We start from the raw sequence: 56585 nt of genomic DNA on the forward strand, positions 1-56585 counted from the left end.
ATCACGAACAGGTTGAAGCCGACCGGTGGGGTGATCTGCGAGATTTCCACCACGATCACCAGATAGATGCCGAACCAGATCGGGTCGATGCCGGCGGCGTTGATCAACGGCATGATGATCGAGGTCACCAGCAGGATCAGCGAGATGCCGTCGAGGAAGCAGCCCAGCACCAGCAGGAACAGTGTCAGCATCACCAGCAGCACGTTGGGCGACAGTCCCATCGCCGCGATGGCGCTGGCCAGCTGCGTGGGCAACTGGGTGAAGCTCATGGCCGACGACAAGAACGAGGCGCCGGCGATGATGAACGCGATCATGCAGGAGGTGCGCAGTCCGGCGAACATCGACTCCAGGAAGATCGACTTGTCGAAGTGGCCATTGAAGCGCGCGATGATCATCGACAGTACCACGCCCACCGCGGCCGCCTCGGTGGGGGAGGCGACGCCACCGTAGATGCTGCCGAGGATGCCGCCGATCAATACCAGCAGCGGGATCAGGCGCCAGCTGTTCCTGACCTTGTCGAGAAACGGCATCGACGCTTCGGCGTGCCCTGCGCCGCCACGCTTGCCAGCAGTCAGCGACCAGATGACCAGGTAGACCATGAACAGTGCCAGCAGCAGCAGACCGGGCCCGACTCCCGCCATGAACAGGCGCGAGATCGACTGCTCGGTGACCACGCCGTAGACGATCATCATGATCGACGGCGGGATCAGCAGGCCCAGGGTGGAGGCGCTGGCCAGGGTGCCGATCGCCAGTGTCTCGCTGTAGCCGCGACGCTCGAGTTCGGGCAGCGTCATCTTGCCGACGGTGGCACAGGTCGCGGCGGAGGAGCCGCAGACTGCCGCGAACAGCCCGCTGCCGATGATATTGGAGTGCAGCAGCCGGCCTGGGAGGCGGTTGAGCCAGGGTGACAGCGCGCGGAACATGTTGTCGGCCAGCCCGGATCGGAACAGGATCTCGCCCATCCACACGAACATCGGCAGGGCGGTCAGGTCCCAGCCGTAGCTGGCGCCCCAGAAGTCGGAGGCGAGAATGGGGCCGACCTCGAAGCTCGAGAAGCCGGTCAGCGCGATCCAGCCGGTGCCGAGCAGGGCGAAGGCGATCCATACGCCGCCACCGAGCAGGATCGCGAGGGTAAAGAGCGTTGCAAGACTGAGCGTGAGCACGAGTCGATACCTCGGTTCGGATTCTTGTTGGAGGCGTCATCAGCCGGCGACGGCGTCACTCGCCGCCGAAGTCGTCGTTGTCGCCGGGGGCCACATAGCGCGAGGGCGCGGTCACGGCTTGCTGCAGCGTCGTCAGCAGCGCTTCCAGCAGGGCCAGGCAGAGCAGCGCCAGGCCGACGACGAGGACGGTCTGGGGGATCCACAGCGGAATCGCCATCAGCCCCGCGGAGACGTCGCCGTAGTCGAGGCTCTCCCGGATCAGGCCGATCACTTCCCAGCTGAGCAGGGCGCTGAGTGCCAGCGCGATCGCCAGGCACGCCACTTCGCACCAGACCCGGGTCGCTGCCGGCAGACGGGCAATGACCAGCGTGACGCGGATATGGGCGTGATGGGTGAAGGTGTAGGCGAGGCTCAGGAAGGTGGCGCCGACCAGCAGGTAGGAGGCGATCTCCGAGACGCCGCTGATCTCGTAGCCGAGGCGGCTGGCACCGACCAGCACCAGCACGGCGTCGAGACAGCGCAGCAGTACCTGTAGCGTGACCATGGCGCAGATCGCCAGCATGCAGGCCGCGGCGCCCCAGGCGCCAAGCCGGTATAGCGGATTCAGTCTGAAGGTCATGACGGAAACTCACCGGGTGTGAGTGGAAACAGCCCGAGCAATCGGGAGGCCCGCGCCAAGGCGGGCCTCGTGATGGACGTTACTGGCTCTGCTTGGCCTGGCGTTCACGGTAGCGATCGACCAGCTGCTGGGCCTGATCGCCGGCGCGGGCCTGCCAGTCTTCGAACAGCTTCTGGCCGGCGGCCTTCAACTGCTGCTGGAGTGTCTCGTTGGGCTCGCTCACGGTGACGCCATGGGACTCGAGGGTCTTGGCGCTCTCGGCGCTGTCTTGCTTGCTCATCTGCCAGCCGCGCTGCTCGGCCTTGGCGGCGGCGTCGAGAACGGCCTTCTGGGCGGCGTCGTCGAGACGATCGAAGGCGCGCTTGTTGACGAAGACGATGTTCTTCGGCAGCCACAGGTTGGCATCGCTGTAGTTCGACACGTAATCCCACGCCGACATGGACTTGCCGGTGGAGACCGAGGTGATCATGGCGTCGACGCGTCCGGTGCTGAAGGCGGTGGGAATATCCGCTTCCTCGGTCTGGGTCGGGATGCCGCCCAGATTCTCGACGAAGCGCTGGGTGTTGATGTTCGGCGCGCGGACCCGCAGGCCCTCGAACTGGGAGGCATCGGTCAGCTCGAAATCGGTGTAGATGCCCTGGGCCGGCCACGGCACCGCGTACAGCGGCATCAGCCCCTCCTTGGCGAAGAGCTCGGTGATGATCGGCTTGGAGGCCTGCCACAGGTCGTAGGCATCGGCGTAGCTGCCGGCCAGGCCGGGCAACGTGTCGACTTCGTAGATCGGCGATTCGTTGGAGAGTGTGGAGAGGAATATCTCGCCGGCCTGGACCGTGCCGCGGCGCACGGAAGGCTTGATCTCGGCGTGGCTGATCAGCGAGCCGCCGCTGTGCACGTTGATCGTCAATTCGCCATCCGTCGCGTCGGCGACATCCTCGGCGAACTGCTTGGTGTTCTGGGTATGGAAGCTGGCGTCGCCGTAGGGGGTGGCGAGGTTCCACTGGTCGGCGAGGGCCGGTGTCGCGACGGCGAGCGATCCCGCCACGGCGATCGTCAATAGCTGGACATTGGGTATGCGCATCGTTGGATTCCGTTTGTTATTGAAAGGTCTTCCTGCACGCCGCTTGTTATTGAAAGGGGTCGTGCCCGGGACATGGGACCTCTGCATTCTTCAAGTCGGCCGGCGATGGCGTCAAATCGTTAATTCTTATCCAAACTATCGGGCCAGACTTTCACCTCCTCCCACTGCCCGTCGCCGACGTGATCCGGGGAATGCTCCGCGGCGTAGCGGGCGGCGCACTCCTGGGCGAGTCGGGTGACCCCCCGGCAGAAGCTGGGGTAGCTGCTGGTGCGCCAGATCGCGTCGTAGAACATCGCCGGCAGCGGCGTGGGCAGCGCCAGACGCAACAGCTCGCCGCGCTCGCAGGCGTCCGACACCGTGGAGACCGGGAGCGATCCGATGCCGACGCCGTCGATGCTCATGCGGACGATGGTCATCAGCGTGGTGGCGCAGTGGATCTTGGGCTCGTCGATGCCGAGTTCGGCCAGATAGGCCACGAGCTCGCCATAGGGGCGTGCCAGCTTGCTGAACGAGACGAACGGCAGGCGGGACAGCGCCGACACGCCGCCTTGGCGCAGGCGCTCGGCATGCTGTGGTGCCACGAACAGGCCCATCTCGTAGGTGGCCAGTGGCAGTTGGGTCACCGATAGCCCGGGGGCGACACCATCCATGGCGAAGATCATGTCGAGATCGTTGTCTGCCAGGCGCTGCTGCAGCACCGGCGAGATATCCACGGTGAGTTCGATGGTGAGCTGGGGATGGCGTTCGGCCAGTTGGGTCAGGAAGGTGCTGAACCAGCTGTGGGCGATGGTCTCGATGACCCCGAGCCGCAGCGTGCCGGAAAAGTCCTCCTGATTCTGGAACAGTTGCAGCGCCTCCTCGCGGCTGTCCAGCAGGCGTTCTGCGTGGGCGTAGAACTCCCGACCGCGCAGCGTCGGCTGCACCGGTCGGGCGCTGCGATCGAGCAGCGACTCTCCGACTGCCGCCTCCAGCCGGGTGATGCGGTCGGAGATCGACGGCTGGGTCAGGTGCAGACGCGCTGCCACCTTGCGAAACGAGCCCAGCCTGACGATCCAGACGAAGGCTTCGAGCTCCTTGAAGTCGAACATGAGGGGTCTCGTACTCGAAAGCGGGATGGTCGATTCTTCGGCGCGGCGCCGTGAACGTCAACTCTCCCCCCGCGTATGGGCCGGCATCGCGTGATGGGGATGAAAGATTGCGCCGATACTGCGCATCGCGAAAAACGATTGGACCCTGCGGCTGGCGTTTTCCTAAAGTGCAGAGATGCCACTTCGGGGTGCCCATCGCCCACGGCTCTCTTTTGAAAGTCCTGCCCGGCAGGCTTTTCTGAAGCGGGTCGTGGCGATGGATTCCGAGGCTGGACTTCCTACAACAACGATACGAGGTAATGCGATGCGCGCGCCCCTGCTCAACTGCGACATGGGTGAAAGTTTCGGCAACTGGGCGTTAGGGCTCGATGAACAGGCGATGCCGTTCGTCGATTGTGCCAATATCGCATGCGGTTTTCATGCCTCCGACCCCGACGTCATGCGCAAGACCGTGGCGCTGGCCGTGGCCCACGGGGCGAAAATCGGTGCGCATCCAGGCTATCCCGATCTGATGGGGTTCGGTCGCCGCTCGATGGCCTGTTCGCCACAGGAGGTCGAGAACCTGATGCTCTACCAGATCGGTGCCCTGGAGGCGTTCTGTCGCGCCGAGGGTACCCGTATCCAGTACGTCAAGCCGCACGGCGCGCTCTACAACGACATGGCCGGCGACTTCGATCTGCTGCGGGCGGCAATGCAGGCGGTGGTTCGTTACGATCGGGCCCTGCCGCTGCTGGTGATGTCCACCGCCAACCCCGGACCGGTGCGCGAACTGGCCGCGGAGATGGGCGTGACGCTGTGGTTCGAAACCTTCGCCGATCGCGCCTACGACGCCAGGGGGCACCTGGTCTCGCGGCGTCTCCCGGGGGCGGTGCACCACGATCGCGACGCCATCGTCGAGCAGGCCGTGGCCCTGGCCAAGGGCGAGCCGCTGATCGCGGATGACGGCAGCGAGCTGCGACTGCCCGCCGATACGCTGTGTGTCCACGGCGACAATGCCGAGTCCGTGGCGGCGGTGAAAGCCATTCGAGAAGCCTTCCAGCGGTTGGCGGACGCATGAGTCGGTCACCTTCCCCCGTCCTCTCGCTCTCTTTCGGTATGGAAACGGTCGGCATGGACGCTCTGATCGTCAGGCTGTTCGATGCCATCGACGAGGCGCACATGCCCTGGATCCTGGCCGCCGACAATGCCCTGCGGGAACGCTTCGGCGAGGTGCTGATCGACCTGGTGCCGTCCTATACCACGCTGCTGGTGCACTACGATGTGGCCCGGCTCTCCCTGGGCGAGGCCAGGCAGTGGGTCGGCGAGGCCCTGCAAGGGCTGGAGCCGGCCTCCACCGCAGCCGGGCGAGAGCATCGCATTCCGGTGTGGTACGACGACAGTGTCGGTCCCGAGCTCACCCGGATCGCCGAGCGCCTCGGCGTCGATGTCGATGAGGTCGTGCGTCGTCACACCGGTCGTGATTATTGCGCCTTCGCCCTCGGATTCTCCCCCGGCTACGCCTTCATGGGCATGATCGAGGAGAGCCTGGCCACCCCGCGACTGAAGACGCCGAGGCAGAAGGTGGCGGCGGGCAGCGTGGGGATCGCCGAACGCCAGACCGCCATCTATTCGATGCGTTCGCCGGGTGGCTGGAACATCCTGGGCCGCACCGCCGTCGAGCTGTTCGATCGCGACCGGGATGAGATCAGCCTGTTCCGCCCGGGCGACCGGGTGCGATTCGAATCGATCAGCCGCGAGGCTTTCATCGAACAGGGCGGCGACACCACGCCGCTGGAGGAGCGCTGATGGCAATGCCGGAAATTTCCCGGGCGACGAGTGCCGCTCTCGTCGTCGAGGCCACCGGGCCGCTGGCGCTGGTAGAGGACGCCGGCCGCTTCGGCGCCCGCCATCTCGGGGTGACCCAGGGCGGGGCGCTGGACTGGATATCGCTGGGCTGGGCCAACTGGTTGCTCGGCAACGCGCCGGATGCCGCCGGCATCGAGATCGCCATGGGCGGGTTGAAGCTGCAGGCCGCGAGCCGGATGTCGGTGGCCATCGCAGGCGCCGATCTCGGCGCCACGCGGGATGGCGAGGCGCTGCCCGCCAACGGCAGCTTCGTTCTCGAACCGGGGCAGGTGCTGGCGTTCGACCAGCCCAGGGCGGGGCTGCGCGCCTACCTGGCGTTGCCGGGTGGAATCGATGCCGAACCTTTCATGGGGAGCCTCTCGACCGTCGCCCGCGAGCAACTGGGCGGCCTCGACGGCCGGGGGAGTGCACTTCGGGTCGGCGATCGGTTGATCGCGGCCTCGGACTCTGCCGAAATCCGCGAGATGCCGTTCGCGCCGGCCATGCCGCAGGGGGAGGCCACGCTCGAGCTGGTCACCGGCGCACAGATCGCGCACTTCGATGGTGCCAGCCTGTTCGCGGCCTTCAATCAGGCCTGGCAGGTGGACAGCCGAGCCGACCGCATGGGCGTTCGCCTGACAGGGCCGGCGTTACGCTGTCAGTTGGGGGGCATGATTTCGGAGGGCATCCCGCTGGGCGCGGTCCAGGTCCCGCCGGATGGCCAGCCGATCATCCTGCTCAACGATCGCCAGACCATTGGCGGCTACCCGCGTCTAGGGGCGCTGTCCCCCATTGCCTGTGCGCGTCTCGGACAGTGCGCGCCAGGCACCTCGATACGGCTCTCTCCGGTCTCTCCCCAGCAGGCGCGGCGAGCCTACCTGCATCAACTCGCGCTATGGCGCTGATCGCGGGCGGGGTCGCTGGCGGACGCTGGCTGGTACGCAAGCGCGTCAGTCGGCGCGCCGTGTTGGCCCCTCAGTCTTCGCCCGACTGGCGCATCGGCATCCTGTCGATGGTGGCGTAGATCTCCTGGAGGTCGACCTCTCCCTGGAGCTGCACTTTCTTGCCGCCATCCTTGCCGACCAGGATCGTCGTCACGCCCTGTGTGGGGCTGACGCCCACGGCATCCAGCAGCGCCCGGGTCTCGTAAGCGGTCATCGGGCGACCATGGCGGGTGCCGCTATCTCCCTCGACCGTATAGAGCACCATGTCCCGATCGTCGAACTGCTCCTGGGTGCGGTCGAGCTGCTGGCGCAGATGCCGGTAAGCGGGTTGTCCCGCATCCGGCGTCACCACGATGAGCGGGCGGAAGTTCCACTTGTCGGTAATCAGCGGGTTGGCCGGATCGTTGCCGTTCGCCTGAGCCGAAGCCCCCGTCGCGAACGAGATTCCGGCCATCAGTACTCCGGTCATCAACCAGTTTTTCATGGGCTCTCCTCCGAGTGTCGTTTACGAGTTCAGTGGCATTGTGACTTCACAGGATGCAGGGGGTTCAAGCGGGCCGGACTTTCAATAAGCCTATCTTAAGAAAAAATATTTCTAATAAGGCAAAAATATTTGCAGGCAGTGGGATGTCAGGATAATCTCTCAAAACGAAAAAGAGGATGAGCCATGGCCGATTGCGATGGTTTCGCTACGCCGCCAACATCGATAGCCGCCTTGCAGGCACTCTCGATCGCCGCGCGTCGAGGAGAGCCCCAGGCGCCGAAGCTGACGCCGGGAGCGCTCAAGTTGCTCGAGCAGCTGCTTGCCGCCCCGGAGCTGGCGGCCACGCTCAGCATCTCGGCACTGGCGCAGCAGCATGGCGTCAATGCTTCCAGTCTGACCCGGCTTTCGCACGCGTTGGATCTACCGGGGTTCAAGGCCTTTCAGGCCCTGTTTCGCGCCGATGCGACCACCGGCGCCTTCTACTCCACCCGTGCGGAACGCCTGCTCGATCTCGGCCAGATTCCGAGGGACGGCGACTATCCCGTCCAGCGCCAGACACTGTGGCAGGAGGAGATGGGCAACCTCTCCCGAACGGCCAAAGAGCTCGATGAGGCGATGCTGGGGCGCGCCGTCAGGGCGCTGATCGATGCCCGCCGGGTCCACGTCGTCGGCCAGCGTGCCTGCTTTGCGGGGGCACACTACCTGGCCTACTACCTGGCCTATCTGCGCAGCGACGTCCGGCTGGTCGACTCTCTCGGTGGTGTCAACCTCGAGATGGGGCGCGAGTTGGGGGAGGGCGATCTGGTGGTGGGCATCAGCTATCGCCCGGAGACCCGGGTCAGTGTCGATTACTGCCGCCAGGCGCTGGACCAGGGGGCGCGATTGCTCGCGCTGACCAACCAGGCGACCGCGCGTTTGGCCACGATGACCGACATGACGCTACTGGCAGCCGCCGAAGGTCCGTTCTTCTTCAATCCCATGAGCAGCCTGTTCGTGACCATCGAGATGCTGCTCTCGCACATGGCCCATGAGATGGGGGGCGACGCCGTGGCGTCGATCCGCCGACGTGAAGCCTTGATCGCCCGTTGGCAGATCGAGTGACCCTCCCATTCCCGATGGCCCCACCCAACCCAGGAGATCCGTTGTCATGACCGCCCGCCCGGGGCTTGCCTCCGCCCTGTTGAATCAGGCCTATGCCGATGACGCCGGCGCCACGCCGGCATCCGATACTCTGTTGATCAACGAGCAGTCGCGATGGCTGGAGTCTCGCGGCGAGCGCGTCATCAAGTTCGGCTTTGGCCAGTCGCCGTTTCCGGTCTACGGGCCAGCGGTGGAGGCGCTGGCCCGATACGCGGATCAGAAGGCGTATCTTCCCGTTCAGGGACTGCCGACGCTGCGTGATAGGGTCGCAAGTTTTCACAGCGAGCTCGATGGCACGCCCTGGCAGTCATCGCGAGTTCTCGTGGGTCCGGGCAGTAAACTGTTGCTGTTCGCCTTGATCAAGGCGTTACCCGAGGCGGAAATCCTGATCCCGGCGCCAGCCTGGGTCTCCTATGCGCCACAGGCGCGTCTGGCCGGACAGACGGCGATCAAGCTGGCGGCCAGCTTCGACACGCGCTGGCAGATCACGCCGGAGCAGCTCGAGGCGCATTGCCGAGAGGGCGGGAGCCGCACGCGACTGCTGATTCTCAATGCCCCCGGCAACCCGACCGGGTTGTCGCCCGATAGCGAGACGCAGCGCGCGCTGGCCGAGGTGGCCCGACGCCATGGCGTAATCGTGCTGGCGGACGAGATCTACGGCCCGCTCGACCATCACGGATCGCACCGCGCCTTCGCCCGCGACTACCCCGAGGGTACGGTGACCACCAGCGGGCTCTCGAAGTGGTGCGGCGCTGGCGGCTGGCGACTGGGTGTCATGCACGTACCCGACGCGCTGGGCGGCGAGCTGTTCGCGCGCCTGCTCGGCATCGCCTCGGAGACGTGGTCGAGTGTCGCCAGCCCCATTCAGGAGGCAGCCTGCGTCGCGTATCGGATGAGTCCCGAACTGACGAACTACCTCGAGCGTCAGCGGGCCTGGCTGGGCCTGATAGGCCACTGGTGCGCTGGCCGACTGCAGGCGGCCGGCGTACGCACGCTGCTCCCGGATGGCGGCTTCTACCTGTTTCCCGATTTCGACGCTCACCGGGCGGCGCTGGCCGGAATCGGCATCACCACCAGCGCCGAGCTGACCGCCCGACTGCTGAAGGAGACCGGCGTGGCCCTGCTACCGGGGAGCGCATTCGGCTGCGACCCCTCTCAGCTCACGGTGCGCCTGGCCTATGTCGACTTCGATGGCGAGGCGCTGCTGGAGCACTGCCCGCAACGCTACGACGATCCCATGGGACTGCCCGCCCTGGACAAGGTCCGGGGCGGTATCCAGGCCATCGAGGAATGGTTACCATGACCGGCGGTGAGTGGCGGTGGGATGCTCGTCGGCAGTGAAGCGTGCCGATGTTTCCTGGCGATACATTAAATTGCCGGCAGAAACATTTCCGGGGGAACTCTCCCTCCGAAGCGGCATCCCACTATGGCACACGCTTAAAATCGATATCTGGAGGTATTCATGCAAAGGATCACTGCATTTCTCGCGGCGGCAATGATGACGACCGGTCTCGCCAGCGCGCCTGTGATGGCTCAGGAGTCCGCCGACAGCGGTGCCCAGGCGCAGGCTCCTGCGCAAAACTTCTCCGATGACCAGCTCCAGCAGTTCGCTGATGCATCGCAGGACATCGCGATGATCTCTCAGGATTACACCGAGCAGCTGCAGAACGCCTCAGACGAGGGAGAGCAGCAGAAGATTCGTCAGCAAGCCAACGACGAGATGGTTCAGGCGGTCCAGGACAGCGGCATGAGCGTCGAGCAGTTCAACTCGATCGGCCAGGCCATCCAGCAGGACCCGCAACTGATGCAGCGTGTGAAGGGGATGGTGCAGCAGCCCCAGCAGTAAGCACCGAGTGGGCGATCCCAGGGATCGCCGCCCCAACGAAAAACCGCCGACCCAGGGTCGGCGGTTTTTTTGCGACTGTGAATCCGAGTCGGGATCAGTTGTTGTCGATCGCGTTGCTGGCGTCGTTCAGCAGGTTCGACGTGGCGGCCTTGGTGTCTTTCCAGGCGCTGGAGGCGCCTTGCTTGGTGTTTTCCCATGCCTCAGCCGCCTGGGACTTGGCATTCTGCCACCAATCGTTGGTGTACTCGGGCTGCTGTTTCAGCGCATTCTCGTCCATGTCGAGAACGACACGATATTCGATGTTGTCGAGATTCTCGTCGTGATCGGTTTCGACGGTGAAGTTACCTTTCTCGACCACGAAATTCTTGTCGCCCATATCCAGCACGCCGCCGGCTTCCACGACCAGCGCCTGAACACTCATGTCGTCGCCCAGCAGGATGTCCTCGACATCGCCGATGTCGTCGTTCGGCTTGCTGGACAGAAAGACGTCGGCGTCCATCAGCTCGTCGGCAGAGTAGAGACCCTGCGCGCCCTGCGTTTCCTGGGCCGTCGCGGCCTGGGTCATCATCATGCTGCCGGCTGCCAGTGTGGCCACGCCGAGTGTCTGCTTCCATGACAGAGTTTGCATCTACGTCTCCTTGCCTTGCGGCTTCGTTGGCATGCAACTACCTGTAATCCATTAACTTTTGAAGATTACACTTTGTAATGTAGCTGTTCGTTGCGCATTTGCAAGCGAGTGGCCGACGCCGCTACAGCATGAAAGCCAGTTCCAGCGGCAGGTAGACGAAGGCCAGTAGCGTCGAGCAGAACACCAGGCTGGCGACATACTCGGGTTCACGGCGTGAACGTTGGGCAAACAGGTAGTTGTAGACAGCGACCGGCATGCTCATCTGCAGCGCCACGGCGCTGGCGGCGATCGGTGGCAGGCCGAGCCAGGCGGCGATGGCGAAGGAGAGCGCCAGCGCAATGGGCACACGGCAGAGCGTGAACAGGAAGCCGGAGGAGAGGCTGCGGGCCTGGATGCTGGCCAACGAGACGCCGAGCGTGATCAGCATCAACGGGATCGTCAATCCGGAGAGCAGGTGCACGGTGTTGCCGAGCCACGCCGGCAGAGACATGCCGGTCAGCATCAGCGTCAGAGAGATCGCGATGCTGTAGAGCGTGGGGTTGCGCAGCAGCGTCTTCCAGGGGTTGCCACGGGTCGCCATCATCATGCCGACGGTGAACTGGATCAGCGCATTGGCGACCCAGGCCGTCATGGCGAACGTGAAGCCCTCCTTGCCGAAGGCGTAGAGCGCGACGGGCAGGCCCATGTTGCCGGCATTGGGGTACATCATCGGCGAGATGATGACCTGCCAGGGTTTGCGCAACAGCCTGGCGACCCCCAGACTCGCCAGCGCCATGCCGGCGAGCACCAGGAAGGTGGTCGCGAGCGTACGCCAGAAGGTATCCGGATCGACCTCGGCATTGGCCAGGGAGGCCAGGACCAGCGCTGGCGTACCGATGTTGAAGACCAGCTTGGTGACGAACTCGGTGGGATAGCCGTAGCCCAACCGGATCCAGCCGAACCCGATGCTCGCGCCAACCAGGACGGGGGCCATGACGGCGAACAGTTGAGCGAGCATCGAAGGTCCTTGAGCGTGATTGCGACGAAAGTGGAAGCGGTATTGTCGTCAATCCGTCACGGGGCTGGCAATGCACGATTGCCAGCCGGTCGCGTGTCTGGCCGGGCGATCACTCCATCTCGACCACGATCCGGCCATGGTGATTGGCACAGGTTTCCAGGTAGCGATGCGCTTCGGCGATCTCCGCGAGCGGGAAACGGTGGTCGATCTGCGGCTTGAGCTCACCCGTGCGGGTCATGCGGTCGACATCGGCGATGGCGCGCTCCAGCGCTTCGCGATTCTGGGGAATCCCCAATTCGGGCTTGCCGCTGAAATTGGAGAGGCAGTGCACGTGGAACTGGATGTTCTTGCGGAACGCCGCCTGGGCCGGGAACGTGGTCTGGTTGCCGCCCAGCATGCCGTAGAGGAGCAGCCGGCCGCGAGGTGCCAGGACATCGCCCAGCAGGTTCATCTGGGGGCCTCCCAGCGCATCCAGCACAATGTCGACGCCGTGGTGATCGGTCAGCTTGTCGATCCGGGTGGCGAGATCCTGCGTCTCCGTATGCACCACCGCCGAGGCGCCGAGGGATTTCAGGTAATCGACAGCCGCCTCGTGGGGGGTGGCGGCGATTACCCGGGCGCCCAGCGCCCGCGCGACCTGCACCGCGTAAGGCCCGCCGATATGGCAGGCGCCAGTGATCAGTACCGTCTCGCCGGGCTCGAGATTGGCGACCTCGCGAAATCCCAGCCAGGCGACCAGCGACGGCACGTAATGGACGCTGGCCTCGCTCGGCGACAAGCAGTCGGGGTAGGCGATGAGCGCCTCCGCCGGTAGCAGCGCGCGCTCGGCGTGTGCCGTATACTGGTTGGGGTCGAATGCGGGGATCGAGGCGACGCGATCGCCTGGCGAGAAAGCGCTGACGCCTGGGCCGACGGCGATGACCTTGCCGGCCATCTCGGTGCCCGAGCCGGCCGGCAGATGGGCCAGTGTCGGTGCCATGTTGCGCCGCCACATGACATCCTGCCAATTGATGCCGAGCGCTTCCGTCTCGATCAGGACCTCCCCGTTGGCGGGGTGCGGATCGTCGCGTTCAATGATTTCCAGAACGTCGGCGTCGCCGAAGCGTTGAAACTGTATTGCACGTGACATTGTGCACCTCAATGTATCCAGGGCTTGTCCTCGACTCTATCGACGATGGAGGACAAACACTATGCTCAAGGATCGATAGTGGCTATAACGCCTATCGATACGGCATCCGCGACGAGGGTCGATGCCGCCCGCCGAGGGGAGACATGAATGAATCGTAGTGACCTGCGTGGGGTGGACTTCAAGCTGCTGGTGGTATTCGAGACCCTGATGCAGGAGCGCAGTGTGTCGCGCGCCGCCGAGCGGCTGTTTCTGGGCCAGCCTGCCACCAGCGCCGCGCTCTCCCGGCTGCGGGACGTTTTCGGTGATCCGCTGCTGGTGCGCACCGGGCGCCAGATGGTGCCGACCGCCCGCGCGGAGCAGATCTACGAACAGCTGCAGCCGGCTCTCGACGCAATCTCCAACGTCCTCAGCAGCACCAGCGAATTCGATCCGGCGACCAGCGAAGCGGTGTTTCGGGTCGGGTTCAGCGATGACATCGAGTTCGCCCTGCTTCCGGCGCTGCTCAAACGGCTGCGGACCGAGGCGCCGGGGATCGTGCTGGTGGTGAGGCGTGCCGATTTCCACCTGATGCCGCAACTGCTCAATACCGGCGAGGTGACCGTGGCTGCCGGCTATGCGCGAGATCTGCCGGCCAACGCCAAGCAGAAGATCCTGCGCCACAGCCGCGCCAGGGTACTGCGTGCGGACAGTCGCCCCGGTGCGTTGACCCTCGACGCCTATTGCGAGCGGCCCCACGCCCTGGTTTCGTTCGATGGCGATCTCAACGGCTATGTCGATGACCTGCTCGCCGAGCAAGGGCGCAAGCGTCGCATCGTGCTGGCGGTGCCGCAGTTCAACAGTCTGGCCTCGCTGCTGCGGGATACCGACATGGTTGCCACCGTGCCCGACTACGCCGCCGAGGTGCTGGCGGCACAGGGCGGGCTGCGTGTGGACGAGCTGCCGCTGGAGCGCCCACCATCGCCGTTGAGCATGGTGTGGCAGAGCGTCTACGACAACGATCCCGCGGAACGCTGGTTGCGCTCACGCATTCAGATGATGTTCGCCGACGAAGAGGCGTGAGCACCGCCCGCGCCCGGGACGGGACCGACACGGCTTGACTTCGTTAGTGAAGATCAGAATCATTCGCGCCTGCGGTCAGCCGATCATCTCGGCGCCGAATGCCACGCTCGATGCCCTGGCCGGCGCACCGACCACGCCTCGCCGACCCACGGCGATCGGGACGTCGTGCCAGGCAGTCCACTCGAGCCCCATTGCCGGCCAGGGAGCCCGAATGGAACTACTGCGCGTCGTCTTTCGTCACTATCGCTGGCCGTTCATCGGCGTCATGCTGCTCAGTCTGCTGAGCGCGGCGCTGGGGATCGGCGTCATCGCCTTCATCAACCACTACCTGATCGTCACCGAACCGGGGGGCGGTGACATCAGCGCGGTCACGGCCCTGCTGCCGTTCATCGGGCTGGTGGCACTGCTGCTGGCGGTGACGCTGGGGTCGCAGCTGGCGTTGACGACGCTGGGGCACCACTTCGTCTATCGCCTGCGCGGTCGCCTGATCAAGCGCATTCTCGATACCGATATCGAACGGCTCGAGCAACTCGGCAGCGCCCATCTGCTGTCGTGCCTCTCCAGCGACATCCGCAACGTGACCATCGCCTTCGTTCGCCTGCCGGAGCTCGTCCAGGGGATCGTCATCACGCTGGCCTCCGTCGGCTATCTGTTCTGGCTCTCGCCGCCGCTGCTGCTGGTCACCGCCATCTGGATCGCCGTGACCATGCTGGTGGGGTGGTGGCTGGTATCGAAGGTCTATCACCATATTCGGATCACCCGCGCCACCGACAGCCGGCTCTATCAGGACTACGAGACGATCATCCATGGCCGCAAGGAGCTGGCGCTCAATCGCGATCGCGCGCGTCATCTGCTGGAGGAGGTCTACGGCGCCGACGCCCGGACCTATCGCGATCACATCATCCGCGCCGATACCTATCACCTGAGCGCCGGCAACTGGACCAACATCATGATGCTGGGCGCCATCGGCGTGGTGTTCTTCCTCGCCAATGGCCTGGGCTGGTCCAACACGGCCGTCGCCGCGACGTTCTCGCTGACGCTGCTGTTCCTGCGCTCGCCGCTGATCCAGGCCGTCGGTGCCACGCCGACGCTGATCACCGCGCAGGTGTCGTTCGACAAGCTGCGCGAACTGGCACTGGCGGAGTACCGCGAGGGGTTCGACCTGGTGGAGACCCACAGCGAGTGGCAGGTGCTCGAGATGCGCGACATCCGCTACCGCTACCCGGCCAGGGCGGGGCGGGACGGCTTTGCCGTCGGGCCGATCAACCTGCGCCTGGAACGGGGCGAACAGGTCTACCTGATCGGCGGCAACGGCAGCGGCAAGTCGACGCTGGCCAAGCTGCTGACCGGACTCTATCGACCTCACTCCGGGGAGATCCGCATCGACGACGAGATCATCGGCGAGTCGGACTGGCACCGTTACCGCCAGCGTTTCTCGGCGGTCTACACCGACTTCCACCAGTTCGACCGGTTGATGGGGCCGCATGGCGGCAGTGCCGATCCCGCGCTGCTGGAGAACTGGCTGCAGACCCTGCAACTGGCGAAGAAGCTGCAGCTCGACGACGGCAAGGTGCTCGATACCGAACTCTCCCAGGGGCAGCGCAAGCGCCTGGCGCTGCTGATGGCGCTGGTCGAACAGCGACAGATCCTGCTGCTCGACGAGTGGGCCGCGGACCAGGATCCGCAGTTCCGGCGCGCCTTCTATCGTGAACTGATGCCGCGTTTCCGTGAACTGGGCATCACCGTCTTCGCCATCAGCCACGACGATCACTATTTCGCCCACGCCGACCGGCTGCTGGAGATGCGCGAGGGTCATCTGCGCGAATTGACGGGCGACGAGCGCGAACTGGCCAGCCGGGATGCGGTGGCGCGGATCGGTACATCCTGACAGCCCGGACGGCGTCGCTCGTCGTCTAGTCGTCGCCGCCCGAAGGTGAGCGGGGAAGGGCGGACCTGCCGCCCGGGAGCGCCTTGCCCTTGCGCCGGCCCACGCTGCTCTCCTGGGCCAGGCGCTGCCCGCCGTGGCGGGCCTTGGCCTCCATCATCGGAATCAGATCGCCCTCGCTGAGATGACGCCAGAACCGCTGCGGCATGTGCTGGGTCATGACCCTGTGATTGAGGCGCGCGGGGTTGAAGGTGCTGACGAAGTAGGTCCGCCACAGGGCGTGCTCCTCGTCGGCGTTGGCGCGTTCGGCGGCCGTTCTGGCTTCGTCGGTCCACTCCTTCGGGCAGGGCGTGCGATAGTCCAGCGCCGAGCCGTCCCAGCTTACGCCGCCACGGGGAGTGGCGATGATCCAGCGTGATCCGCCCATGCGGTCGGCGAAGTGCTCCGCGCCCAGGTCGAGCACGTCATGGGCGGGTTCGAACCAGGCGAGATAGCGCTCACCTCGTCCATCGTCACAGCGGTGGAAGCGCAGGAAGGCATGCATGTGATGCGCTTCCCGCTTGACCGCATGCCAGCGCTGGTGCAGTACGCGGCCATCGACGTCGGCGGGATGCATGGCCGCGGCGTCGCCCCGGGCCCATCGCCACAACACCCGGTACAGCAGTGGCCAGCGCGACTGGCCGTGGCCTTCTACACGATAGCGCGCAGCGTTGCGCAGCAGCGTCAACTGATCGCGACCGATTCGGATCGGCGCCGGCGGCGGGCCTGGCGGCATGGACGGCGGCTCCTGCCAGGAGAACAGATCGTCATGACTGGCGTTGCCATCGTGCCAGGTCACGCTGGCCGGAGGCACGCCGAGGTGAAGCAGCCGACGCGCCTGGGTGCGCCACTCGTCGAAATCGTTGGCCCAGGCAGCGGACGAGGTCGGGCTCATCGAGGCGTTGGCCATGATGGGATCTCCTGCGGAACGCGGCGCTACCACAACGCCATCTGCGCCGGCTGGGGCTGGGTCAGGCTCTGGCGCAGGCGAGTGCTGTCACGCTGGGCATCGGCGGGACGGTAGTCCTGGGTCACCACGAAGGGCCGCAGGGTCTCCAGGCGACACCGCAGCGCCACCAGGTCCTGATAGCGGATGCGCCGCAGTCGCCGCAGATCGACCAGTCGTTGCACGCTGCGCAGTCCGATGCCCGGAATGCGGGCGATCATCGCCGGCTCGGCGCGATTGAGGTCGACCGGGAAGTCGTCGCGGTGGGCCAACGCCCAGGCCAGCTTGGGATCGATCTCCAGGTCCAGGTTGCCCGGTGCGTTCAGCAGCTCCTCGGCCTGGAAGCCGTAGCCGCGAATCAGGAAGTCGGCCTGGTAGAGTCGGTGCTCGCGCAGTAGCGGCGGTGCGGCCTGGGGTAGCCCGGCGGGGCGCTCCGGGATCGGGCTGAACGCCGAGTAGTAGACCCGCTTGAGGCGGAAGTCGCGATAGAGATGCTGGGCGGACTGGAGAATCGTGCGGTCATCGGTGGCATCGGCACCGACGATCATCTGCGTGCTTTGGCCGCCGGGTGCGTAGATTGGCGCCATGCGCTTGGGATTGGCGCTGCGCGGCAAGCGTTTCGCGTCCCGCTGAGCGTCGTCGTTGGCGGCATCGATACGCTGGCGCATGTGGCCCATGGCCGAGTGGATGGTGCCGAGCTCCTTCTCCGGGGCCAGGGTCTTGAGGCTGGTCAGGGTCGGCAGTTCGATGTTCGCGCTCAACCGGTCGGCGTAGCGGCCGGCTTCCTCCAGCAGCCTGGGGTCCGCTTCGGGAATCGCCTTGAGATGGATATAGCCGCGAAACTGATGCGTCTCGCGCAGCAGCTTCGCCACCTGGATCAGCTGCTCCATGGTGTAGTCGCTGGAGCGGATGATCCCGGAGCTCAGAAATAGCCCGCTGATGGTGTTGCGACGGTAGAACGACAGCGTCAGGCGGACGACCTCCTCCGGCGTGAATCGCGCTCGCGGCACGTTGCTCGAGCGTCGGTTGACGCAGTACTGGCAGTCGAACAGGCAGAAGTTGGTCAGCAACACCTTGAGCAGCGAGACACAGCGCCCATCCGGGGTGAAGCTGTGGCAGATCCCCATGCCGTTCGACGAGCCTAGCCCCGCCTTGCCGCGCGACGAGCGCTTGGGCGCGCCGCTGCTGGCGCAGGAGGCATCGTACTTGGCGGCATCGGCGAGGATGGAGAGCTTGTCGATCAGTTCCATGCGGCAATCCTGTGACCCATCTCGAATACTGTCTGGATATACAGTATTCGAGATTGTCGAGATCGACAAGGTGGATTGCCGAATCAGAGGCGGGCGTCGACGCTGGAGAGGCTAAGCGCTCAGCCTGGTTGGGCCATCCGTTGCTCGATCCACGCCCTGACGTCGGGGTAGGGTCGCTGCTCGTGGACGCCGAAGCCGTTCAACTGCCGCGCCTTGAGTGGCGTGAACACCGGCATCGACAGCCCGCACAGGAAGTGGGCGATGCGCTGCGCGCCGGGCGACGTCCCGAGCTGTTCGCGGTGGCGTTCGATGAATGGCCCGGCCTGGCGGGTGAAGTCGGCATCGGTCAGTGCGGGCAGTGCCGGTGCCTCCGGCAGACGTGCGACATGGCCGTGGCAGACCGAGCAGTGGCCGCAGCCTTGGGCGGCCTGATCCGGCTGGCCGCAGCCTTGGGCGGCCTGACTGCGGCGTTGGGCAGTCTGATCCTGCTGGCCGCAGCCTTGGGTGGCCTGGGGCTGCTCGAACCGGGTGTCGCCGAAGTAGGCGGCGAGTCGCCGGGTCAGGCAGGTCTTCGATTCGAACAGCTCCAGCATGGCCTGGAGGCGGTCGATCTCCGCCTGCTCCCGGGATTGGCTCTCCGCCAGCAGTCGATCGGCGAGCGCGTCGATATCGAATTCGGGCTGGCGGACCTCGTAGACGTCGGTCATGCGTTTGCCTTCCAGCACCACCCAGCCCTTGTCCTGGAAGTACTCCAGGGCGGCGATGACCCTCGAGCGCGAGGCATCGATCCCCGCGGCGGCACCGGCCTGATGAAGTCGCTCGAAATCCACCGTGCCCCAGGTCCTGGCGACGGCGATGTTGTCGACGAGCAGGCGAACGAAGTCGGCGCGCTCGCCTTCGAAGCGCGCGATCAGGGCGGCGGTGTCGTCGAGATAGCGCAGTCGATACTCGGCCAGGTAGGCGAAGCGGGGCGCGATGACGCCATGCATCTCGAGCCGGACCAGCAGCGTCTTCAACGGCAGCAGCCGGACGTTGCTGTCGCGGGAGAGCGTGTTGAGCAGCACCGGCCATTGGCGCGCCGGCTGCCGGCCGGCGTCGGCGATCTCGCCGAGCACGTGGCGGATACCCTCGCGCTCCGGGGTGTCGCCGTAGACGAAGTTCTCGAGCACCCGCAGGCCGTCCCGACCGGCCAGCATCAGGCAGCGCGACGGTTTGCCGTCGCGTCCGGCGCGGCCGATCTCCTGGCTGTAGTTCTCGATCGACTTGGGCAGGTCGAAGTGGATGACGTTGCGGATATCGCCCTTGTCGATTCCCATGCCGAAGGCGATGGTAGCGACGATGCAGGGAATCTCGCCCTCCATGAAGCCCTGCTGGATCCGGTCCCGGGTCTCGCTGTCGAGGCCGGCGTGATAGGCGCGCGCCGCAAAGCCCTGGTTCGCCAGCGCCTTCGCCACCGACTCGGCGGTCTGCTGCAGCGTGACGTAGATGATGGTGGGCGATTGCTGTTGTGATGCGCGTTGCGGCGCCAGCCATTCGACCAGCGCGGGGAGGCGGCTGTCGGTCTCGACCGGCTGGACCAGCAGCTCCAGGTTGTCGCGATAGAAGCCGGTGGTGACGACATCGTCTTCGGCGATGGCGAACTTGGCGCGCATGTCGTCGATCACCGCGGGGGTGGCGGTGGCGGTCAGCAGCAGCGCCTGGGGGATGCCGAACTCGCGCTGGTAATCCGGCAGCTTCAGATAGTCGGGCCGGAAATTATGGCCCCACTCGGAGATGCAGTGTGCTTCGTCGATGACCAGCAGCGAAATCGCCACCTGACGCAGGAAGTGACGAAAGCGCTCGTTCTTGAGCCGCTCCACCGACACCATCAGGATCTTCAGCTCGCCGCGCCGGGCGCGCTCCATGATCTCGCGGGCGGTGTCGCGATCCTGGGTCGAATCGAGGCTTGCGGCCGCCACGCCATGGCGCTGGAGAAAGGCCAACTGGTCCTGCATCAACGCCAGCAGCGGCGAGACCACCAGCGTGAGATGCGGCAGATGCAGCGCCGGCAACTGATAGCAGAGCGACTTGCCGGCGCCGGTGGCGAAGATCGCCGCGGTGGAGCGACCGGCGATGACGCGCTCGACGACGGCCTCCTGGCCGCCGCGAAATTCCGCGAAGCCGAACACGTCGAGTAGGGTTTCGCGGGCGCTCTGGATGTTCGCCTGGGTCATGTTCTCTCCTGGGGCCACGGCGCGGTCGCCGCCAGCGATTGGGCGTCGGCCGACTCCTCGGCGGGCGGTTCGGTCTGGTGGGGCGTCAACGACGGCTGGGCGTGTCGCGACGAGCGATAGCTGACGCCGTGGCGCAGGCGCGGCGCCTCCGGGCCGCTGTGCAGCGCGGTGACCCGGTCGATGATGGCGCGGTCGGCCAGGGTCAGTCGATCCAGCATGCGCAGGTGCTGCAGCCAGTTGGGCACCAGGAAGACCTCCTGCCACAGGTCGCGATCGACGACGTCCCGATAGAGCGACCAGCGCTTGGCGCCGTTGCGCAGCCGCAGCCGGCGCAGCGGACGGACGGCGCGGGCGAATTCCCGCAGATGGTCACCATCGATGCGGTACTCGACGGTCACCATCACCGAGCCCCGCGCCGGGTTGAACTCGAAATCGGGCTGATCGGTGTGGGCCTCCGGCGCCTCGACCAGATCGCCGGCGTCCAGGTTCGGCAGCTTGGAGGGAAGCAGCAGCAGCGCCGAGACGATCAGCAATCCGCCGGCCAGCATCAGCGCCATCTGCACGCCCAGCCCCTCCGCCAGTTGCCCCCATAGCAGCGAACCCAGGGTCAGCCCGGCGTAGAGCGCAGTCTGGTACAGCGCCAGTGCCCGCGCCTTGACCCAGTCCGGGACCAGGATCTGTACCGAGGAGTTATAGGAAGCCACCGCCGCGATCCAGCAGCTGCCGCCGACGATGAGTGCCGGGAACAGCACCCATAACGTGTCGAGCCCGCCCAGCGCCAGCATCACCAGCCCCAGCAGCATGGCGGAAAAACTGATCAGCCGGCTGCTGCCAAGACGCTGGCGGGCCCGGTTGACCAGTGTGCTGCCGGCGATGGCGCCGACGCCGAGGCCGCCGAGCATGTAGCCGTAGAGCGAGGCGCTGCCGCTGGGATGCTGATGGGCCAGCAGCGGCAGCAGCGCCCATAGCGCGCTGGCGGAGATGCCGAAGATGAACGAGCGCATCATTACCAGCCGGGTGACGCTGGAGTACTGGACGAAATGCAGCGCCGCCTTGACGCCTTCCCAGATGCGCTCCGGGGGCAGGGATTTGGGCAGTACGGCACGCTTCCAGCGCCACAGGGCGGCGATCAGCCCGCAGAAGCAGAGCACGTTGAGCAGGAAGATCCACGACGGTCCCACTGCGGCCAGCAGCAACCCGCCGATGGCCGGGCCGATGGCGCGGGCGGCGTTGTAGTTGACGCTGTTGAGCAGCACCGCGCTCGAGACCAGGTTACGCGGCACCTGCTCGTTGACCGCGGCCTGCCAGGCGGGGGTGGTGATCGCGCCGCCGATCGAGACGCACAGAATCGAGACGATCAGTAAGGTCGGTGACAGCAGATTCAGAAACGCGATCAGGGTAACGAACACGCCGCCCAGGACCTCGATGCCCAGCCCGAACAGCATCACCTTGCGGCGATCGTAGTTGTCGGCGATCACGCCGGTGACGATCGACATCAGCACCAGTGGCAGCGCCGCCGCGACCTGGATCATCGCCACCGCCACCGCGCCGCCGTCGTTCGAGGTCACCACCCAGGCCGCCGCCACCGACTGCGCCCACAAGCCGAGGTTGGCGAACAGGTTGGCGATCCAGATCATCCGGAAGGCGGGGACGCCCAGCGGGGCGAAGGTGCTGACATCCGCCGGGCGTGGCGGCGTCTGCTCGGGTTCGAGGGTCAGGTCGCTCTGGCGGGAAACGGGTTGCAGCATGACAAGCTCGCAGACAGGAGGCGAATCGGAAGGCAAAGCCTGGAGATTAGCATCCTTGGTCCGCCTGCGAGGGTCCAGTGCTATCGCTAACCGGCAAGCCCCATGTCAGGAACGATGGATATCATGGTGACAGCGGCGATGGCCGTCTACTGCAGTACCGCGATGGGACAGGCGTCGGCGGGGTGGTTCATGACCCGCATGGGGATGCCGTAGATGGCTTCCAGGTTGGTATCGTTCATCATGCTGGCGGGCGCGCCTTCGGCAAGCAGCTTGCCGCTGTGCAGCGCGACCAGGTGATCGCAGTAGCGCGCGGCCATGTTGACGTCGTGGAGCACGATGATCACGCCGAGCCCTAGCTCGCGACAGAGCTTGCGCACCAGCGCCAGCACTTCGACCTGATGGGCGATGTCGAGTGCGGCCAGCGGCTCGTCGAGCAGCAGGTAGCGGCTACCCTGGGCCAGCAGCATCGCCAGCCAGACCCGTTGCCGCTCGCCGCCGGAAAGGGTATCGACCAAGCGGTCGGCGAAGGCTTCGGTGTGGGTCAGGGCGATGGCACGCTCGATCTGCTGATGGTCGTGGCCGTTGAGGCGGCCCAGCAGGCCGTGCCAGGGGTAGCGGCCGAAACCGATCAGTTCGCGGCAGGTGAGGTTCTCCGCGCTGGGCAGATGTTGCGGCAGGTAGGCGACGTGGCGGGCGAACTCGCGAGGCTTCCAGTGCGACAGCGGCCGGCCATCGAGCCGGATGCTGCCCTGGCTCACCGGCTGTTGTTGCGCGAGCAGCTTCAGCAGTGTCGACTTGCCGGAACCGTTGTGACCGATCAGGCCATAGACCCGGCCTTCACCGAAGGTGAAATCGATGGGAGAGAGCAGCGCCTTGCCCGCAATCTCGAAGCTCGCCGACTGGACTTCGAACATGGCCGGGGCAACCTCGCGGTGAGTGGTGGGTCACGTGACGGAATGCAATCCTAATTCAAATACGAACGGTTATCAAAGGCAGTTGTCGCCGTTTATCGTCTGGTGACTTCCCTCGCCTGTCGACCAGCCGTCCGCCAGGAATGCGAATCCATGCAGATAAGCGTGAATTCATGGAGAGGGGCATGGACCCATGAAAAGATGCGTGAACCCCCGAATAAGGAGCGTGAGCCCGTGAAACTGTGGCTATCGATCTTGCTGTTTGCGCTCGTCGGTGCGGGCGTGCTGTCCGCCGTCGCCTCCCACGAACCGTTCGAACCGCGAATGGTGAAACTGGAAACCCAGCGGGCCCTGCCGTCGCTGGCCGACGGGCTGGCCGGGGAGTCGCCGGAGATCAATGCGCTCTTCCTGAGCTACGCCGACGAGCCGGCACTGTGGACCAGCGCCTGGCTCGCGATCCAGAACCACGGCGATCTGGCGCGATCGGCGCTGCTCGATTACGGGCTCGATCCGGCATTCCAGCGGGTGCTGGTGCGCTACGGGGCGGATGCGGTCCTGCCGGTGGTCTATTACCGCGATCACGATATCGCCACGCTGCGGGCGCAGCACTGGATGGGTACCCGCTACCGCGCGGCGAGCGAGCGGTTGGCGCGCTGGTGGGGCGATGACGCGCGCGATACCGATGCGGGCGTCTCTTCCAGCCAGGGCGATAGCGAGAGCCAGGCCGAGGACGCGATCCCAGGGGAGAGCGACAAGACTGACTCATCGCTGACGCCGGCCCGCCGCGGGCAGGTCGCCATCGCCATTCTCGATGCCAAGGGCCACGATTTTCTGCAGCAGTTCGTGGTCGATCCTGACGGCGAGGTGCAGTGGCTGCAGAGCGAGCGCCTGGTGAGCGACCTCGGTGATCTCTTCACCAGCGGGCTGCGCGACCTGGAGAGCCAGTGGCGACGCGGCGACGCGATCGGGGTGGCCGATATCGGCTGGGCGGGCGTCGACCTGCTGGTGATGGCCAGCGCGGTCAAGGTGCTGCGGGCCGGACGCGCGGTGCGGGCGGGTGCGGCCGCCGAAGGGCAGGGCGCGCGGGCCGCCGGACGTGGCGTGCTGGCCGGTGGCGGGCGCTTCGTCAATCTTTCGCGGGCCGCCAAGGTCGCGGCGATCACCGGCACGGCCTATGTGGTCGTGCGGCATCCCAGTCTGGTCAGTGCGCTGGGTGCCAACGTCTCGCGATGGCTGGGCTGGCCGGTATGGCTGGGGCAGTTTCTGCTCTGGGTGGTGGTGCTGTTGCCGCTGCTGATCGTCGTCCGGTTCGTCTATCGCTGGTTGCTGGCGCCGCTGCTGTGGCTACTGGTGCCGTTGCTGAGAGCGACCTCGAGAACGCCGCGATGGCTGATGAAAAGGCAGCGCTCGCCTGGCAATGGCACACTGCAGACTCGACCGGAAAACGATGCGAGAACGGATCCCACGCTATGAAACACGAAGCCTGCGATGACAACGAAGCCTATCGCCTGGTCCTCGAACCGCCCGATATCGAGACCTATATGCGGCTTCGCCGCGAGGCCGGCATGAACCCGCGCAGTGCCGCCGGTGCCGAGCGCGGCCTGCCCGGCAGCCTGTTTGCCGTGCAGGTCGTCCACCTGGGGGAAGAGGGAAACGAGACGGTGGGCATGGGCCGCGTCGTCGGCGACGGCGGCTGCTTCTACCAGGTGGTGGATATCGCCGTGCAGCCGGCACACCAGGGGCGTGGCCTGGGCAAGCGGATCATGGCCGAGATTCGCGCCTATATCCTGCGCGAGGCGCCGGAAAACGCCTTCGTCAGCCTGCTGGCAGACGGCGAGGCCCACCGGCTCTACGCCCAGTTCGGCTTCGAGCCCACCGAGCCTCATGCCATCGGCATGGCGTGGTATCCCGACCGAGCCGGCCATCGGTCGGCCGAAGGCTGACTGGCCGATCAGCGGGCGGTCAGTGCCGTGGCTCGCCGTCCAGCATCTCCAGCTCGTCCTGACAGCGGGTCGTCGCCTGGGCGATATAGCGTCCCGCCATGCGCTCCGAGACGCCGAGACGCTGGCCGATCTCGCGCTGGGTCAACCCTTCCAGGCGATGCCAGATCAGTGCCTGGCGCAGCCGATCGGGCAGTGCACCCAACGTTCGCGTGAGCTGATGGACACACTGTCGCTGGCAGGCATCTGTCTCCGGGCAGACGCGCGGACAGACCAGTACCGGCTCCAGCGCATCGATGGCGATCAGTTCGGGGTGCTGGCGGCGTCGATGATCGATCAGCAGGTTGCGAGCGATACGGAAGAGGTAGGCGCGCGGATTGTCGAGCACCCGGCGCACCGGCGCGTCGAGCAGACGCAGGTAGGCGTCATGGCAGAGATCGGCGGCCTGGTCCCGAGAACCGAGTTGGCGATCGAGAAAGCCGAGCAGCTCGTGGTGGTGTTGACGGTAGAGGGATTCGAACATTGCTTCGCGCATGAGGGCGGCCCCGCGGGCAGAACGACAAAAGTGTCGCGATCATGGCAAAAATGAGAATCATTAGCAATAAGTCATCACCGGGCGCCTCATGGCCGCCCGGTGGTGACGTGTTTCGCTTAACGGTAGGCTCAGTTCGTCGTCGTCAGCGTCCCGGTCTTTCCCGCCTCCTGATTGTTACTGTCACTCGAGGGCCGGTAGGCGGCGATGGGGTTGGCCAGCGTGCCGGCGAACTGCAGGTTCTTCGACGGATCGGCGAGGTCGATCATCTGGCGGTTGTTGCGCAGCTGCAGACGATTGAGGCACGACAGCGTGAACTCGGGCGCGAACAGGTCGAAGCGCGCGAACTTGTCGGCGAATTGCGGATGACGGCGCTGGTAGTCGATCACGCACGCCGCGACCAACCGCCAGAAGTCATCCTCCTCGAGCTGGTTCGAGGCCACCAGGATCTCGGCGAGGAAACGGAAGAAGCAGTCGAACAGATCGGTGAAGATCGACAGGATCTTCAGGTGCTCCGGCACCTCCACCGCAATGCGGCGGGCCGCCTCCGGCAGCGACTGGCCGTTGTCGAAGATGCCGGTCTCCTCGCCGATATCCTTGAGGATCGCGCCGACCGGCAGGTGATCCTCGAGCTGCAGGATCAGGTTCTCGCCGTGGGGCATGAACACCAGGTCATGGGCGTAGAAGCAGTGCAGCAGCGGTGTCATGTAGGCCGCCAGATAGCGCTCGATCCAGGCCTGGGCACCGACGCCGGAGGCGTCGATCAGCGCCGGCAGCAGCGCATCGCCATCGGCGTCCCGGTGCAGTAGCGCAGCCATGGTCGTCAGCCGCCGATGGGGCGCGATGCGGGTATAGGGGCTCTCCCGCCACAGGCACGCCAGCATCTTCTGATACGGACTTTGCTTGTCGGTAGCGGCCTCGAAACCGGCGTGGTGATAGCCCAGCGTGGCGACTTCACGCAATACGCTGAATCCCTGCGCCTGCAGTTCCGGGTCGCTTGCGACCAGATTCTCGACCCAGGCATTGATGGCCGGCGTGCCGCGCATGTAGTGGGGCGACAGCCCGCGCATGAAGCCCATGTTGAGGATCGACAGCGCGAACTTGACGTAGCGGCGCCGGGGCCGCGAGACGTTGAACCAGGTCCGGATCGACTGCTGGGCGCGGTAATCGTCGTCCGCCTCGCCGAGCAGTACCAGGCGCTGCTCGGCCACTTCGCCGGCGAAGGTGATCGCCAGCTTGTGGCGCCATTGCCATGGGTGGACCGGCATCAGCAGGTAGTCATCGGGATCGAGCCCGAGCGCCCGCAGCCGGTCAGCGAAACGCTCGCGGACGTCCGCATCCAGCTCCTCGGCGAACAGGGTCTCGGCATCGAGGCCCTCGATGGCGCTGTACTCCGTGCAGTGGCGCGCGGCGGCCAGCCACAGCGGGCGAATCGCGGCGCCGGCTTCCGGTGCGTAGCGGTGATAGTCCTCGATATCGAAGCCGATCCGGCCGCTGTTGGCGACGAAACAGGGGTGACCTTCGCTCATCGCCGTCTCGAGGGTCTGGAAGTCGGCCAGCGCCAGTTCGCCGGCCGGCGGCACGTCACGGCCTGACTTGTAGGCCATGCCGGCCAGGGTGCTGGCGATCTCCTCCAGATAGGTGGGCAGATTGTCGGGATCGATGCCCAGGCGCGCGCGGCACTCGAGCAGGAACTGCGCCACGTCCAGCGGTTGGGAGGCGCCGTCGCGCGTCTTGGCCAGCGTTCCCTTGTCGATCCACCAGTGATCCAGTGCCATCCGCCGCGCGCGGAATCGATAGCGGATATCGTCGCTATCGGTGACGAGGACGTAATCGGCCCAGCCGTTGGCGTCGATCTCGGTTTCCGCGACCGGCTGCAGCAGTCGCTCGTGGGCGAACTCGCTGATCGCCTTGCACAGCAGGTCGCGGTTGGCGCGCCGCCAGCGATCGGGCCGCAGGTGGGCGCTGGCCTCGCCCATGGCAGTGTCGCGGCGCCGCGAGGCGTGCAGCGTCTCGAACCGCTCGCGGGTGCAGAAGCCCAGGCGCGCGGTCTTCTCCGCCAGCCGGATTTCGCCCGCGTAGACGAATCCCGCCCGGCTGTTGAGCGGGTGGATCCTGTCATTGGTGACGTCCGGTTCGACGACGATGCGGCGCGTCCCCGGATCGCTGAACAGGAATGCCACGATGGTATCGATCACGGCCTGACTGAAGCCGTGGATCGGCGCGGCCGCTGGCGCTTTCGGCGCGACCAGGAAGTGCATTCCACGGTCGCCGGGCCGGACGGCGTACTGCTCGCCGACCGGATCCTGGCGGGGATCGTAGCACTCGACCAGAAACGCCGGCTGGCCGTCACGCAGGCCGATGAACGCCTGGGCGCTGTCGCTCTGCTGCATCTCCCGGTAGAAGGCGGCGACCTGATCCCGGCTGTCGCCATTCATGCCCCAGAAGCGGGCGCGCTCGCTGCTGACCCAGTCGTACACGAGCTCGAGATCCTGGCGTAGCGCGAGGGGGCGCAGGGCGAGGGTGCCGATGCCCGGCCAGTCGCGAAAGAAGCGAACGTGGGGCGAATAGAGGCTGCTGGACGACGTGGCGCTCGTCTCGAGATCGGTGGTGATGCCTGTGGCGTCGTTCACCCTGGCGGCGGGCAGCCGGCTCTGCGGTAGATTCATGCGTCTCTCTCCTGACGGCAAGCGGGGATGGCGAATCGGCGCGCGACAGCGGTCATGCCGTGGCTCGCTGGGGCTGGAACACGCGGTCGTCGGGGGCGCCGAAGTCCTGGAAGGTGAAGCCGCGCTCCACGGGATAGACCTCGCGGCCGGCCAGTTCGCGGATGATGCAGGCGTTGCGGTAGCACGCCATGCCGAGATCGGGGGCGACCAGGCCGTGGGTATGCAGCTCGGCGTTCTGGACGAAAATGTCGTCGTCGGTGCCGATGCCGTAGTAACGGCCCACCGCATAGCGACCGGCGCCATCCCGGCGGATCCGGTCCTCGATCGGGGCGAGGAAGGCCGGGGTCTGCGCCGCGTAGCCGGTGGCCAGGATCACGCCCTCCGTCTGGTGTTCGAAGCGGCGATCCTGCTCGGTCTGGGTGAAGGTCAGGTCGAAGCGGCGATGGGCGGCATCGAAGCGGCAGCTCTCGAGCTGGGCGCAGGTCAGCAGGTGGGTGTCCACCTTGCCCTGCAGGCTCTTGGTGTAGAGGCGGTCGTAGATGGTGTTGATGAGATCGAGATTGATGCCCTTGTAGAGCCCCTTCTGCTGGCCCATCAGTGCGTTGCGGGTCGCCTCGGGCAGGGCATGGAAATAGTCGATGTAATCCGGCGAGGTCATCTCGAGCGTCAGCTTGCCGTACTCCAGCGGGAAGAAGCGTGGCGAGCGGGTGACCCAGCTCAGGGTATAGCCGTGGGTGTCGATCCCCTCGAGCAGGTCGAGATAGATCTCGGCGGCGCTCTGGCCGCTGCCGACGATGGTGATCGCCGACTTCGCCTGCAGCGCGGCCTTGTGGTCGAGATAGCGGGAAGAGTGCACCACGCGCTCCGCCACCGACTGGCAGCACGCCGGAATCAGCGGCTCGTTGCCGGTGCCCAGTACCAGCCGGCGGGCGCGGTAGATGCGATTCTCGTTCTTCCGGGTATCGCGGCAACGGATGCGATAGCACTGCTCGGTGTCGTCGTAGGTGATGCTCTGAACATCGCGATGGAAGCGCAGCGACTCGAGCTGCGTGGTGACCCACTGGCAGTACCGGTTGTACTCGCTGCGCAGCAGGAAGAAGTTCTCGCGAATGTAGAAGTTGTAGAGTCGCCCCTGGGATTTCAGATAGTTGAGGAAACTGAAACGGCTGGTCGGGTCGGCCAGCGTGACCAGGTCGGCCATGAAGGGGGTCTGCAGGGTGGCATCCTCGAGCAGCAGCCCAGGGTGCCAGTCGAAGCTCGAACGGCGCTCGAGGAACAGACCGTCGAGATCGTCGATGGGATCGGTCAGGCAGGCGAGGCCGAGGTTGAACGGCCCCAGGCCGACGGCGATGAAGTCGTAGATGCGGCTCAGCATGTTGACTGGCTCCAGACGAGGGATGGACGAGAGGTCGACGCCAGCGATTCGCCGACCCGGGCGATCTCCGCCACCAGCGCCACCAGCTCCTCGAGGCGGGTCATGGGGTTGAGCAGCGTGAACTTGAGATGGAAGCGGCCGTCGACCCGCGTACCGGCGACGACCGCCTCGCCGCGTCGCGACAGCGTCTGGCGGATCTGCTGGTTGAGCGTGTCGAGATCGCTGTCGTCGTCCACGCCGCCGGGGCGGTAACGGAAGACCAGCGTGCTCAACGCCGGCGGCAGCAGTACCTCGATGTCGTCTCGCTGGCGCATCGCCCGGTAGGTCTGCCGCGCCAGCTCGATCACTTCGTCGAGATAGTCGCCCAGGCGCTCGGCACCCAGCGTGCGAAGGGTCATCCAGAGCTTCAAGGCATCGAAGCGACGGGTGGTCTGCAGGCTCTTGTTGACCAGGTCCGGGGTGCCTTCCTCGGCCTGGTCGCGGGGGTTGAGGTAGTCGGCGTGATAGGTGATGTGGCGCAGCTGGCGGCGGTCGCGAACCAGGCAGGCGCTGCAGCTCACCGGCTGGAAGAAGGTCTTGTGGTAATCGATGCTGACCGAGTCCGCCTGCTCGATCCCGGCGAGCCAGTGACGGTGTCGGCGGGAGAGCAGCAGCCCGCCGCCATAGGCCGCATCCACATGCAGCCAGATGCCGCGCTCGCGGCAGCGTTCGGCGATGGCGGGGATCGGGTCGATGCTACCGAAGTCGGTGGTGCCCGCGGTGGCGACGATCGCGAACGGAATCAGCCCCGCCTCGTCGCACTCGTTCAGCGCCGTCTCGAGCGCCCCGATATCCATGCGCTTGTCAGTGTCGCTCGGCACGGTGATCACGGCGTCGTAGCCGAGGCCCAGCAGCGCGGCCGCCTTCTGGACGCTGAAGTGGCTGACCTCGGAAGTGAGGATGCGTAGCTGGCGGTAGTTCGGGGGGAGCCCGTGATGGCGATTGCCGGGGTGTCCGGGCATCGCCTCGCAGGCGCTGTCGCGGGCGATGCTCAAGGCCATCAGGTTGGACTGGGTACCGCCGCTGGTGAACACGCCGTCGGCGTCCTCGCCGAGGCCGACACGCGCCGCCGTCCAGTCGACCAGTTTCTGCTCGATCAGGGTCGCGCCGGCACTCTGGTCCCAGGTTTCCACCGCCGTGTTGAGCGGCGTGGCGATCGCCTCGGCCAGGATCGACGGCAGCGTGATCGGGCAGTTGAGATGCGCGACGTAGCGCGGGTGGTGGAAGTACACGGCGTGATCGAGATAGAGCCGCTGCAGCTCGTCGAGGCTGGCCTCGAGATCGTCGAGCGGCCGGTCGAGATCGATCGCCTCGAAGGCTGGCTGCAGTTCGCGGGGTTCGATACCGCTGCAGGGATTGCGGGCGCGGGTCAGGGTGTCCCGGACCCGCTCCACGCAGCGCTGCATGCCACTGCAGTAGGCCTCCAGCGCCTGCTCGTTGAACAGCGCCGGCGGTTCGTCCCGGCCGTCGGGTCGGGAGTGTCGTAGCACAATGGCGGGAGCAAGCTCCGTGTCGTATCGCATGGCAGATCCTCCTGATTGCCTCACTTCGGCGCCTGGGTCGATGGCCGGAAGCGCCGGGATGACGTTCCTGCGGACAAAGGCGCGGCCTACGCGACGCCGTGGGCGCGCGTTGATGAACCTCGAATACGGTGATGCATGCTTGGTGGCCCGATGGTGCTGCCGGGCCGGACTGTCGCGTGGCGAGTCGAGACGGGGAGGCGTCCCTGCCTCCCGGTTCGCCAGGCGCCCGCGTAGTCGAATGGTCTAGCTGTGGTCTCCTCCCGGTGGGATCAGAACTGATAGGAAACGGTGGCGGTGACGTTACGCTCCGCGCCGAAGTAGCAGTACTCGAGCGAGTTGCATGACGACACGTACTCCTTGTCGAGCAGGTTGCCGACGTTGACCCGGGCGCTGACCCCTTGCAGACCGACATGGCTCAGGTCATAACCCACTGCGGCATCCACCAGGGTGTAGTCGGGAACCGTTTTGGTATTGGCGCGGTCGGCATAGACATCCGCGTAGTAACGTACACCGACACCCGCGTCGAGCCCGTCGAGTGCGCCGCGATCAAAGGCGTAGTGGCCCCACAGGCTGGCCTGGTGGCGCGGCGCATAGATGGCGTAGTTGCCGTCCTCGTCCGGATCGTCGCTCTTGGTGTAGCGAATGTCGGTGTAGCTGTAGCCGGCCTGCAGACGGAAGTTGTCGGTCAGCCAGGTCCTGGCCTGCAGCTCGACGCCCTGGGAGCGGATCTCGCCCACGGAGCGGTAGGGGTCGCTGGGCTGCTCCTTGGTGGCCACGTTCTTCTGATTGATCCGGAACAGCGACAAGGTGTAGAGATCGCGGCTTCCCGGAGGCTGGTACTTGAGCCCGGTCTCCCACTGTTCACCTTCCATGGGTTCCAGCAGATCGCCTTCCGCATCGACGAAACTGGTCGGTGTGAAGGCGGTGTTGTAGCTCAGGTAGGGCGCGAGGCCGTTGTCGAACAGGTAGAGCGCGCCGGCACGACCGCTGAACTGGGTGTCGTCGAGTGTGCTCTCGCTATCGGTGAGATGGTTCTTGTTCTTGATATCGACCCAGTCGTAGCGGCCGCCCAGGGTGATACGCCACTGGTCGATCGCCATCTGATCCTGCAGGTAGATCCCGGTCTGGCTGAGTTCATGGCGCTCTTCCGCGCTCGTGTAGATACCCGGCGCTTCAGGGTCCGCACCATAGCTGGGGTCGAAGGCATCGAGGCTGGGGAAGGAACCATAGGTCCAGGTGACGTCATTCTTGCGCTTCTGATAATCCACGCCGACCAGCACGGTGTGGTCGATGAAACCGCTCTTGAGCTTCGCCTCCACCTGGTTGTCGACGGTCCAGGCCTGCAGCGACTCGCGTCCGCCGGAGTAGTAGCGGTTCAGTTCGTTGGAGTCCGGCGACACCCAGCCGAAGCCGTAGACCTGGTTCAGCTCGACGTCCGAGTTCAGGTAGCGCAGTTTCTGACGCCCGGTGACGTTGTCGCTGAAGCGGTGCTCGAGGTTGTAGCCGAACATGCGCTGGGTGCGCTCGAACTTGTCGTAGTCGGCCTCGCCGTCGAAGAAGTTGTTACTGATATGGCGGCCATTGTGGCGACTGACGGCGCCCTCGTAGGGTACGCCGGAGTGATAGCCGCCTTCCGGATCGTGCTGCAGGTAGGCCATCAGGGTGATGCTGGTGTCGTCGGTGGCGTCCCAGGTGATCGAGGGCGCGATGGCGTAGCGCTCCTCCTCGACATGGTCGAACTGGGTGTCCGACTTGCTGCCGATGCCGACCAGGCGATAGGCGACGCGCCGCTCGTCGTCCAGCGGACCGGAGAAGTCGAACGCGGCGCTGCGCTGGCTGTTGGTGCCAGTGCTGAAGCGGAGCTCGTTGCGACTCTCGAACAGCGGCTTCTTGCTGGTCAGGGCCACGAGACCACCGGGCGACGAGCGCCCGTAGAGCACCGAGGCCGGCCCCTTGACGATCTCGACGTTATCCAGGAACCACGGATCGATCACCATCGAGCTGTAGCTGTTGGCATCGCCCATCACCTTGAGCCCATCGAGATAGGTGTTGCTCAGGCTGCCATCGGAGAATCCGCGCATGACCAGGTAGTCGTAACGATTGGAGGCGCCGACCTGGTTGGTGTAGACCCCGGGCGTGTACTGCGCCGCTTCGCGCACCGTGCGCACGCCGCGTTCGTCCATCTCGGCGCGGTCGACGTTGGAGACCGTCTGCGGCGTTTCGACGATGGGCGTTTCGGTCTTGGTCGCGGCCGACTGTCCGGTCACCGTGACGGTATCGAGGTTGGCGGTTTCAGCCGACGCCGTGGCGGCGACGGTGTCGTTGCCCGTCTGCTGGGCCCAGACGGGAAACGACAGGCAGGCGCAGGCCAGTGCACTTGCCGGATAGCGCAGAACGTAATGCATGAACGACAGGCTCCCCTTGAATGAAAATCGTTCTTATCCATGAATGTTGCCAGTAAGAAGACGTAGGAAAGCCCGGTTTCTGAACCGCAATGACAATTATTTTCAAAAAAAAGAGAGGGGCGGTACGGCGAGAACGGCGAATAACAGACGATCTGGGGAAGCGGGAAGCGGGAAGCGGGAAGCGGGAAGCGGGAAGCGGGAAGCGGGAAGCGGGAAGGGCCGGCGTGTGCCGGCCCGGCCGCTCACCAGGCGATGATGGCGATGATCACCAGGGCGAACAGTGCCCACTTGATGGCGTAGTAGAGCGTCTTGTTGCGCTTCTTGAGTGCCTTGCCCTGGCGCCGCACCGCGTAGATGTACTTGAAGGCCCGATTCAGCCCACCGGTGCGATCGCTGTCGTCGTTGGGCGAACTGGCAGCGGCCATCACGGTACGGCCGAAGAAGTGGTTGAGACTGCGGGCCCAGCCATACTTCATCGGACGTTCGATGTCGCAGAACAGGATGATGCGATTCTGCTCGGTGCCGTTCTCGGCGCGGTGCAGATAGGTCTCGTCGAACATCACGGCCTCGCCGTCGCGCCAGCTGTACTTCTCGCCATCGACATCGATATAGCAGCGGTCGTCGTTGGGCGTGATCAGGCCCAGGTGATAGCGCAGGGAGCCGGCATACGGGTCCCGGTGCAGGGTCAGATGACTGCCCGCCGGCAGCTCGGCGAACATCGCGGCCTTGACGTTGGGGATGCCCGCCAGCAGCTGCGTGGTCTGCGGGCAGAGCTGCTCGGCCGAGGCGTGGCTCTCGCCGTACCACTTCAGGTAGAAGCGCTTCCAGCCCCGGCGGAAGAAGGAGTTGAAACCGGCATCGTCGTAGCGGGAAGAGGCCTTGATGTGGTCCTGCAGCGCCATCGCCTCGTCGCGGATCGTCTCCCAGTTACCGGTCAGGCGCTCGAGCTCCGGGTAGTTCCCCAGATCATGGTAGGGGCGATCCTTGTCGCGCCCGAACAGCGTCATCAGCGCGTTGATCGGCGCCATGAAGGTCGAGTGATCGGAGAGCTGGCGCAAGGGCCTGTGGCGCACGCGCCCGCGGTAGTGCGTGTAGAGCACGCTGGCGACGAAAAGCAGTATCAGTATCCACTTGATCATGGGATCGGTTCCGCTGGCGAGCCGATCGCCACGGGCGATCGTGCTTCAGTGAAATTAGTTTGGTCGCTCACGATTCTCGCGAGATCGCGATCAGCGTCAAGAGATAGTCGCCGATTTTCGCCACCTGCCCGGTCAGCCGAGCACCGGCCCGCCACTCTGGCGACAGTGTCTCGAGCAGCTCGATGGCGACGGTTCCGCCTTCGGCGTCCCAGGCGGTCACCCGGGCATGGGGAAAGTAGAAGCGTCGATGCACCAGCGGGTAGAGCGCCTTGAACAGGCTCTCCTTGAGTGAGAACGCCACGGTGAGGAACTCCCCTTGTTGCGCCCCGGGCAGGCCATCGAACCAGGCGCGCTCCGATGCCACCAGGATCTGTGGCGCGAGACGGCGCGCGCGTTCAGCGGTCATCTCGACCTCGGCGTCCAGGCCGATGCCCAGACACGCTGCCCGCTCGGCGACGACCGTTGCCGCCAGCCCCCGGCTGTGAGTGATCGAGCCGACGGTGCCCGCTGGCCAGCGGGGGAGTCGCTCCGCGTCCTGTGCCGGCGTCGTCGGCGAGCCCGTCAGCTCGGCGAGCGCGTGGCGGGCGCTCAGTCGGCCGGCCAGGAACTCGGCCCGGCGCTTGGCCGCTGCCGTCGCCAGACGATCCGGCAGCGAAAGGTGCCAGCCATCGAGATCGGCTTCGCACAGCACTCCGGTATCGAAACGCAGGGCACTGAACCTCGCCCAGGGTAATGCTTCACGCCAGGGCCACTCGCTCAGTGGCGAGTGGCACCCCGGCGGCAGTGCAGTGACAGCAGATTCGGATCCGGACATCGCTTAGCGATCGACCAGCACGGCATTCAGCTCGACCGGCACCTCGTCGCCAATCTGCTGGTATCCCATCAGCGAGAGGATCGAACGTACTGTCTGGTTCTTCATCAATTCCCTGCCATCGAGCGATACCGGCTCGGCATTGCGGGCGCGCACCACGTCGGTCGCCTCACGGGTGAAGCGCACCGGCAGCTTCTCCTGGCGCTGCTCGCCGTTGGAATCGGTACGGAGCGTCAGTATCTCGACCGTCGACTGGCCGACGGCCAGCGAGTTGATCCGTTCCGGGGGCAGATGAGTGACGACCGTCACCAGGGTGGTATTGGTGAGCGAGGACATCCACGGCGGCAGATTGCCGAGGCGGTCCAGCACGTCGGTCTGGTTGAGCCGAATGGGCAGCTTCAGCGTACCATCCGCGCTGATCTGGCCCTCCATGCGGCGCAGGGCGTGCTCGTGGGTGATCGACTCGCCCCCGCTGGTGATCTCGGTCACCGTGGCCGTGACGTGGGACTGATTGGGGTCGAGCTGCCATGCCGCCTGGGCCAAGCCGCAGGACAGGGCCAGACCGGCGGCCAGGCCGATACCCATGACGCGACGAATGATCGGTTTCGGTGACATCGTGTCCTCCCTGGACATTCATGGCCTGCAATAGCGGCTGGCCTGTGCCGACCGCTTTGGTTATCATACGGCTCCCGCGTTTCAGGGCCTATAGCTCAGTTGGTTAGAGCAGGGGACTCATAATCCCTTGGTCGTAGGTTCAAGTCCTACTGGGCCCACCACAGCTTCCCATCTTTCAGATCTTCCCCAGACGTTTTCATAGCGCGAGTGCCTGCCCTCGAACTGCCTATATCCAAGCACTAACTTCTCCAACTGATGCGCTTCGCGCTCTCGAACCCAAGCTTGGCGCTATGCCGTGTTGCCCGTGCAAACGAACGGCGTGCCGGGCTGATTTCTTGGGCAACGCCCGGGCGGTTCGGTTCATTGGTGCTGCGCGAAGGCCGATGCTGACCTGACCGAGGGGGAGAGAGGGTCAGGACCAAGGGATTATGAGTCCCCTGCGCTCAGAGATAGGCCTTGAGCGCCGCATACGTTTTTACTCCTGAGTATGTCGCGCAGGGGATCAGCGTGCATAATCGTTACATTCGAATGTGATGAATCATGGCCAAGCCATTGAGGGAAGGGGGCAGTACAGGGAAATGCTGGTCTACAACGCCACCAAGCAGCAGTTCATCGACGATGTGCGCGCCAATGTCATCACCGACACCATCAATAACGAAGTGGCTCGCCGGCTGAATCGCAACTCGCCCCGTAACGAGATGTTGTCCTGGGAAAACTCGCTGCGCTTCATGATGAGCGCCTTGCTCGATGAAGGTATCCCGGCCTCGGCGGGCGTTGCGATCGAATACAACATCCCGCTGACCAATCGACGTGTCGACTTCATTCTCACGGGCAAGAACCCCCAGCGGGCCGATACCGCTGTCATCATCGAGCTGAAGCAGTGGGAGTCCGTTGAGGTGACGAAAAAGGATGCCATCGTCAAGACTCGGCTGGGCAAAGGAGTGCGCGAGACCAATCATCCCTCGTATCAGGCGTGGTCTTACGCAGACCTCATCAATGACTACAACGAGACGGTGCGGTTGGAGTCGATCCAGCTGATGCCTTGCGCCTACCTGCACAACATGAAGCAGGGAGACGCCATCAATGATGCCTTCTACTCCCATCATACCGGTCGAGCGCCTGTATTCATCTCGCCGGATGCCCTGAAGCTCTCGGCATTTCTCAGCCAGCACATCAAGTACGGCGATAGCGACAACATCATGTATCGCATCGAGCACGGGGTGATCAAGCCGAGCAAGAACCTAGCGGATGCCCTGGCTTCGATGATGGATGGTAACGCCGAGTTCCTGATGATCGATGAGCAGAAACTGGTCTATGAGACCGCTCTCGATCTCGCCCATCGGGTCGCCAAGGGGGGCAAGCAGTGCCTGATCGTCAAGGGCGGCCCGGGCACCGGCAAGTCGGTGGTCGCGATCAACCTGCTGGTGGAGCTGACGAAGCGCGAGATGATGACGCAGTACGTCTCGCGCAATTCGGCTCCGCGCGAAGTGTTCAAGAAGCGGCTTACTGGCACGCGCAAGAAGACCCATATCGACAATCTGTTCAAGGGCTCGGGCAGCTACGTCAACGCTGAGCCGGATACCTTCCACGCGCTGATCGTCGACGAGGCGCATCGCCTGAACGAAAAGTCCGGCATGTATCAGAACCTGGGCGAGAGCCAGATCAAGGAGATCATCGCCGCGTCACGGCTCTCGATCTTCTTCATCGACGAAGCGCAGCGTGTGACGCTGAAAGACGTGGGTACGGTCGAGGAGGTTCGGCGACGGGCGGCGGAGTGCGGCGCCGAGGTCAGTGAGCTGGAGCTGGCCTCGCAGTTCCGCTGCAACGGCTCGGATGGCTATCTGGCCTGGCTCGATCATGCGCTGCAGATTCGCACTACGGCCAACACCGACCTGGAGGGCATCGACTACGACTTCCAGGTATTCGATGACCCGAGCGCCCTGCGCCGCGCGATTCTCGACAAGAACCGCAAGGCCAACAAGGCGCGCATGGTCGCCGGTTACTGCTGGCCGTGGGCGAGCAAGAAAGACAAGCACGCCATGGACATCGTCTTCCCCGAGTACGGCTTTGCGGCCCAGTGGAATCTCGATGACGACGGCATGCTATGGGCGATTGCCGATGCCTCTGTCGAGCAGGTTGGCTGTATCCACACCTGTCAGGGGCTCGAATTCGACTATGTTGGCGTCATCATCGGGGACGACTTCGTCATTCGCGACGGGCGGGTTGTGACGGACGCGGCCAAGCGCGCCAGCCAGGATCGCTCGGTGCACGGCTACAAGACGCTGCTCAAGCAGGAACCGGCTCACGCCCGCAAGCTGGCGGATCAGATCATCAAGAACACCTACCGAACGCTGATGACGCGGGGCCAGAAGGGCTGCTACGTCTATGCCACGGACCCCGAGACCCGAGAATATTTCGCGGCCTTCGCACACGAGTCCGCCGGACATGGTGAGGATGCCGCGCCGGAAGAAGCGCTGGATGGCTTGCATCTTCCCATCGTGACGCGTGATGAGGCAGTGCCGTTCGAGCGCCATGTGCCCGTCTACGACCTGAGCATCGCCGCCGGCGAGTTCAGCGAGGCGCAGATAGCCTACACCGAGCGCTGGGTCGAGCTACCGGATCATGTGCGTATAAGCCCCGACCTGTTCGTCAGCCGAGTGGTGGGGGAGTCGATGAACCGGCGCATCCCCAACGGCGCCTGGTGTCTGTTCCGAGCCAATCCCGGCGGCACGCGGCAGGGTAAGGTCGTCGTGGTCCAGCATCGCTCAATCGAAGACCCGGATTACGGTGGTAGCTTCACGATCAAGCTGTACCAGAGCGAGAAGATCGAGGCGTACGGCGAGTTCGTGAACCAGCGCATCGTGCTGAAGCCCCAAACCAACGCCTTCGGCTACAAGGACATCGTGCTCGAGGACGAGCTTGAGGACCTGAAGGTCATCGGTGAATTCCTCTCCGTGCTGTGAGCGAGTGGGCGGCCGGATGGTCGCCTACGCCGATACCGGCTGGATAGCGAGCGGCATAGCAGGCATGCTTTCCGCTATTCGATACCGCAGAACCAGGTGAGCCCTCCATGTCAGACCCGTTCAAGCAGCTCCGCGACGCCATGGACCAGTTCGCCACCGAGCGCGACTGGGACCAGTTCCACTCGCCCAAGAACCTGGCCATGGCGCTGACGGTTGAGGCAGCGGAGCTGCAGGAGTGCTTCCAGTGGCTGACCGAGGCGCAGTCCAGGGAGCTGGATGAGCCGCAACTGGCCGCCGTGCGCGACGAAATTGCCGATGTTCAGCTCTACCTGATCCGGCTGGCGGGAAAGCTGGACGTGGATATCGAAGCGGCATGCCGGGCGAAGATGGAGAAGAATGCGGAGAAATATCCCGCCGACCAAGTGAAAGGAAGCGCGAAAAAATACACGCACTATCAGGATTGACGTGATGTGTGGCTGCTTTGTCCCCCTGCAGCGGCCTTCTCAGCCTGGCCTCGTCCCTCAAGCTTCCTCCCGCTGAATTTGAACTTAAGCAGGGCCGGAGACTCGGCTTTCGGTTTAAATTATGTTCTAAAAACGGCCTATAATGGCGATTTAATGCTTGAAGATAAACCAGTGTGGTTTATTCTTCATTCTGAAGACGGAATTTAAGGCCGCTTTTTGACGTGAAAATAAACCAGCTGCTGCACAAGATCCCGTATGGCGCCGTGGTGACGACCGCCTGGCTGGCGTCACACGGCGTCACCTCGGATCAGGCGCGTAAGCTGGCCAGCAGTGGCTGGCTGCAGCGCGTGGGGCACGGCGCCTACTGCCAAGCGGGGGAGCCTCTTACCTGGGAGAGCGCTGTTTTCGCCCTGCAGACGAGCGGCGACACGGACTTACCACCGCTGTGGCCGGGTGGCCAGACGGCCCTGACACTGCATGGCTTTGCCCATTATCTGCCCATGGGGGAAAGCACGACGCACCTGTATGGCAAGGAAGCCGTTCGGCTGCCCCGGTGGTTGAGTGATGCTAAGTGGGCAGGGCGGATGGTGCTTCACTCTGAAAAGAGCCTGCCGGTGCAGCTTCCCGGTAGCTTCACGGACTACGCGCCGGATAGCAGGGTCTTCAGCTTGCGGGTATCGACACCCGAGCGAGCGGTCCTGGAGTGGATCGCCGTGACGCCGAATGAGCTGCTGTTCGGCAGCGAGATGGTGGATACCTTCGGCGGACTCAATACGCTGCGTCCGCGCCGGCTGCAGGCATTGCTGGAGGGATGCCGTTCGGTGAGAACCAAGCGGGCTTTCCTGGTACTGGCTCGCCACGCCGGGCATGCCTGGTACGGTCGTCTGGAACCACGCCGACTGGACCTCGGCAAAGGTAAGCGGCAGCTCTGCCAGGGCGGCAAGCTAGACAGGGAATATCACGTGACGGTGCCGGAGGCGTTCCTGCATGCCGATTGAAGCTCGCTACCACGAACAGGTCAGGCTGCTGGTCTCGCTGCTGCCATTTCTCAATGACGAGCCGTGCTTCGCCCTCAAGGGCGGTACGGCCATCAACCTCTTCGTGCAGCCATTACCTCGCCTATCGGTCGATATCGACCTGGCCTACCTGCCGCTGGAGACCCGTGACGAGGCACTGCGACGCTGTCGCGAGGCGCTGCAGCGACTGGCAGGGACCTTTAGCGCCAGACTGCCAGGCGTACGGGCCGAGCTTCAGGATAATCGCCGAGATGAGCTGAGGATTCTGGTACGCCGAGGGCGTAGCCAGGTGAAGGTTGAGGTATCGCCAGTACTGCGTGGCACCCTGCACCCGCCCCAGGAGCGCGATGTCGTTGAAGCCGTGGAGGACGAGTACGGCTTTGCTGCGGTGCAGGTGGTGTCGCTGCCGGACCTGTATGGCGGCAAGATCTGCGCTGCGCTGGATCGCCAGCACCCCCGGGACCTTTTCGATGTGAAGCTGCTACTGAACCAGGGCGGCCTGGATCGAAGCGTATTCGAAGGCTTCCTGGTTTATCTGCTGGGGCACCCGAGGCCTTTGAACGAAGTGCTTAACCCGCGACTGAAACCATTGGACGACATCTACCGACAGGAGTTTGCCGGGATGTCCAGGGCCGATATCCCGTTGCAGGAGCTGGAAAGCGTCCGCGATGAGCTGCTGTCGCGGCTAGGCCAACTGATGACGGACGAGGATGTTCGCTTTCTCCAGTCCTTCAAGCAGGGGGCGCCTGACTGGGCACTGCTTCCGCTGGCGGGGGGGGATCGGCTGCCTGCCGTGCGCTGGAAGCTCGCCAACATCCATAAGATGCACCCGGACAAGCATCGTCAATCACTTGAGCTGTTGGAGCAAGCCTTGGGCAGGCTTCGCGAATAACGGCTGGTGCCCTGATGGTTCAGCGGCCTAAGTAGACTTCTCCTCTTATCCCTGAAGCGCTAGGCTGTTACGAATAGTTACGCCAGGCTCAGGGGATGACATGGCGAACAGCAGGGAAGCTCTGTTCCAGCGGGACATCATCGAAACGATGACGACCCACGGTTGGATGGCCGGTACGGCCGTAAGAGGGAGTACGTCAGCGAGTTGGAGTTGACCCACTACCGCCTCACCAAGCGCGAGGAGAAGCGCCTGGTCCTGGAAGAAACCGAGGGCGACTACTTGCTAAATTTGGCACCTAACCAGGCGGTGTTGCTGGTATGGTTTATCGATGTGCTATGAACCAGCCATAGAGCGTGGTGTTGGTCAGACGAAGGTGACTGGAGCGTATGACGTCGAAGTCAAAGAATCCCGGTGCGGGTCTAGGGGATCCTTACTGGTATGAGTGGTCCGTAGGTCTGGAATACGTCCTCGACCTTCTGGATGCCCAGAAACAAGTCCTGACCGTCACGCTCCAGAAGTCCGGGCACAAGGGGCTGGACGATGTAGTAGTCGCATTCGCGGATGGCAAGAGCCGCTTCATTCAGGTCAAGCACACGCGAGTGTCCGATTCTCTGACCTTCGGGGATATGGTCGCCAGCGGTGACAGCGAAGACTCGCTGCTCAAGCACATGGCCGCGGGCTGGGTTGCTGCCGGGGAACCTGCCGAGGTCTGGCTCCTCACCAATCGACAAGCTGGTACCCAGAAGCATACCCCAAAGGGGGCCGGTTCGATCACAAGGCCCTCACTAGCTGACTTCATTACATGGATGAGCGCCGAGTCGAAGAGAGCAGCCACGCTGTCGGCCATGAAGGTAAAGCCGGAGTGGAAGGGGGCTTGGGATAATCTGTGGCTGCCTCAGCTCGAAGATATCAAGACCGATGCGAAGAAGCTGGCTTTTCTCAAGGCACTGGAAGTACAGCATTCTGAGCCGGAACTGCCTGAGGTGCGGATGCGACTACTTGAGCGCATCGAGAAGCTTTTCGCCCTCAAGCCAGCCGTGTGTGACGGACTACTCGCGCGTCTCGACAGTGCACTCCGGATATGGGCGACGTCTGATCGTGGGGAAGCCGAGGCCATCACGAAAGAGGTTGCGTACGAGAAGCTTTGCTTGGAAGAAGACACCATCGTGGGCGACCACGATTTTCCACCGCCGGCACCTTTCTTCCCCTCTAGGATACCGGCTGTGGATGACGTGGTGGAGCTACTCCGGAAGCGAGACACTCCGGTCGTCTTCGTTTCCGGTGAGCCCGGCAGTGGCAAGACAGCGCTTCTGAGCCACTTGGCAAACCGGCGAGATGCTTTCATTGACGCGCGCTTCCACGCCTATCGTCCCATCACACCCGAGAACCAACTTCTGCCAGCGGACTCTGAGGTCACCAAGCCCCGAAGTCTCTGGTCGGACCTTCTGATCAAACTGCGCCCGCTAGCGCGAGGTCGCCTCTTCGAGCTTCAAGTGCCTGTTCATGCAGGATCGCTATCGGTCGAGGAACTTCGCGCACATGTTCTCCGAATCGCGAATATGCTCGGAGAGGCTGAGGGACGGCCCTTCGTGATTGCTGTCGACGGCATTGATCATGCTGCACGTGCTGGTGAAGGCCCGGATACTTTCCTCGCGTCGCTAGTTCCGCCGGACCAAATACCAGAACACGTCACTTTTCTCATCGGCGGGCAGCCAAGTGAAGCCTATCTACGACAGTACCCTGATTGGCTGAGGCATGGCGCCGCCGGTGTAGAGATGTACCGGCTCCCTCGTCTCGGGTTGGATGACGTACGGGAGTTGATTGGTGCGCGTTTGAACGTCAACAGCGACTTGGCCAACGCGGTGGCTCGGGACATTCATACCGCGTGTGAAGGGCATACGCTTTCGACGGTGTTCGCTGTGGAAGAAGCTCGATTGCTTGGCGATGAAATTGATGGTCTTTCATCGCTTCTTGCCAATCGCCGACTTACCTCAGGTGTCGAGGGCTACTACAAGGCAATTTGGTTGGCCACCACACGGGAATTCGTTAATGCATCTGCATTGCGCCTTGCAGCTTGTCTGACGCTCGCGAGGTCCCGCACGACCCCCGAGATGCTCCGCGCTGTCGTAGACCCCGACGGCACGATGCCGGTGAACTGGATGGACGTGCTCCGAGCATTGCGCCCGCTGGTGGTCGAGGAGTCGCAAGGCTTCCGCGTGTTCCATAACGACTTCCGGGTATTTCTGCATGGGGTTCTACGAGGAGACCCTGACACCTACAGGGAATCCGCGTCGCTCCTGGGTGACTTTCTGCGAGACGGGGATGATCCACTCGCGCGACATGCCGCTGTCCAGGCGTTATACGGGATTGCGGAACGTCCTCGCGACCAAGCATCGGTCTTTGAGCCGAGTTGGGTCCTAGAAGGACATGCTATAGGCCGAGGGCTCGACATCCTGACTGAGCAGGCCGTGACCGCTGCAGAGGCGCTCGCAGCCATCAAGCCAGACTGGTCGTTGGCTCATCAGGTTGCTGCCGGTCTCAAGACGCTTAAACAGCTCCGAGCGTCATTGCAGTGGCGGGATGGCCGAGAAGACATAGACTCAGTACCGCCCGGAGCGATCTCTCCCCGCGGAGTCGAGAGAGCCGTCCCAGCGAAGCCCGACTGGATTCACGATCGCGTGGTGGCTGCGATAAATGACGTACTAGAGCTTTGTGACCTTGGGGAAACGGAACGAGCTCGCGCCGCGTTCGAGAGATGGTTTGCCGGCTTGAGCCCGAAGGAGGTCGCGGAATCTGCTCGGTTTGGAGCGGGTACGCACGAGCACCAACAGCAAGACGCCGCCCGTTCGCTTCTTGCTGGCCTCGGACGTGCTAGCGCCGCCACAACCACACTTCTAGAGTGCAGCCAGGGGACAGGGTGGGAGAGCGCGGAAGCGTCGTATGCTCAGGGCCTTCTCGACTCTGCCGATGGTTTCGCGGTTCGAGACCAAGACTTTGCAGAAGTTCTGCATCGTATCCAGCAGTGCTATCTGATTGATGTTGAGAAGCTACTGTGGAGGCTCATAGACAGCCGCGAGTGGTGTCGATGCGGCCTTGTGCTCCAGGCGATGAGTCCGCAGGACTGCCACCCTTGGTATTTACGCGTTTCGGGCGCCGTCGCAGCGGCAATCCTCGGTGACGGAGCTCTTCAGGAGCGGTGGACGAAGCCAGTTCTCGCCGACCGGAGTAGCGCGATCGCCGCTTCCATGGAACACGTCGGAACAGGACTTGACGAACCGAGCCAGATCACGGTGATGGTAAGATTGGCGGTTCTATTTGGCATCACAGACCCGAACAGGCACGCGAGCGGACTGCGAGAGGAAATAGAGAAGGTCTACCACGCGCGCGATCGACGGGATGAACGGCATGACGCTGGTGTCAAAGAACTTCTCCATGCAGCAGCTCTTCTGGGCTCCCTCATCCGAACTACTCGTGAGGACCTGACGCCCGCGATCCATTGCGATCCAGCTACGGTGGCCCGCACCGTCAATACCCTGCTGACTGCGGTGGATAGGCATCCCTACCGTATACCGTTTGGCTATCCCCAGATTGCTGCGTTGATCGTGAAGGGGATTCTCGATTGCGCGAGCGGACATAGCGAACTGACTCGGGCGATCTGCGTGCCTCTTCTTGACCGAATAGCAGAGTGCAGGACGTTGGGGCCGATGCTCACGCCTGTTTGGCGCTTCCTCGCACAGGCGACTCATCGGCAAGAACTCCTCTTGTATGCTGACGCCTGGATAGGCTCGCACGGGGTCGCCTGGACGTTGCCCCCCGCGGAGCGACACCAGTTCGTCACTGAGTTCGCGAGCCTCCTCCAAGAGATCGGCGAAAACGAAGCGGCCGAGCCGGCGCTCATCCGACTTCCCTGGGCGAATATCGGATATACGGGGCACAAGGACTACTCCCTGAGCCAGGCTCTTGCTTGGTTCCGTGAAGCTGCTGCGGTGAACGCGCGTGCTTGGGAAGATCAGGGACTGCGGCTCTTTTCACTTTCGCGAGAAGCCACGCGAACAGGAGACAATCGAGTCGGCGGAGCAATAGAGACGGCGGTGTTGAGCGCTGCTTGTGTGGACGGGCCGTCGTCCATAGCGCGTATCGCGCTCACTGCCGAGACGGCATTGGAGGTTGGCGATGATACGCTTGTCTATGCCCTCTTACGAATGGTTGAGACCGAGCCCCTCCAGAGATCCGAACTGCTTTCAATCTGGGCTTTCTGTATAGGCCAGCTCTGCTGGCGAGTTCATGCCGACCGACAGGTGCTGGCAGACGCACGGGATGCACTGCTCGCTGCCGCACAACGAGGTGGCATCGGTCACTTCGATCGCGACCTCCGACTGATGGGAGCGGCCGAGTTTGCCTGCCAGCGGGATCTGGACACTACCTCATCGCCAATCGAGCGCGACACCCCTGACTACTCATCCCTCAAGCCTATCGACGCTATTATCTTGGCTCCGGCACACCAAGACTGGAAGCAGGTGGCCGCCAGTCTCGACGATGCGAAAGCGGAGGGGGGGGGCTCGTACTCGTACGCTGAGTGCATCAAGGAGGCGTGGGCCGCGCTCGAGAGACGCGAGGAGCAGATATGGTGGTTCGATGGGGCGAGCGATGCGTACGAGCACCTCTTCCCCTTGGTGACTCCGGCGCAGCGTTGGGACGCGGTCCGCCGTGCCGTGTTGGCCGACCATTTCCTTTCCCCAGAAGTGCGGATCTATGCCATCCAAGAAAACCTGGACGCAATGTGCCTGCTCGCAGCGTCTCAGGCCGGTCAGAAGGAACTCCTCGATGGCACCAATAGGCTGCTCGATATGCACACGCTCTGGATCGAAGGGGACGGTCGTCTTCCACCGCTCTCTCCAATTCCGGTCGACGCTTCTTCTGATCTGGCTACATGGCCGGAGGTTTTGCTGGCCAACCTTCTGCGCTCGCTGGAATTCGACGAACAGACGTATGCGCAGACGGCCCTTCGGGGTGTCTTTGGCATGCTGAGTACCACTCCCACCCTACTGAGCCAACTTGTCGAGCGAGCTTCGGATTCCCAAGGCCAAGTCGCACAAAGGCTGTTGCTCATAGCAGAGGCCGTCGTCGTGAAAGCACAAGGCGAATCATTCAACGAGTGCTTGGCCCGGTGGATGGTTGAGGCACCACGTCTCGATACAGGGCTCAGCGCTTGGGGTGCTCTTCTAGTTGCAGCAAAGACATCTCGAGGCGCTGATCCCTCTTGGCCGAAGCCAACCGAAAACCCTCCCTTCGTGATCGCTTCATCGGCGCCCCTGATTTCTGGACCCTCCTCGCAAACTGGGCTGCATGCGAGCGCCGGGAGGCCGAGCCTGAGCTTCCTCTCGTTCCTAAAAACCGCATGCAATGAGAGCCTAAGGGATGTCGAGTCGGATTTTGCATCGTCTATTCGCAACGATCCTCCATCGCCGAGCCAATGCCGCAGACGGGCGGGGGGAGACGGCGACTATGTGCTAAGTCCGAAAGATGAGGCTGAGAATACCCGCCTATTCGAGGTCCTCAGGAAGCACGACCGCCAAGGCCGATTCTCTGACGTAGATGTTGCGCGGCTGGCGCAGGCGCTCGTCCCTGCCGCCGACCCCTTCGTTTTCCTGCGAACGCCGGCCCCCCACACCCAAGCAGATGGTTGGCCTATCGATGACGACTTGGATGAATTGATGACCGAGTCGCCAGAGAAGCTGGCGTATGAGCTTGCCGCCCTTCTATCTTCCGATCTACCAGATAACATCCGTGTCCTAGGCGGAAGCGTAACGAGCTACTCCAGAGAGTGGGACGTTAAGGTTCACATGCATCACCGCCTGCCCAGCAGCTTAGCGGGAGACCGCGAACCACCGCGGGTACTGAATGCTCGCACTTCACTAATGCTCCAGGACTTCGATATTATCTTCGGGCCGGGTTCTGACGATGGCTGGCTGACGTGGGGGGTGTATGGTCTGTTTCCTTTCGTCGATGGATTAGTCGATGTCTTTCCTAGCCCTAAGTGGCGCCAGTTGGGATGGCAGCCCTCTCCCTCAGACCCAACCCGTTGGCTCCGAGAAGGAGTAATCGTCGCTTGGCATGAACGACTGCTGGGTCCCGTGCGGAGGGTCTATGGAGGTGATCTAATCTACCGGCATCCCGTCCTCACGCGGTGGGTCTGCACTTCTGACGAATGGAGCCGATTATGCGACGAGCTCGGTGAGCCGGAGCCTTGCTACTATCCGGCGCGGGCCCGATGCGACCATCACTAGCGGTTAAATTGAAGAATGCTCACAAGCCGTGAACAGACAGCATGCCTTTGAAAAAGTAATCTTGCGCCCCTCATAAGTATGCCTCTTCGAAAGAGGGGAGGCTCGAAAGCGGTACACCACTGGTACACACACCAGCTTCCTGTGCTATCTTCAACCTTCGCTAAGCTACTGATTCTAAGGAATTGTACCTTTCGCTCGATTACGGTCACTTTTCCTTTTGTGTCAGTGACTTATTGTTTTAAAAGCCAACTCATAATCCCTTGGTCGTAGGTTCAAGTCCTGCTGGGCCCACCACCGAATCCTATCTTGTTGTTTGACCCGTCTCGGGGCTCCCTATCTGCATAGTGCCTTCACCTTGACTTCACTCGATTGCCGGGTCGTATTCGATGCAGTCCACTAAATGGTTCGAGGGCAGGGCACCGCGTAGGTCATCTGGATCGTCCGGTGTCACAGGCTCTTTCGAAGGGTCAAAAAAGCTCCGCAATTCGCCACCGTCGATGATGACGTGGATCACGCAGGTGCGGCGATGAAAGTATCGCGACGAAGATGTGGCGAAGTCGAATTCAGTGAGTGTTGACTCATAGGCTGTTGAGTACCGCGTCGATTCAATATGGGCTTGCTCGGCCGCTCAAGGGGGGAGGGCAAAACACTGCTTGGGCGGATTCTGGCGCGATGGCAACAAAGAGGCCCAGAGATCACATGACGCTCTGGGCCACGTCTTTGGTAGATATGCCCACCAACTGGTCGCACGCTTATCGTGGCAGCTGTTCCGCGCCGTGAATATCTATCTATAGCACGACGCCCTCGATGGGATCGCTCAGGGGCGGTAGTCGGTCACACCGGCGCCGGTTTTCAGATCGATGGGTACCGACACATGGTCGTGAATCATCAGCCATTGGCCATCGAGCTTGCGCAAACCGATGGTCTCGCGGGTCCACAGGTCGATCTTGTTGCCGGCCACAGAGCCCATGAAACGGCTGTAGCCGTTGGATTCGGCCCAACGCGCGACCGGAACGCCGGCGGCGTTGAACAGTTCGCGCGCGCGATCGGCGCTGAAGGCTTGCGTTGGGGTAGCTGGTGCGGAGTGTCCATGGCGGCGTTCCTGCGTTAGGAAGAATTGCCAATCAGGTGATGGCTGGTGCGTAACTGATTGGTGTGTGGTTAATGAAGGTGCCATATATGGCACCATTCAATAGGTAAGTGCCATTTATGTCACTCGGGGACCGTATCCACTCGGAACGCGTGCGCCTTGGATACAGCTAAACGGCGTTCGCTGAGTTGGCGGGAGCGTCTAAGCGCTCTCAGATTGGTTGGGAGCAAGGTCGCTCGGAACCTGATGCCGAAGCGCTAGCGGCATGGGCTGCCGAGGTGCTGGACGTGACCTTTGTCGTCACAAGGGAAGTCGCGGAGCCAAACGATCCGAGGATTAGTTCTGCGGATAATATTGGATCTCGAGCTGATGAAGCGCATCGTGGCGATGCTCGGGGAAGCCGGTCGGAAGGCAGGTAAACGCCGGGCTGCGGATAGGCTGCTGCTGAAAAGTCTCGAGGTTTATCAATATTTCGTTAAGGAATCGGATATTTCGGACGATAAGGTCAGAGGGGTAGCAAAAATTGTCGTCAGCGATTTATGAAGGCGTCCGAGAGAGCCTTATGCGAGAACAAGATCTGATGAAGCTGGCCGAAGTGCTCAACGCGGAGATTGAGGCGCAGCCGGCTGGTGAGCAGCGTACGATCCCGGTCACCGTTAGCGGGGGCAACAACGGCATTATTGTCGTGGGTAGCTCGCACATCACTATCGCGTCCGAGCGTAAACAGAAGAAGACGTGCCCGTACTGCGCGGAGGACGTTCGCGTAGCCGCGATCAAGTGCAAGCACTGTGGCAGTGATTTTAAGTCACAAAATTCTGACCAGCTTGCTCAAAAACTGACCCACTACTATCGGGTAGGGCATTGCGCGTTGCCGTTATGGTGAAACAAAGAAGGTGAGTGCCTGATTCAGCGGGATGCGGTTGTTTTAGCCGCCGTGCGAATGATCGCTAAAGGAGCCAGCGATGGACTTTCCTGAACTGTTAACAAAGATATCGGAGCTTCAGGATCAGTTGGGGCAAGCCAGAGCAGAATGGCTTAAGCACGTGCTCAGTCTCGCTGTAGGGGCTTTAGCAGTGCTGTCCGCGTTGCGGCCAGCCGCTGTGACGGTTACTCAGTCATATCTGCTCGCTGGCACTTGGCTCTTTTTGGGCGCTGGAATCGTCGCTGGCGCGGTAGCTACATACCTGCAGATCGAAATCTTGAAACGTTCGATTAACTTATTGAAAGACGATGTACAGCGGAAAGCGGAAAGTTTCGGTAGTCGACCTCCCCGCACTGCAGTATTTAGAGTCATCCGCGCACCGAAGACAATGAGATTCGCCGTGCCAATTATGATCATTACCCTATTGTTAGCGGTATGCTGCCTAGTAGGCTTCTCCATGCTGGGGGCGCTTCAAGGGTTACCCGCGGTACCCAATGGTGCAGCTAATCCATTGGCTCATTAATCAACTCCGATTTTTATCTGAAGAGGAAATTTTCGATGGCTGCAAAATACCAAAAGAATGTTATCCCGCTCGGCCCTAATAAGTCAGTGGAGATATTTGCCACACCAAAGGTTTCCGAGGCTTTCGAGCAGGTAACCGAGGACATGACCCTCGTTAAGGGTGTGAAGCTAGCTCAGGTTATTGAGGCTGCGTATAACCAAGGCAAAAAGGATGGAGCTCGTGAAACCTTCGAGGCCATTACTACAGGCCTAGATGACGCGAAGAGAGCTATTCCCCATAAGAACCCCGGCAAGCCGAAAGGCACGAAAAAGATTGCCAAGCCTTCGTCTGTGAAAGCGAAGGAAGCGAAAGCGAAAAGCCCTAGCCCAGCAAAAGCTGCAAAGAAGCCGGCCACTAAGAAAGCGCCGACGAAGTAAGCACTTCTATTTTTTCCCCGTCAAAATGAGCCCCGCACGCGCGTGAGGTGCAATGGGAGTCCGAGCAGGATCGCCGGACTCTCATCGCATCTGAATCCCCCAGGGAGCGCGCCACCATGTCAGAGTTTGGCTTGGCCATGTTCGTCGCTCAGGTGCACCAGGAGAGCCGCTGGCGTGCCGACGCACAGTCGCCGGCCGGGGCTGAGGGCATCGTACAGTTCATGCCTGCGACTGGCGCCCACGTCGAGCATTTCAACGCCGGGCGCAGCGCCGCCAATTTCCACGAGAACCGACAGTATCCGCGCCTGATTCTGCAGCGCTGGGAGCCACTCTATGTGGCTGCCGGTTGGGGCAACGGCGCGTGTACCGCGAGATGCTCGCTGTGATTGCTCGGCTACTCAGATGGTGGCCGCTGCTGGTCTCTGCGCAGGCGATCGCCGCGTTGGTCTGGTGGAGCGAGCACCGCTACGACCAGGGTTACGTTGCTGCCGCGCAGGCAGGTCAGGCAGCACTCGACCAGCGGGAGCATGAATACGCCGATCAGCGTGCCATGATCGAAGCCGAGGCCGCCGAGCGCTACCGCGATCAGGTGACACGCGGCAACGAGATCGCCGAGCAGTTGGCGAGCACGCACGACGAACTGGAAACCGCCCGTGAACGGGCGCGGGAGACGATCACAGATGTCACCACGGTCTATCTGCCGGCGCCTGGCGCCGCGCCTCTGCCTATAGCACGACGACCTCGATGGGATCGCTCAGGGGCGGTAGTCGGTCACACCGGCGCCGGTTTTCAGATCGATGGGCACCGACACATGGTCGTGAATCATCAGCCATTGGCCATCGAGCTTGCGCAAACCGATGGTCTCGCGAGTCCACAGGTCGATCTTGTTGCCGGCCACAGAGCCCATGAAACGAGTGAAGCCGGTGGTGAAGGCGACATCGCCGGAACAATGGACCTTCATGTCCTTGAACTCGAATACGGGGTCTTCGTCGAACATCTCGAAGAAGGTGATCCAATTTTGGCGGAAGGACTCCCAGCCCTCGAAGCTGAAGGGCGGCATCACATCGAAGCCGAGATACTCCTCTCCCGGGTAATAGGTAGCCATCGTCCGGTCGAGATCGCGTGACTGGACGGCGTTCTGCCACTCTGCGCGCAGGGCGCGAATCTGTCTTTCATCCTGGGTCATGGGTCGGTTCCTGGGTGGGTTGAGCAAGTGACCATGTTGACGTGTGTCAGTGTCAGGGCATCGTCAGCAGAGTATTGAGGCGAATCCCGGTGAGATCCGTGTCAAGTCGAGCCGTTGGTCTTGCGTATCAGCGACGTGGCTCCATTTTCGATATGACCATCGATATGCCAGCGTTCGGCGGTCGCGAACTCGGCGTCGAGCAGGCGCTGATTGGTACCGCGTGCAAGACACAGGTTGCCGCAGATGAGCAGTCCATTCGGCTTGAGCCGTTCGTACAGCAGCTCGATGAGTGACAGCGATGGGGCGAGACCATCGAAGAATGCGAGATCGTAGGGGCCGGGCAAATCAGCGAGAACGTCGAAAAAATCGCCGTGGTGCACGCGGACGCGTTCTGCGAATCCAGCGGCCTCAAGGTTCTCACGAGCTAAAGCCACGTGATCGGGATCGCGCTCGATGGTATCCATCTGCGCACGATCTTCTGCACTTGCCAGCAGGCAAGCGGTGTAGCCGATCGCTGTACCCAGCTCGAGAATACGCTCGGGGCACTCTGCTCGTGCGGTGGCCAGCAGTCCAGCGCCATCCTCGAACACATAGGCATGGCAACCGTGACGCTGACGATGCTCATCGGTTTCAGCCCGCAAGGCTTCGAAGCGGGCTGCATCGGATTCGATATTCATAGCTTTCATGTCATGTACCGGTTGAGCCAGTCGAGCATCGGCCCCGGGCGGCGCTGGAACTCCAGGTAGCCATCCCAGCGGGCCTGGGTGCCGTGTATCCAGTGCAGCGATTTGTCGTCGATCGGAAGCGCGTCGAAGGTAGCCTGGACATCGGCGGGAGTGGTCATCAGGTCGTCGTGCACCTGATAGATGAACGTCGGAGTGTGAACGCTGCGCGCCCAGTCGTTGGGCGACATCTGGTCGAAGGTGCAACTGGCGGCGAGTTGCACCTCGCGTTCCAGCGCGTCGAGGTGATCGACCAGGTTCATCATTTCCAATTCGCGACGCATGACCGAGCCGATCGACAGCGGCTGACAGAGCACCAGGCAGCGCACGTCGTCGAATTCCCGCGGTTCGGTGTGGATCGCGAAGAGCGTCGCGTTGGCGCCGTTGCAGCGCGAAAAAAGTCCTACTGTTACACCTTCGAGATCTGCCCGCGAGCGCACATAGCGCAGCGAGCCGATGACGTCGCGTGCCTCGAATCGACCGCCGCTGTTGAGTCCGCCGTTGGCTGATCCGCTCAACCCGAAGTTGCGCTCGTCGTAGGTGAGCACGTGATAACCTGCCTCGTGGAGGATGCGGTAGTCGGCCAGATAATCGACCTCGAAGGTGTTACCGCCAGCGGCGCCGAAGGATCGCCAAGGCTCCAGGTGGCTAGCCAGGCCGTAGCGGTTGAACGTCAGTGGATGATTGACGATGACGAGTCGCCGAGAGTCTGGGCAGGGGAGGTACCACGCTTCGAGCGGCACCCCATCCTGTGATGGAAAGGTCACGTTCTCGAAGGCAAGCCCCTCATCTGCTGGTGTCCTGAGTACGGGCGAGCGCCCGGGCTGACTCCAACCCTTGGCCATGGCCTTCAGGGTCTGAGTGATGTCGTCTTCTGGCTGTGGCTGCATGATCTCGATCCTCTGGTGCGTATCGGGGCGATGCCATGTCGTCTGTGATCCTATCTAGCCAGGTGTCTTGTATTCGGGGAATGACGAATTACGATGGACAGGCATGCAAAAAGTGAATGACCACGCCACAGGCCACCTCAATTTACGCTCGCTGCGTTTTCTGGCGCAGGTGCTGAGTCTGCGCAGTGTGACCCGCGCGGGAGAAGCGATGGGGTTGAGCCAACCCGCCGCGAGCCGGCTGCTGGCGCAGCTACGGCGTGCGTTGGGCGATGACCCGCTGCTGGTGCGCACTCAGGGTGGTGGCTACGTGCGCACCGCGCGCGCTGAGGCCTTGATGCCGCAACTGGCCGAGGCGATCGCCGCTGAGGACCGCTTGTTTCAGCCGCCGAGCTTCGACCCGTCGTGCTCGCAGCGTGTCCTGCGAGTGGCGACGACCGACTATGGCGCGGCAGTCGTGATCAGGGAGTTTGCGCGCGTGACCGCCTGCGAAGCGCCGGGCGTATCGCTGGATTTGCGCGCCTGGGAGAGTGAGACGCTGGTCGAATTGGAGGAGGGCAGGCTCGACTTCGCGCTCTATACCGACGAGGCAGTGCCGCCAGGATTCCATCACGAGAGTCTGTTCACCGAACGCTTCGCCTGCGTCGTACGGCACGACCATCCGGTTTTGGCGCATCGAGACGGCGACGGCCGCATCGCGCCATCACGACTCGCCGAGTTACCCCGCGTGGTCCTGCTCTACCCCGAAGGCAGTGCCACGGCAATCGACGACCCGTTGGCGTGCCATGGTCGAGCACGAGGACCGGGGGATACTGTAACGCCGTATTTTCTCTCCAGCCCGCTGCTCATCGGTCAGTCCGAACGCGTACTTTGTCTGCCGCGGCGAGCGGCGGAGCTCGTCGCGCCGTTGGCGGATCTCGCCGTGATCGATTTCCCGCAGGCGGGGGAGATCCACTACTGCGTGATCTGGCACGAACGGGCAGCAAGGGACCCGGCAATTGCTTGGGCGAGAGCGTGTCTTCGACGAGCGGTAGGGCGTTGAGCGAGATTGATGTTCACCGCTCAACATGAGGCCGAACCTATCGAGCGGCTGGGAATGACCTTGGCATGAGATAAGGCATACCCACCATCAATCCATACCCAATTGCGCCTTCAGTCCCGCCACGGCGGTGCGTGCCACATCGAGTAATCGGGACTCATCCATGCCTTCCCGCGCACTGGCTGAAAGCCCGGACATCGTGCTGGCCATGAAGTCGGTCACCGCGGATGCGCGCTCCGGATGGGTGCGGGCGACGAACTCGCGAATTCGGTCGCGGCGCTGATTGGCCACCCGGCGTGCATGGGTGGCGCTGTCATCCCCGTCAGGGCCTCGCGCGGCCTCGAGCACAAGACACCCCCGCCGCTGCGGATCTCGCGCATAGGTTCGTGCGGCACTCTCCAGCAATTCCGCCAGTGCATCCACGGGCGCCCGGCCGGGCAGCAGAATCTCGTCCAGCGCGAGGGCCGCTTGCGCGTAGCGCTCGATGACCTGTTCGAAAAACTCGGACTTGCTACCAAACGCCTTGTAGAAACTGGGCGGTTTCACTCCCAGTGCGTCGGTCAGTGCTGCCAATCCCACCGCCTCGTAGCTACTGGCATGAAATAGCCGCTGGCCCGTATCCAGTGCGGTTTCCATGTCGAAGGCACGGGGTCGGCCTCGGGGCCTCGGCGCTGATTTGGCATTTTCTTTAGTGGTCACTACAAAATCCTTGCGCAGGCGTTTGATCTAATTCTATAGTGACCGCTATCCAATTTACTACCCGAGGTGCTCTACATGGATTTCATGGACAAGCGTGTGCTGGTCGTTGGGGGCAGCCGTGGTATTGGCGCCGCCATCGTGACTCTCTTTGCCGATAGCGGGGCGCGGGTGAGTTTTACCTACTCGGGCTCACGCGAAGCGGCGCAAAACCTGGCGGCGAAGACCGGGGCGACAGCAGTCCAGACCGATGCGGCCGACCGCAACGCGATGATGGCGACCGTGCGTGAGGCGGGGCCTCTGGACATCATGATATTCAACGCCGGCGTACTGGTAGCGGGTGACCCCCTGACGCTGGATCCGGATGCGGTCGATCACCTGATCGACGTCAATGTGCGCGCGCCGTACCACGCATCAGTGGAGGCCGCACGGGCCATGAAGGAGGGCGGACGCATCATCGTGATCGGGTCGGTCAACGGCGACCGGATGCCGTTTCCGGGACTGGCCGCCTATGCGCTGAGCAAGTCGGCGTTGCAGGGCATGGCTCGCGGATTGGCCCGGGATCTTGGGCCGCGCGGCATCACCATCAATATCGTGCAGCCGGGGCCAACGGATACCGACATGAATCCCGCCGACGGCGAACTTGCCGAGCAGATGCACAGCGTCATGGCGATCAAGCGTCACGGCACCGCCCAGGACGTGGCCCATCTGACCGCCTACCTGGCCGGACCGCACGCCAGCGGCATCACTGGTGCCATGCACACGATCGATGGCGGCTTCGGCGCCTGAGCCGTGAATGATCGGCAAGGAGAGTCTGCATGACAGCTACGCCAGGAGAGAACGCCGTCACGGTCTATGTCACGTCCGACGCGGACATTTCTGGCTGCCTGACGAACGCATGAGCTTGGCCGGCCATACCTATCAGTCCGGTCCCATCGCTAGGACCGGACGACCGTAACGCCAGCCGCCATGAACGGACTGCACGGATTTATGCACGAGACATCGAGGAGAGTGCCATGAACAGGACTTGGCTCATCACCGGCTGCTCAAGCGGTCTCGGGAAACATATTGCTGAGGCTGCCGCCGCGCGAGGCGATAACGTGGTCGCCACCGCCCGCAACCCGGACACGCTACGCGATCTCGCCGATCGCTTCCCTGATCATGTGCGGACCGCTCGGCTCGATGTCACCGAGCCGGGCTCGGTGGCTGCCGCCATCGCGCTCTCGGAGCGTGAATTCGGTGGGTTCGATGTGCTGGTCAACAACGCGGGGTATGGCTTCATCGGCGCGGTCGAGGAGGCGGAGCCGGATGAGTACCGCCCCATGTTCGAGGTGAACGTGTTCGGTTTGATCGAGACGACACGGATGGCGCTGCCGGTCCTGCGTCGGAGAACCGGGGCGCGTATCGTCAACCCGTCGTCGGGCGCAGGGCTCTCTGGTGGCG

At 63.4% G+C, this 56585-nt stretch carries 51 protein-coding genes and 1 tRNA gene (1 of these 52 running past the window's edge); 25 read left to right on the plus strand and 27 right to left on the minus strand.

Translation table 11 applies throughout. From position 1 onward, the window contains the following. From DOM45_RS18940 to DOM45_RS18955, 4 genes are all read right to left on the minus strand, one after another. Positions 1 to 1163 (minus strand): TRAP transporter large permease (locus DOM45_RS18940; RefSeq protein ID WP_110603125.1); only part of this gene is annotated, 1163 nt, incomplete at its 3' end. A 55-nt stretch (positions 1164 to 1218) separates the two neighbouring features. After that, positions 1219 to 1782, minus strand: coding sequence for a TRAP transporter small permease (locus DOM45_RS18945; RefSeq protein ID WP_110603127.1), 564 nt, complete (start codon positions 1780 to 1782; stop codon positions 1219 to 1221). A gap of 79 nt (positions 1783 to 1861) precedes the next feature. Continuing rightward, positions 1862 to 2860: a TRAP transporter substrate-binding protein gene (locus tag DOM45_RS18950; RefSeq protein ID WP_110603129.1), complete on the minus strand. Its 999-nt coding sequence runs from the start codon at positions 2858 to 2860 to the stop codon at positions 1862 to 1864. 119 nt (positions 2861 to 2979) lie between these two features. Next, complete coding sequence (locus DOM45_RS18955; RefSeq protein ID WP_110603131.1) at positions 2980 to 3948, minus strand: LysR family transcriptional regulator; 969 nt, start codon at positions 3946 to 3948, stop codon at positions 2980 to 2982. A gap of 304 nt (positions 3949 to 4252) precedes the next feature. Between DOM45_RS18955 and DOM45_RS18960 the strand changes: the two genes are divergently transcribed. The 3 genes from DOM45_RS18960 to DOM45_RS18970 are packed head-to-tail and all read left to right on the plus strand — an operon-like array spanning position 4253 to position 6677. Next, positions 4253 to 5005: a 5-oxoprolinase subunit PxpA gene (locus tag DOM45_RS18960; RefSeq protein ID WP_110603133.1), complete on the plus strand. Its 753-nt coding sequence runs from the start codon at positions 4253 to 4255 to the stop codon at positions 5003 to 5005. A 53-nt stretch (positions 5006 to 5058) separates the two neighbouring features. Beyond that, positions 5059 to 5733 carry a 5-oxoprolinase subunit B family protein gene (locus tag DOM45_RS18965; RefSeq protein ID WP_240612473.1) on the plus strand — a complete coding sequence of 225 codons (675 nt, stop codon included), beginning with the start codon at positions 5059 to 5061 and terminating at the stop codon, positions 5731 to 5733. Beyond that, positions 5733 to 6677, plus strand: coding sequence for a 5-oxoprolinase subunit C family protein (locus tag DOM45_RS18970; protein ID WP_240612474.1), 945 nt, complete (start codon positions 5733 to 5735; stop codon positions 6675 to 6677). The genes DOM45_RS18965 and DOM45_RS18970 overlap by 1 nt, the downstream gene beginning before the upstream one ends. Positions 6678 to 6747: 70 nt before the next feature. Here DOM45_RS18970 and DOM45_RS18975 read toward each other — a convergent pair whose 3' ends face one another. Then, on the minus strand, positions 6748 to 7200 hold the full coding sequence (locus tag DOM45_RS18975) for a DUF4174 domain-containing protein (protein ID WP_240612475.1): 453 nt from the start codon (positions 7198 to 7200) through the stop codon (positions 6748 to 6750). 183 nt (positions 7201 to 7383) lie between these two features. On the opposite strand from DOM45_RS18975, the gene DOM45_RS18980 reads away from it, so the two are divergent. The 3 genes from DOM45_RS18980 (at position 7384) to DOM45_RS18990 (ending at position 10186) form a co-directional block, all read left to right on the plus strand. Beyond that, complete coding sequence (locus DOM45_RS18980; RefSeq protein ID WP_110603137.1) at positions 7384 to 8301, plus strand: MurR/RpiR family transcriptional regulator; 918 nt, start codon at positions 7384 to 7386, stop codon at positions 8299 to 8301. Between the two features lie 46 nt (positions 8302 to 8347). After that, complete coding sequence (locus DOM45_RS18985) at positions 8348 to 9643, plus strand: pyridoxal phosphate-dependent aminotransferase (RefSeq protein WP_110603139.1); 1296 nt, start codon at positions 8348 to 8350, stop codon at positions 9641 to 9643. A 159-nt stretch (positions 9644 to 9802) separates the two neighbouring features. Further along, positions 9803 to 10186 (plus strand): DUF4168 domain-containing protein, encoded by a 384-nt coding sequence (locus DOM45_RS18990; RefSeq protein ID WP_110603142.1) that lies wholly within the window; start codon positions 9803 to 9805, stop codon positions 10184 to 10186. Positions 10187 to 10280: 94 nt separating this feature from the next. On the opposite strand, the gene DOM45_RS18995 is transcribed toward DOM45_RS18990, so the two are convergent. The 3 genes from DOM45_RS18995 to DOM45_RS19005 all read right to left on the minus strand — a co-directional run bounded on the left by DOM45_RS18995 (position 10281) and on the right by DOM45_RS19005 (position 12940). Next, on the minus strand, positions 10281 to 10814 hold the full coding sequence (locus DOM45_RS18995; protein WP_110603144.1) for a PRC-barrel domain containing protein: 534 nt from the start codon (positions 10812 to 10814) through the stop codon (positions 10281 to 10283). Between the two features lie 121 nt (positions 10815 to 10935). Then, complete coding sequence (locus DOM45_RS19000; protein WP_110603146.1) at positions 10936 to 11811, minus strand: AEC family transporter; 876 nt, start codon at positions 11809 to 11811, stop codon at positions 10936 to 10938. A gap of 109 nt (positions 11812 to 11920) precedes the next feature. After that, on the minus strand, positions 11921 to 12940 hold the full coding sequence (locus tag DOM45_RS19005; protein ID WP_110603148.1) for a zinc-dependent alcohol dehydrogenase family protein: 1020 nt from the start codon (positions 12938 to 12940) through the stop codon (positions 11921 to 11923). A 147-nt stretch (positions 12941 to 13087) separates the two neighbouring features. Here DOM45_RS19005 and DOM45_RS19010 point away from each other — a divergent pair, with 147 nt between their 5' ends. Further along, the gene (locus DOM45_RS19010) at positions 13088 to 13999 is read left to right on the plus strand and encodes a LysR family transcriptional regulator (RefSeq protein ID WP_110603150.1); all 912 of its coding nucleotides are present in this window, start codon (positions 13088 to 13090) and stop codon (positions 13997 to 13999) included. Between the two features lie 211 nt (positions 14000 to 14210). Next, positions 14211 to 15887, plus strand: a complete 1677-nt coding sequence (locus DOM45_RS19015; RefSeq protein ID WP_110603152.1) for a multidrug ABC transporter permease/ATP-binding protein — start codon at positions 14211 to 14213, stop codon at positions 15885 to 15887. Between the two features lie 25 nt (positions 15888 to 15912). On the opposite strand, the gene DOM45_RS19020 is transcribed toward DOM45_RS19015, so the two are convergent. The 5 genes from DOM45_RS19020 to DOM45_RS19040 all read right to left on the minus strand — a co-directional run bounded on the left by DOM45_RS19020 (position 15913) and on the right by DOM45_RS19040 (position 22994). Then, complete coding sequence (locus tag DOM45_RS19020; protein WP_110603154.1) at positions 15913 to 16833, minus strand: TIGR03915 family putative DNA repair protein; 921 nt, start codon at positions 16831 to 16833, stop codon at positions 15913 to 15915. 26 nt (positions 16834 to 16859) lie between these two features. Further along, a complete protein-coding gene (locus tag DOM45_RS19025) occupies positions 16860 to 18119 on the minus strand; it encodes a putative DNA modification/repair radical SAM protein (protein WP_110603156.1) in 1260 nt (419 codons plus the stop codon). 119 nt (positions 18120 to 18238) lie between these two features. Further along, entirely contained in the window at positions 18239 to 20332 is a 2094-nt protein-coding gene (locus DOM45_RS19030; protein ID WP_110603158.1) for a RecQ family ATP-dependent DNA helicase, read from the minus strand. Further along, positions 20329 to 22080, minus strand: coding sequence for an MFS transporter (locus DOM45_RS19035; protein ID WP_110603160.1), 1752 nt, complete (start codon positions 22078 to 22080; stop codon positions 20329 to 20331). Before DOM45_RS19035 ends, DOM45_RS19030 begins: the two co-directional genes overlap by 4 nt. A 146-nt stretch (positions 22081 to 22226) precedes the next feature. Next, on the minus strand, positions 22227 to 22994 hold the full coding sequence (locus tag DOM45_RS19040; protein ID WP_110603162.1) for an ABC transporter ATP-binding protein: 768 nt from the start codon (positions 22992 to 22994) through the stop codon (positions 22227 to 22229). A gap of 231 nt (positions 22995 to 23225) precedes the next feature. Here DOM45_RS19040 and DOM45_RS19045 point away from each other — a divergent pair, with 231 nt between their 5' ends. Together DOM45_RS19045 and DOM45_RS19050 are read left to right on the plus strand one after the other, a co-directional pair. Then, complete coding sequence (locus tag DOM45_RS19045; RefSeq protein ID WP_205909514.1) at positions 23226 to 24464, plus strand: hypothetical protein; 1239 nt, start codon at positions 23226 to 23228, stop codon at positions 24462 to 24464. Then, complete coding sequence (locus tag DOM45_RS19050; RefSeq protein ID WP_110603164.1) at positions 24461 to 24934, plus strand: GNAT family N-acetyltransferase; 474 nt, start codon at positions 24461 to 24463, stop codon at positions 24932 to 24934. The genes DOM45_RS19045 and DOM45_RS19050 overlap by 4 nt, the downstream gene beginning before the upstream one ends. A 19-nt stretch (positions 24935 to 24953) precedes the next feature. Here DOM45_RS19050 and DOM45_RS19055 read toward each other — a convergent pair whose 3' ends face one another. From DOM45_RS19055 to DOM45_RS19095, 8 genes are all read right to left on the minus strand, one after another. Next, the gene (locus tag DOM45_RS19055; RefSeq protein WP_110603166.1) at positions 24954 to 25466 is read right to left on the minus strand and encodes an RNA polymerase sigma factor; all 513 of its coding nucleotides are present in this window, start codon (positions 25464 to 25466) and stop codon (positions 24954 to 24956) included. A 128-nt stretch (positions 25467 to 25594) separates the two neighbouring features. Next, on the minus strand, positions 25595 to 28132 hold the full coding sequence (locus tag DOM45_RS19060; protein WP_110603168.1) for a GNAT family N-acetyltransferase: 2538 nt from the start codon (positions 28130 to 28132) through the stop codon (positions 25595 to 25597). A 52-nt stretch (positions 28133 to 28184) separates the two neighbouring features. Next, positions 28185 to 29507, minus strand: coding sequence for a lysine N(6)-hydroxylase/L-ornithine N(5)-oxygenase family protein (locus tag DOM45_RS19065; protein ID WP_110603170.1), 1323 nt, complete (start codon positions 29505 to 29507; stop codon positions 28185 to 28187). Next, positions 29501 to 31069, minus strand: coding sequence for a pyridoxal phosphate-dependent decarboxylase family protein (locus DOM45_RS19070; protein ID WP_110603172.1), 1569 nt, complete (start codon positions 31067 to 31069; stop codon positions 29501 to 29503). The genes DOM45_RS19065 and DOM45_RS19070 overlap by 7 nt, the downstream gene beginning before the upstream one ends. Before the next feature lie 269 nt (positions 31070 to 31338). Beyond that, a complete protein-coding gene (locus DOM45_RS19075) occupies positions 31339 to 33474 on the minus strand; it encodes a TonB-dependent siderophore receptor (protein WP_110603174.1) in 2136 nt (711 codons plus the stop codon). Between the two features lie 242 nt (positions 33475 to 33716). Continuing rightward, positions 33717 to 34613 carry a lipid A hydroxylase LpxO gene (gene lpxO / locus DOM45_RS19085; protein ID WP_110603178.1) on the minus strand — a complete coding sequence of 299 codons (897 nt, stop codon included), beginning with the start codon at positions 34611 to 34613 and terminating at the stop codon, positions 33717 to 33719. Positions 34614 to 34680: 67 nt separating this feature from the next. Further along, positions 34681 to 35427 carry a 4'-phosphopantetheinyl transferase family protein gene (locus tag DOM45_RS19090; protein ID WP_110603180.1) on the minus strand — a complete coding sequence of 249 codons (747 nt, stop codon included), beginning with the start codon at positions 35425 to 35427 and terminating at the stop codon, positions 34681 to 34683. Between the two features lie 3 nt (positions 35428 to 35430). After that, a complete protein-coding gene (locus DOM45_RS19095; RefSeq protein WP_240612476.1) occupies positions 35431 to 36039 on the minus strand; it encodes a hypothetical protein in 609 nt (202 codons plus the stop codon). A gap of 84 nt (positions 36040 to 36123) precedes the next feature. On the opposite strand from DOM45_RS19095, the gene DOM45_RS19100 reads away from it, so the two are divergent. The 7 genes from DOM45_RS19100 (at position 36124) to DOM45_RS19125 (ending at position 47661) form a co-directional block, all read left to right on the plus strand. Further along, positions 36124 to 36200, plus strand: a tRNA-Ile gene (locus DOM45_RS19100). A gap of 417 nt (positions 36201 to 36617) precedes the next feature. Further along, positions 36618 to 39002, plus strand: a complete 2385-nt coding sequence (locus DOM45_RS19105; protein ID WP_110603182.1) for a DNA/RNA helicase domain-containing protein — start codon at positions 36618 to 36620, stop codon at positions 39000 to 39002. Positions 39003 to 39109: 107 nt separating this feature from the next. After that, complete coding sequence (locus DOM45_RS19110; protein WP_110603184.1) at positions 39110 to 39466, plus strand: nucleotide pyrophosphohydrolase; 357 nt, start codon at positions 39110 to 39112, stop codon at positions 39464 to 39466. Between the two features lie 221 nt (positions 39467 to 39687). Next, positions 39688 to 40464 (plus strand): type IV toxin-antitoxin system AbiEi family antitoxin domain-containing protein, encoded by a 777-nt coding sequence (locus tag DOM45_RS19115; RefSeq protein ID WP_110603186.1) that lies wholly within the window; start codon positions 39688 to 39690, stop codon positions 40462 to 40464. Continuing rightward, a complete protein-coding gene (locus tag DOM45_RS19120; RefSeq protein ID WP_110603188.1) occupies positions 40454 to 41374 on the plus strand; it encodes a nucleotidyl transferase AbiEii/AbiGii toxin family protein in 921 nt (306 codons plus the stop codon). Before DOM45_RS19115 ends, DOM45_RS19120 begins: the two co-directional genes overlap by 11 nt. 210 nt (positions 41375 to 41584) lie before the next feature. Further along, positions 41585 to 41713, plus strand: coding sequence for a hypothetical protein (locus DOM45_RS20425; protein ID WP_280951708.1), 129 nt, complete (start codon positions 41585 to 41587; stop codon positions 41711 to 41713). A gap of 47 nt (positions 41714 to 41760) precedes the next feature. Then, positions 41761 to 47661 (plus strand): ATP-binding protein, encoded by a 5901-nt coding sequence (locus DOM45_RS19125; RefSeq protein ID WP_110603190.1) that lies wholly within the window; start codon positions 41761 to 41763, stop codon positions 47659 to 47661. A gap of 817 nt (positions 47662 to 48478) precedes the next feature. On the opposite strand, the gene DOM45_RS20125 is transcribed toward DOM45_RS19125, so the two are convergent. Beyond that, positions 48479 to 48838: a hypothetical protein gene (locus DOM45_RS20125; protein WP_157958475.1), complete on the minus strand. Its 360-nt coding sequence runs from the start codon at positions 48836 to 48838 to the stop codon at positions 48479 to 48481. Between the two features lie 282 nt (positions 48839 to 49120). Here DOM45_RS20125 and DOM45_RS19130 point away from each other — a divergent pair, with 282 nt between their 5' ends. The 5 genes from DOM45_RS19130 to DOM45_RS19150 all read left to right on the plus strand — a co-directional run bounded on the left by DOM45_RS19130 (position 49121) and on the right by DOM45_RS19150 (position 50998). Further along, positions 49121 to 49294: a hypothetical protein gene (locus DOM45_RS19130; protein ID WP_157958476.1), complete on the plus strand. Its 174-nt coding sequence runs from the start codon at positions 49121 to 49123 to the stop codon at positions 49292 to 49294. A gap of 19 nt (positions 49295 to 49313) precedes the next feature. Then, positions 49314 to 49634, plus strand: coding sequence for a hypothetical protein (locus DOM45_RS19135; RefSeq protein WP_110603194.1), 321 nt, complete (start codon positions 49314 to 49316; stop codon positions 49632 to 49634). 79 nt (positions 49635 to 49713) lie between these two features. Further along, on the plus strand, positions 49714 to 50196 hold the full coding sequence (locus DOM45_RS19140; RefSeq protein WP_110603197.1) for a hypothetical protein: 483 nt from the start codon (positions 49714 to 49716) through the stop codon (positions 50194 to 50196). 35 nt (positions 50197 to 50231) lie between these two features. Next, positions 50232 to 50612: a hypothetical protein gene (locus tag DOM45_RS19145; RefSeq protein WP_110603199.1), complete on the plus strand. Its 381-nt coding sequence runs from the start codon at positions 50232 to 50234 to the stop codon at positions 50610 to 50612. 116 nt (positions 50613 to 50728) lie between these two features. Then, positions 50729 to 50998 (plus strand): transglycosylase SLT domain-containing protein, encoded by a 270-nt coding sequence (locus DOM45_RS19150; RefSeq protein ID WP_110603200.1) that lies wholly within the window; start codon positions 50729 to 50731, stop codon positions 50996 to 50998. An 8-nt stretch (positions 50999 to 51006) separates the two neighbouring features. Here the strand turns inward: DOM45_RS19150 and DOM45_RS19155 are convergent, their stop codons facing one another. The 4 genes from DOM45_RS19155 to DOM45_RS19170 all read right to left on the minus strand — a co-directional run bounded on the left by DOM45_RS19155 (position 51007) and on the right by DOM45_RS19170 (position 53410). Continuing rightward, the gene (locus DOM45_RS19155; RefSeq protein ID WP_110603202.1) at positions 51007 to 51246 is read right to left on the minus strand and encodes a hypothetical protein; all 240 of its coding nucleotides are present in this window, start codon (positions 51244 to 51246) and stop codon (positions 51007 to 51009) included. 120 nt (positions 51247 to 51366) lie between these two features. Beyond that, a complete protein-coding gene (locus tag DOM45_RS19160) occupies positions 51367 to 51798 on the minus strand; it encodes a YybH family protein (protein WP_110603204.1) in 432 nt (143 codons plus the stop codon). A gap of 101 nt (positions 51799 to 51899) precedes the next feature. After that, on the minus strand, positions 51900 to 52484 hold the full coding sequence (locus tag DOM45_RS19165; RefSeq protein ID WP_110603206.1) for an O-methyltransferase: 585 nt from the start codon (positions 52482 to 52484) through the stop codon (positions 51900 to 51902). After that, complete coding sequence (locus DOM45_RS19170; protein WP_110603208.1) at positions 52481 to 53410, minus strand: alpha/beta hydrolase family protein; 930 nt, start codon at positions 53408 to 53410, stop codon at positions 52481 to 52483. Before DOM45_RS19170 ends, DOM45_RS19165 begins: the two co-directional genes overlap by 4 nt. 103 nt (positions 53411 to 53513) lie before the next feature. Here DOM45_RS19170 and DOM45_RS19175 point away from each other — a divergent pair, with 103 nt between their 5' ends. Further along, a complete protein-coding gene (locus tag DOM45_RS19175; RefSeq protein WP_110603210.1) occupies positions 53514 to 54449 on the plus strand; it encodes a LysR family transcriptional regulator in 936 nt (311 codons plus the stop codon). A gap of 87 nt (positions 54450 to 54536) precedes the next feature. On the opposite strand, the gene DOM45_RS19180 is transcribed toward DOM45_RS19175, so the two are convergent. Further along, complete coding sequence (locus DOM45_RS19180) at positions 54537 to 55082, minus strand: TetR/AcrR family transcriptional regulator (RefSeq protein WP_205909515.1); 546 nt, start codon at positions 55080 to 55082, stop codon at positions 54537 to 54539. Between the two features lie 138 nt (positions 55083 to 55220). Between DOM45_RS19180 and bdcA the strand changes: the two genes are divergently transcribed. Continuing rightward, positions 55221 to 55931: an SDR family oxidoreductase gene (gene bdcA / locus DOM45_RS19185; RefSeq protein WP_110603214.1), complete on the plus strand. Its 711-nt coding sequence runs from the start codon at positions 55221 to 55223 to the stop codon at positions 55929 to 55931. Between the two features lie 227 nt (positions 55932 to 56158). After that, positions 56159 to 56585: the 5' portion of an oxidoreductase gene (locus tag DOM45_RS19190; protein ID WP_110603216.1), read on the plus strand. Its footprint extends 404 nt past the window's final position; the window shows 427 of its 831 coding nt (coding positions 1–427); the start codon lies at positions 56159 to 56161; the stop codon falls past the right edge of the window.

The sequence above is a fragment of the Salinicola lusitanus genome, assembly GCF_003206045.1.
Classification (GTDB): domain Bacteria; phylum Pseudomonadota; class Gammaproteobacteria; order Pseudomonadales; family Halomonadaceae; genus Salinicola; species Salinicola lusitanus.

Excerpts from the sequence above, each read along its gene's own strand:
- DOM45_RS18945 (WP_110603127.1), bottom strand. The coding sequence starts at position 1,782 with ATGACCTTCAGACTGAATCCGCTATACCGGCTTGGCGCCTGGGGCGCC.
- DOM45_RS18950 (WP_110603129.1), bottom strand. The coding sequence starts at position 2,860 with ATGCGCATACCCAATGTCCAGCTATTGACGATCGCCGTGGCGGGATCG.
- DOM45_RS18955 (WP_110603131.1), bottom strand. The coding sequence starts at position 3,948 with ATGTTCGACTTCAAGGAGCTCGAAGCCTTCGTCTGGATCGTCAGGCTG.
- DOM45_RS18960 (WP_110603133.1), top strand. The coding sequence starts at position 4,253 with ATGCGCGCGCCCCTGCTCAACTGCGACATGGGTGAAAGTTTCGGCAAC.
- DOM45_RS18965 (WP_240612473.1), top strand. The coding sequence starts at position 5,059 with ATGGACGCTCTGATCGTCAGGCTGTTCGATGCCATCGACGAGGCGCAC.
- DOM45_RS18970 (WP_240612474.1), top strand. The coding sequence starts at position 5,733 with ATGGCAATGCCGGAAATTTCCCGGGCGACGAGTGCCGCTCTCGTCGTC.
- DOM45_RS18975 (WP_240612475.1), bottom strand. The coding sequence starts at position 7,200 with ATGAAAAACTGGTTGATGACCGGAGTACTGATGGCCGGAATCTCGTTC.
- DOM45_RS18980 (WP_110603137.1), top strand. The coding sequence starts at position 7,384 with ATGGCCGATTGCGATGGTTTCGCTACGCCGCCAACATCGATAGCCGCC.
- DOM45_RS18985 (WP_110603139.1), top strand. The coding sequence starts at position 8,348 with ATGACCGCCCGCCCGGGGCTTGCCTCCGCCCTGTTGAATCAGGCCTAT.
- DOM45_RS18990 (WP_110603142.1), top strand. The coding sequence starts at position 9,803 with ATGCAAAGGATCACTGCATTTCTCGCGGCGGCAATGATGACGACCGGT.
- DOM45_RS18995 (WP_110603144.1), bottom strand. The coding sequence starts at position 10,814 with ATGCAAACTCTGTCATGGAAGCAGACACTCGGCGTGGCCACACTGGCA.
- DOM45_RS19000 (WP_110603146.1), bottom strand. The coding sequence starts at position 11,811 with ATGCTCGCTCAACTGTTCGCCGTCATGGCCCCCGTCCTGGTTGGCGCG.
- DOM45_RS19005 (WP_110603148.1), bottom strand. The coding sequence starts at position 12,940 with ATGTCACGTGCAATACAGTTTCAACGCTTCGGCGACGCCGACGTTCTG.
- DOM45_RS19010 (WP_110603150.1), top strand. The coding sequence starts at position 13,088 with ATGAATCGTAGTGACCTGCGTGGGGTGGACTTCAAGCTGCTGGTGGTA.
- DOM45_RS19015 (WP_110603152.1), top strand. The coding sequence starts at position 14,211 with ATGGAACTACTGCGCGTCGTCTTTCGTCACTATCGCTGGCCGTTCATC.
- DOM45_RS19020 (WP_110603154.1), bottom strand. The coding sequence starts at position 16,833 with ATGGCCAACGCCTCGATGAGCCCGACCTCGTCCGCTGCCTGGGCCAAC.
- DOM45_RS19025 (WP_110603156.1), bottom strand. The coding sequence starts at position 18,119 with ATGGAACTGATCGACAAGCTCTCCATCCTCGCCGATGCCGCCAAGTAC.
- DOM45_RS19030 (WP_110603158.1), bottom strand. The coding sequence starts at position 20,332 with ATGACCCAGGCGAACATCCAGAGCGCCCGCGAAACCCTACTCGACGTG.
- DOM45_RS19035 (WP_110603160.1), bottom strand. The coding sequence starts at position 22,080 with ATGCTGCAACCCGTTTCCCGCCAGAGCGACCTGACCCTCGAACCCGAG.
- DOM45_RS19040 (WP_110603162.1), bottom strand. The coding sequence starts at position 22,994 with ATGTTCGAAGTCCAGTCGGCGAGCTTCGAGATTGCGGGCAAGGCGCTG.
- DOM45_RS19050 (WP_110603164.1), top strand. The coding sequence starts at position 24,461 with ATGAAACACGAAGCCTGCGATGACAACGAAGCCTATCGCCTGGTCCTC.
- DOM45_RS19055 (WP_110603166.1), bottom strand. The coding sequence starts at position 25,466 with ATGCGCGAAGCAATGTTCGAATCCCTCTACCGTCAACACCACCACGAG.
- DOM45_RS19060 (WP_110603168.1), bottom strand. The coding sequence starts at position 28,132 with ATGAATCTACCGCAGAGCCGGCTGCCCGCCGCCAGGGTGAACGACGCC.
- DOM45_RS19065 (WP_110603170.1), bottom strand. The coding sequence starts at position 29,507 with ATGCTGAGCCGCATCTACGACTTCATCGCCGTCGGCCTGGGGCCGTTC.
- DOM45_RS19070 (WP_110603172.1), bottom strand. The coding sequence starts at position 31,069 with ATGCGATACGACACGGAGCTTGCTCCCGCCATTGTGCTACGACACTCC.
- DOM45_RS19075 (WP_110603174.1), bottom strand. The coding sequence starts at position 33,474 with ATGCATTACGTTCTGCGCTATCCGGCAAGTGCACTGGCCTGCGCCTGC.
- lpxO (WP_110603178.1), bottom strand. The coding sequence starts at position 34,613 with ATGATCAAGTGGATACTGATACTGCTTTTCGTCGCCAGCGTGCTCTAC.
- DOM45_RS19090 (WP_110603180.1), bottom strand. The coding sequence starts at position 35,427 with ATGTCCGGATCCGAATCTGCTGTCACTGCACTGCCGCCGGGGTGCCAC.
- DOM45_RS19095 (WP_240612476.1), bottom strand. The coding sequence starts at position 36,039 with ATGTCACCGAAACCGATCATTCGTCGCGTCATGGGTATCGGCCTGGCC.
- DOM45_RS19105 (WP_110603182.1), top strand. The coding sequence starts at position 36,618 with ATGCTGGTCTACAACGCCACCAAGCAGCAGTTCATCGACGATGTGCGC.
- DOM45_RS19110 (WP_110603184.1), top strand. The coding sequence starts at position 39,110 with ATGTCAGACCCGTTCAAGCAGCTCCGCGACGCCATGGACCAGTTCGCC.
- DOM45_RS19120 (WP_110603188.1), top strand. The coding sequence starts at position 40,454 with ATGCCGATTGAAGCTCGCTACCACGAACAGGTCAGGCTGCTGGTCTCG.
- DOM45_RS19125 (WP_110603190.1), top strand. The coding sequence starts at position 41,761 with ATGACGTCGAAGTCAAAGAATCCCGGTGCGGGTCTAGGGGATCCTTAC.
- DOM45_RS20125 (WP_157958475.1), bottom strand. The coding sequence starts at position 48,838 with ATGGCACCTTCATTAACCACACACCAATCAGTTACGCACCAGCCATCA.
- DOM45_RS19130 (WP_157958476.1), top strand. The coding sequence starts at position 49,121 with ATGAAGCGCATCGTGGCGATGCTCGGGGAAGCCGGTCGGAAGGCAGGT.
- DOM45_RS19135 (WP_110603194.1), top strand. The coding sequence starts at position 49,314 with ATGCGAGAACAAGATCTGATGAAGCTGGCCGAAGTGCTCAACGCGGAG.
- DOM45_RS19140 (WP_110603197.1), top strand. The coding sequence starts at position 49,714 with ATGGACTTTCCTGAACTGTTAACAAAGATATCGGAGCTTCAGGATCAG.
- DOM45_RS19145 (WP_110603199.1), top strand. The coding sequence starts at position 50,232 with ATGGCTGCAAAATACCAAAAGAATGTTATCCCGCTCGGCCCTAATAAG.
- DOM45_RS19150 (WP_110603200.1), top strand. The coding sequence starts at position 50,729 with ATGTCAGAGTTTGGCTTGGCCATGTTCGTCGCTCAGGTGCACCAGGAG.
- DOM45_RS19160 (WP_110603204.1), bottom strand. The coding sequence starts at position 51,798 with ATGACCCAGGATGAAAGACAGATTCGCGCCCTGCGCGCAGAGTGGCAG.
- DOM45_RS19165 (WP_110603206.1), bottom strand. The coding sequence starts at position 52,484 with ATGAAAGCTATGAATATCGAATCCGATGCAGCCCGCTTCGAAGCCTTG.
- DOM45_RS19170 (WP_110603208.1), bottom strand. The coding sequence starts at position 53,410 with ATGCAGCCACAGCCAGAAGACGACATCACTCAGACCCTGAAGGCCATG.
- DOM45_RS19175 (WP_110603210.1), top strand. The coding sequence starts at position 53,514 with ATGCAAAAAGTGAATGACCACGCCACAGGCCACCTCAATTTACGCTCG.
- DOM45_RS19180 (WP_205909515.1), bottom strand. The coding sequence starts at position 55,082 with ATGGAAACCGCACTGGATACGGGCCAGCGGCTATTTCATGCCAGTAGC.
- bdcA (WP_110603214.1), top strand. The coding sequence starts at position 55,221 with ATGGATTTCATGGACAAGCGTGTGCTGGTCGTTGGGGGCAGCCGTGGT.